At 72.7% G+C, this 57,671-nt stretch carries 45 protein-coding genes (1 of these 45 running past the window's edge); 20 read left to right on the top strand and 25 right to left on the bottom strand.

What is annotated here, in order from left to right; all coding sequences use genetic code 11:
- From AC1DW8_RS19630 to AC1DW8_RS19680, 11 genes are all read right to left on the bottom strand, one after another.
- Window positions 1-2,433, bottom strand: a 2,433-nt coding sequence (locus AC1DW8_RS19630) for a glycoside hydrolase domain-containing protein (RefSeq protein ID WP_478095578.1), incomplete at its 3' end; no start/stop codon positions are given.
- A gap of 171 nt (window positions 2,434-2,604) precedes the next feature.
- Complete coding sequence (locus AC1DW8_RS19635; protein WP_478095579.1) at window positions 2,605-3,558, bottom strand: BadF/BadG/BcrA/BcrD ATPase family protein; 954 nt, start codon at window positions 3,556-3,558, stop codon at window positions 2,605-2,607.
- 13 nt (window positions 3,559-3,571) lie between these two features.
- Window positions 3,572-4,480: a carbohydrate ABC transporter permease gene (locus AC1DW8_RS19640; RefSeq protein ID WP_056771920.1), complete on the bottom strand. Its 909-nt coding sequence runs from the start codon at window positions 4,478-4,480 to the stop codon at window positions 3,572-3,574.
- Entirely contained in the window at window positions 4,477-5,376 is a 900-nt protein-coding gene (locus tag AC1DW8_RS19645; RefSeq protein ID WP_478095580.1) for a carbohydrate ABC transporter permease, read from the bottom strand. Before AC1DW8_RS19645 ends, AC1DW8_RS19640 begins: the two co-directional genes overlap by 4 nt.
- Before the next feature lie 10 nt (window positions 5,377-5,386).
- A complete protein-coding gene (locus AC1DW8_RS19650) occupies window positions 5,387-6,706 on the bottom strand; it encodes an ABC transporter substrate-binding protein (RefSeq protein ID WP_478095581.1) in 1,320 nt (439 codons plus the stop codon).
- A gap of 68 nt (window positions 6,707-6,774) precedes the next feature.
- Window positions 6,775-7,725 (bottom strand): N-acetylmuramic acid 6-phosphate etherase, encoded by a 951-nt coding sequence (locus tag AC1DW8_RS19655; RefSeq protein WP_056822516.1) that lies wholly within the window; start codon window positions 7,723-7,725, stop codon window positions 6,775-6,777.
- A gap of 209 nt (window positions 7,726-7,934) precedes the next feature.
- Complete coding sequence (locus AC1DW8_RS19660; protein ID WP_020142469.1) at window positions 7,935-8,834, bottom strand: MurR/RpiR family transcriptional regulator; 900 nt, start codon at window positions 8,832-8,834, stop codon at window positions 7,935-7,937.
- A gap of 4 nt (window positions 8,835-8,838) precedes the next feature.
- The gene (locus AC1DW8_RS19665) at window positions 8,839-10,581 is read right to left on the bottom strand and encodes a serine hydrolase domain-containing protein (RefSeq protein WP_056771911.1); all 1,743 of its coding nucleotides are present in this window, start codon (window positions 10,579-10,581) and stop codon (window positions 8,839-8,841) included.
- Window positions 10,582-10,636: 55 nt separating this feature from the next.
- Window positions 10,637-11,959: an exo-beta-N-acetylmuramidase NamZ family protein gene (locus tag AC1DW8_RS19670; RefSeq protein ID WP_478095582.1), complete on the bottom strand. Its 1,323-nt coding sequence runs from the start codon at window positions 11,957-11,959 to the stop codon at window positions 10,637-10,639.
- Between the two features lie 26 nt (window positions 11,960-11,985).
- Window positions 11,986-13,797, bottom strand: coding sequence for a glycoside hydrolase family 3 protein (locus tag AC1DW8_RS19675; RefSeq protein WP_478095583.1), 1,812 nt, complete (start codon window positions 13,795-13,797; stop codon window positions 11,986-11,988).
- Between the two features lie 154 nt (window positions 13,798-13,951).
- Window positions 13,952-15,529 carry an ATP-dependent DNA ligase gene (locus AC1DW8_RS19680; protein WP_478095584.1) on the bottom strand — a complete coding sequence of 526 codons (1,578 nt, stop codon included), beginning with the start codon at window positions 15,527-15,529 and terminating at the stop codon, window positions 13,952-13,954.
- 112 nt (window positions 15,530-15,641) lie between these two features.
- On the opposite strand from AC1DW8_RS19680, the gene AC1DW8_RS19685 reads away from it, so the two are divergent.
- From AC1DW8_RS19685 to AC1DW8_RS19725, 9 genes are all read left to right on the top strand, one after another.
- Complete coding sequence (locus AC1DW8_RS19685; RefSeq protein ID WP_056822506.1) at window positions 15,642-16,652, top strand: alpha/beta hydrolase; 1,011 nt, start codon at window positions 15,642-15,644, stop codon at window positions 16,650-16,652.
- A 115-nt stretch (window positions 16,653-16,767) separates the two neighbouring features.
- Complete coding sequence (locus tag AC1DW8_RS19690; RefSeq protein WP_478095585.1) at window positions 16,768-17,553, top strand: SDR family NAD(P)-dependent oxidoreductase; 786 nt, start codon at window positions 16,768-16,770, stop codon at window positions 17,551-17,553.
- The gene (gene fabG / locus AC1DW8_RS19695; RefSeq protein ID WP_056771899.1) at window positions 17,550-18,320 is read left to right on the top strand and encodes a 3-oxoacyl-ACP reductase FabG; all 771 of its coding nucleotides are present in this window, start codon (window positions 17,550-17,552) and stop codon (window positions 18,318-18,320) included. Before AC1DW8_RS19690 ends, fabG begins: the two co-directional genes overlap by 4 nt.
- Before the next feature lies 1 nt (window position 18,321).
- On the top strand, window positions 18,322-19,368 hold the full coding sequence (locus AC1DW8_RS19700) for a phosphotransferase family protein (protein ID WP_478095586.1): 1,047 nt from the start codon (window positions 18,322-18,324) through the stop codon (window positions 19,366-19,368).
- Window positions 19,369-19,370: 2 nt separating this feature from the next.
- Entirely contained in the window at window positions 19,371-20,591 is a 1,221-nt protein-coding gene (locus tag AC1DW8_RS19705; RefSeq protein ID WP_478095587.1) for an acyl-CoA dehydrogenase family protein, read from the top strand.
- A 75-nt stretch (window positions 20,592-20,666) separates the two neighbouring features.
- Window positions 20,667-21,836: an acyl-CoA dehydrogenase family protein gene (locus tag AC1DW8_RS19710; RefSeq protein ID WP_478095588.1), complete on the top strand. Its 1,170-nt coding sequence runs from the start codon at window positions 20,667-20,669 to the stop codon at window positions 21,834-21,836.
- Between the two features lie 81 nt (window positions 21,837-21,917).
- Window positions 21,918-22,331: a nitroreductase family deazaflavin-dependent oxidoreductase gene (locus AC1DW8_RS19715; protein ID WP_056822498.1), complete on the top strand. Its 414-nt coding sequence runs from the start codon at window positions 21,918-21,920 to the stop codon at window positions 22,329-22,331.
- 165 nt (window positions 22,332-22,496) lie between these two features.
- The gene (locus tag AC1DW8_RS19720) at window positions 22,497-24,971 is read left to right on the top strand and encodes a sensor histidine kinase (RefSeq protein WP_478095589.1); all 2,475 of its coding nucleotides are present in this window, start codon (window positions 22,497-22,499) and stop codon (window positions 24,969-24,971) included.
- A gap of 24 nt (window positions 24,972-24,995) precedes the next feature.
- Window positions 24,996-26,828: a sensor histidine kinase gene (locus AC1DW8_RS19725; protein ID WP_156415415.1), complete on the top strand. Its 1,833-nt coding sequence runs from the start codon at window positions 24,996-24,998 to the stop codon at window positions 26,826-26,828.
- On the opposite strand, the gene AC1DW8_RS19730 is transcribed toward AC1DW8_RS19725, so the two are convergent.
- From AC1DW8_RS19730 to AC1DW8_RS19745, 4 genes are all read right to left on the bottom strand, one after another.
- Window positions 26,803-27,996, bottom strand: coding sequence for a hypothetical protein (locus AC1DW8_RS19730; RefSeq protein WP_478095590.1), 1,194 nt, complete (start codon window positions 27,994-27,996; stop codon window positions 26,803-26,805). The two genes, AC1DW8_RS19725 and AC1DW8_RS19730, sit on opposite strands and share 26 nt — an antisense overlap.
- A gap of 95 nt (window positions 27,997-28,091) precedes the next feature.
- On the bottom strand, window positions 28,092-28,481 hold the full coding sequence (locus AC1DW8_RS19735; protein WP_056771876.1) for a hypothetical protein: 390 nt from the start codon (window positions 28,479-28,481) through the stop codon (window positions 28,092-28,094).
- Between the two features lie 96 nt (window positions 28,482-28,577).
- Entirely contained in the window at window positions 28,578-30,248 is a 1,671-nt protein-coding gene (locus AC1DW8_RS19740; RefSeq protein WP_056822488.1) for an alkaline phosphatase family protein, read from the bottom strand.
- Window positions 30,245-31,039: a CDP-alcohol phosphatidyltransferase family protein gene (locus AC1DW8_RS19745; RefSeq protein WP_478095591.1), complete on the bottom strand. Its 795-nt coding sequence runs from the start codon at window positions 31,037-31,039 to the stop codon at window positions 30,245-30,247. Before AC1DW8_RS19745 ends, AC1DW8_RS19740 begins: the two co-directional genes overlap by 4 nt.
- A 92-nt stretch (window positions 31,040-31,131) precedes the next feature.
- Here AC1DW8_RS19745 and AC1DW8_RS19750 point away from each other — a divergent pair, with 92 nt between their 5' ends.
- From AC1DW8_RS19750 to AC1DW8_RS19795, 10 genes are all read left to right on the top strand, one after another.
- A complete protein-coding gene (locus AC1DW8_RS19750) occupies window positions 31,132-32,124 on the top strand; it encodes an MDR/zinc-dependent alcohol dehydrogenase-like family protein (protein WP_056771868.1) in 993 nt (330 codons plus the stop codon).
- Window positions 32,125-32,135: 11 nt separating this feature from the next.
- Window positions 32,136-32,534, top strand: a complete 399-nt coding sequence (locus tag AC1DW8_RS19755) for a 6-pyruvoyl trahydropterin synthase family protein (RefSeq protein ID WP_056771865.1) — start codon at window positions 32,136-32,138, stop codon at window positions 32,532-32,534.
- Window positions 32,522-33,583, top strand: a complete 1,062-nt coding sequence (locus tag AC1DW8_RS19760; RefSeq protein ID WP_478095592.1) for a glycosyltransferase family 4 protein — start codon at window positions 32,522-32,524, stop codon at window positions 33,581-33,583. The genes AC1DW8_RS19755 and AC1DW8_RS19760 overlap by 13 nt, the downstream gene beginning before the upstream one ends.
- Before the next feature lie 83 nt (window positions 33,584-33,666).
- Window positions 33,667-34,650 (top strand): lysylphosphatidylglycerol synthase transmembrane domain-containing protein, encoded by a 984-nt coding sequence (locus tag AC1DW8_RS19765; protein WP_478095593.1) that lies wholly within the window; start codon window positions 33,667-33,669, stop codon window positions 34,648-34,650.
- Entirely contained in the window at window positions 34,643-35,338 is a 696-nt protein-coding gene (locus tag AC1DW8_RS19770; protein WP_082619394.1) for a RibD family protein, read from the top strand. Before AC1DW8_RS19765 ends, AC1DW8_RS19770 begins: the two co-directional genes overlap by 8 nt.
- A gap of 68 nt (window positions 35,339-35,406) precedes the next feature.
- Window positions 35,407-36,021 (top strand): GTP cyclohydrolase II, encoded by a 615-nt coding sequence (locus AC1DW8_RS19775; RefSeq protein WP_478095624.1) that lies wholly within the window; start codon window positions 35,407-35,409, stop codon window positions 36,019-36,021.
- Window positions 36,022-36,075: 54 nt separating this feature from the next.
- The gene (locus AC1DW8_RS19780; protein ID WP_478095594.1) at window positions 36,076-37,542 is read left to right on the top strand and encodes a xanthine dehydrogenase small subunit; all 1,467 of its coding nucleotides are present in this window, start codon (window positions 36,076-36,078) and stop codon (window positions 37,540-37,542) included.
- Window positions 37,539-40,010 (top strand): xanthine dehydrogenase molybdopterin binding subunit, encoded by a 2,472-nt coding sequence (gene xdhB / locus AC1DW8_RS19785; RefSeq protein WP_478095595.1) that lies wholly within the window; start codon window positions 37,539-37,541, stop codon window positions 40,008-40,010. The genes AC1DW8_RS19780 and xdhB overlap by 4 nt, the downstream gene beginning before the upstream one ends.
- A 1-nt stretch (window position 40,011) precedes the next feature.
- A complete protein-coding gene (gene xdhC, locus AC1DW8_RS19790; RefSeq protein ID WP_478095596.1) occupies window positions 40,012-40,851 on the top strand; it encodes a xanthine dehydrogenase accessory protein XdhC in 840 nt (279 codons plus the stop codon).
- On the top strand, window positions 40,848-42,158 hold the full coding sequence (locus AC1DW8_RS19795) for a guanine deaminase (RefSeq protein ID WP_478095597.1): 1,311 nt from the start codon (window positions 40,848-40,850) through the stop codon (window positions 42,156-42,158). Before xdhC ends, AC1DW8_RS19795 begins: the two co-directional genes overlap by 4 nt.
- Before the next feature lie 76 nt (window positions 42,159-42,234).
- Here AC1DW8_RS19795 and AC1DW8_RS19800 read toward each other — a convergent pair whose 3' ends face one another.
- The 3 genes from AC1DW8_RS19800 to AC1DW8_RS19810 all read right to left on the bottom strand — a co-directional run bounded on the left by AC1DW8_RS19800 (window position 42,235) and on the right by AC1DW8_RS19810 (window position 46,868).
- Entirely contained in the window at window positions 42,235-43,575 is a 1,341-nt protein-coding gene (locus AC1DW8_RS19800; protein WP_478095598.1) for a nucleotide disphospho-sugar-binding domain-containing protein, read from the bottom strand.
- Entirely contained in the window at window positions 43,572-45,764 is a 2,193-nt protein-coding gene (locus AC1DW8_RS19805; protein WP_478095599.1) for a glycosyltransferase, read from the bottom strand. The genes AC1DW8_RS19800 and AC1DW8_RS19805 overlap by 4 nt, the downstream gene beginning before the upstream one ends.
- Before the next feature lie 117 nt (window positions 45,765-45,881).
- The gene (locus tag AC1DW8_RS19810; protein ID WP_056771839.1) at window positions 45,882-46,868 is read right to left on the bottom strand and encodes a helix-turn-helix domain-containing protein; all 987 of its coding nucleotides are present in this window, start codon (window positions 46,866-46,868) and stop codon (window positions 45,882-45,884) included.
- Window positions 46,869-47,100: 232 nt separating this feature from the next.
- On the opposite strand from AC1DW8_RS19810, the gene AC1DW8_RS19815 reads away from it, so the two are divergent.
- A complete protein-coding gene (locus AC1DW8_RS19815; RefSeq protein WP_478095600.1) occupies window positions 47,101-50,847 on the top strand; it encodes a S8 family peptidase in 3,747 nt (1,248 codons plus the stop codon).
- Window positions 50,848-51,019: 172 nt separating this feature from the next.
- On the opposite strand, the gene AC1DW8_RS19820 is transcribed toward AC1DW8_RS19815, so the two are convergent.
- From AC1DW8_RS19820 to AC1DW8_RS19850, 7 genes are all read right to left on the bottom strand, one after another.
- Window positions 51,020-52,516 (bottom strand): NAD-dependent succinate-semialdehyde dehydrogenase, encoded by a 1,497-nt coding sequence (locus tag AC1DW8_RS19820; RefSeq protein ID WP_478095601.1) that lies wholly within the window; start codon window positions 52,514-52,516, stop codon window positions 51,020-51,022.
- 83 nt (window positions 52,517-52,599) lie between these two features.
- The gene (locus tag AC1DW8_RS19825) at window positions 52,600-53,619 is read right to left on the bottom strand and encodes an alpha-hydroxy acid oxidase (protein WP_478095602.1); all 1,020 of its coding nucleotides are present in this window, start codon (window positions 53,617-53,619) and stop codon (window positions 52,600-52,602) included.
- Window positions 53,616-54,830, bottom strand: a complete 1,215-nt coding sequence (gene eboE / locus AC1DW8_RS19830) for a metabolite traffic protein EboE (RefSeq protein WP_478095603.1) — start codon at window positions 54,828-54,830, stop codon at window positions 53,616-53,618. The genes AC1DW8_RS19825 and eboE overlap by 4 nt, the downstream gene beginning before the upstream one ends.
- Complete coding sequence (locus AC1DW8_RS19835; RefSeq protein WP_478095604.1) at window positions 54,827-55,525, bottom strand: E3 binding domain-containing protein; 699 nt, start codon at window positions 55,523-55,525, stop codon at window positions 54,827-54,829. The genes eboE and AC1DW8_RS19835 overlap by 4 nt, the downstream gene beginning before the upstream one ends.
- A 95-nt stretch (window positions 55,526-55,620) precedes the next feature.
- Window positions 55,621-56,598 (bottom strand): alpha-ketoacid dehydrogenase subunit beta, encoded by a 978-nt coding sequence (locus tag AC1DW8_RS19840; protein ID WP_056771820.1) that lies wholly within the window; start codon window positions 56,596-56,598, stop codon window positions 55,621-55,623.
- Window positions 56,586-57,650, bottom strand: coding sequence for a thiamine pyrophosphate-dependent dehydrogenase E1 component subunit alpha (locus tag AC1DW8_RS19845; protein WP_478095605.1), 1,065 nt, complete (start codon window positions 57,648-57,650; stop codon window positions 56,586-56,588). The genes AC1DW8_RS19840 and AC1DW8_RS19845 overlap by 13 nt, the downstream gene beginning before the upstream one ends.
- Window positions 57,647-57,671, bottom strand: partial view of a M24 family metallopeptidase gene (locus tag AC1DW8_RS19850; protein ID WP_478095606.1) — the end only. The gene runs 1,388 nt beyond the window's last position; 25 of the gene's 1,413 nt are visible here — the last part of the coding sequence; its start codon lies beyond the right edge, outside the window — the gene reads right to left on this strand; its stop codon occupies window positions 57,647-57,649. The genes AC1DW8_RS19845 and AC1DW8_RS19850 overlap by 4 nt, the downstream gene beginning before the upstream one ends.

Consider the following 57,671-nt stretch of genomic DNA (forward strand, 5'->3'; position numbering starts at 1 on the left):
GTTGACGATCGTCAGCGTGCCGGAGGTGGTGAGGCGGCCGACGAGGAGGTTGGCGACGGTCTGGCCGGCGGCGAAGTTGGCGGTGGAGCTGCCGGTGGTGGCGGTCGAGTCGGCGCTGAGGAAGCCGGCCGCCCGGGGTGAGGTGGCGGTGAGGTTGATCGCGGCGGCGGTCGCTCCGGCGGGCACGGGTGACCCGGTGACGCCGGCGACCTTGATGGTGAGCGAGGCGCCGGCGGCGATCGCGGTGCGCACGGGGTTGGCCGTCGTGCCGACGCGGGTGTCGAGCAGGCGAGTGGGCGTCACCGGGACGAGGTGCGAGAAGGACGAGGGCCGCACGGCCGCCGACGGGGTCGAGGCTGGGCCGGCACCGATGACGTTCGTCGCCGTCACCGTGAAGGTGTAGGCCGTCTCGTTGCGCAGCCCGGTGAGGGTGGCCGACGTGGCGGAGCCGGACACCGTCGCGCTCGCCCCCGCGGGCGAGGACGTCACGGTGTAGCCCGTCACCGGGCTGCCGTTCGACGTGGCCGCGGTCCAGCGGACGGTCGCGCGGCCGTTGTCGGGGACCGCCGCCACCGACGTCGGGGCCGACGGCGCGGTGGCCACGAGGGAGAACCGCATGGCGTCGACGCCGACCTGGGCGGTCGTGGGGCTGGGTCCGTTGTCGCCGGCGTGGACCCGCACCGAGGTCCCGGAGCGGGCGAGGTAGGTGCCGAGCGGGGACCACGTGCCCGCCGCCGTGGACTGGTCGACGACGGTGGTCGCGGACCCGCGGGCGTCGGTGACGGCATACGTGACCTTGGCGTCGGCGCGGGTGGCCGGGACGTAGGCGCTCACGGTGTACAGGCCGGCGGAGAGGGCCGGGGACCACGTGGCGCCGTTCTCCTCCGTGCTGCCGTTGGCGTAGGTGGAGTAGGCGCGTCCCTGCACACCCTGGCCCTGGTTGGGCTTCCAGTAGGACATGTTGCCGGTGAAGACGAACGACGGGCTGCCTGGGCCCGTCGTGTCGGAGCCGTAGCTGATCGGGACCGGCGCGCCCGTGACGCGGCCGCCGACCCAGTCGGCGTCGATGTCGATCCTCACCCCGCCCCACGTCTCGGTGCCGGTGGCGTACTGGTGGAGCCGCTGGCCGCCGGCCCAGTAGCTGTCCCGGAACTCGGGGTGACTCGTCGAGTCGGACAGGGTCTGCAGCCCGTTCCAGCTGGCGAACCACACGTTGTCGGGTGCGGTGAATCCCGTCGTGCCCATCGCCCTGGACAGGTCGACCATGAGCGAGGCGCTGCTGCCGTACGCACCGGACGTGTAGCCGCGGGCGTGCAGCTCCTGCGTCCACGCCGTCAGGAACGACAGGACCGTGGCCGTGCAGCCGGAGACGGTGGGGTCGTACGCCTCCATGTCGTAGTAGACGGGCGTGCCGGCGCCGAGACCGAAGAAGGCCGCGCGCCCGGCCGCGTCGGCAGCGGCGGCCCTGCCCTGCGCGGCAGCCTGCGTCGGGTCGATGGTGCTGAGGCCGGTCTGGTCGACGCAGGGTGCCTGTGGCCCGACGTAGATCGGGATGAGTCCCCAGCCCATCGAGCTGACCTGGCTCACCCACGTCGAGGAGAGGTTGCCGTCGCCGCAGGCCCGCATCGAGCCGCCGATGTAGATGCCCCCGGCACGGTAGGGGGACGCCAGCCAGGACTGCATCGTCGCGACGCTCGGGGCGGCGCACGCGTCGAACGCCATCCCGGTGAAGGGGTGTGGCCCCGACGTCGCGGCGGTCGAGGCCGTGCCCGGGGAGGCGGTGGCCGTGGAGGCAGTGGCCGACGAGGACGAGGCGGACGGGGTGGCTGCCGTCGTGCCGGCGGCTGCGACCGGGGCCGTGCGCGTGACCGCCGAGCTCGCGGTCGCGGTGGCGAGGACGTCGTCGACCCTCGACTCGCTCGCGCCCCACGTGGCGTCGACCTGCACGTCCTGTGCCGTGAACCTCGCCACCTTGGTGCCGGCGACGCGGTCGGTGCCGGTGTGGGCCCGGAGCGTGCCGAGGGCGGTCGTCCTCGAGGTCGTCGCCGTGCTGGCGCGGTCGGAGCCCGGGTGCAACCAGAGCGTCTCGGCGCGCCCGACGAGGTGCGCGGGGCAGTCCTGCTGGGAGCCCGGTCGGCCGAGGTAGACGGCCCGCACGTCGAGGCGGACGCAGCGGGTGGGGTCGGCGTCGAGGTCGACGACGGCCCAGTCGGACGGAACGGAGAGGTGGACGCCGCGGTAGTCCACGGATCGCGTGCCCGTGGGTGTCACGGCCGAGGCCGGCGCGGGGGTCGCTGTCGCGGGCGTCGCTGTCGCGGGAGTCGCCGGTGCTGGAGCCGCCGTCAGAGCAGCGGCGCTCGCGCTGGAGGCTGCACCGAACGCCAGTGCGGCAGCACCGACGAGTGCCGTGAGTCGGCGGGGTGAACCGGGCATGTCAGAACCTCTCGAGCGTCACGGCGGTGGTCCGGACGGCACGTGGATCCCGGTGGAGGCACGGCACAATTCGGGTGAATCGGACCACCCCCGTCGGAGGGTACCGGCTCGCCGCACCGCTGGGGCCCTTCCGGGCTCGTCAGCTGCCCAGGCGGGGTGCCGGCCCGCCGATCACGTCGTGAGGAGGTATGCCGGGTGCTCGGGGACCGCTCCCGTGTCGCGCAGGTGCCGGGCCAGGTGGAGGGCGCCGTCGAGGGCCCCACCGCGGGCCGCTGAGCGCCGGGCGCCCGCGCCGACCCGGGCGAGCCGGTCGTCGAGAGCGTCCGCGACCGGTCGGGCGCTGAGGAGGCCGCCGGTCGCCGTGAGGACCGGGTCGGTCAGGCCCTCCGCCGCGCGCAGCAGCGAGTCGGCGAGGTCGGCGCCGGAGCGGGCGCAGAGGGCGCGGGAGACGTCGTCGTCGGCTGCGGCCGCCGTGACGAGCGGGGCGACGGCGGCGAGGCGCTCGGGGGCGTCGGGGCTCGTCATGACGAGGCGCGGCCAGCCCTCCGGAGGGCCGAGCAGGTCGCTGGCCGCTGCCAGCAGGAGCGGCGACCCGTCGGGGAGCCCGTCGTGGGCGCGCAGTGCGGCGCGGAGTCCGGCCATGCCGAGGGTCGCCGCCGACCCGGCGTCGCCGAGCACGTGCCCCCACCCGTCGACCCGGCGCCACTGCTGCTCGAAGTCGGTGCCGAACGCGACCGCCCCGGTGCCCGCCGCGACGACCGCGCCGGGACCGATCCGGCCCGTCGCGCCGACGAGGTTGGCGACGGCGTCGCTGACGACGACGGTGCGCTCGGCGCCCAGGCCCTGCGCCACGGTGCGCAGCACCTCCGACCGGTCGGCGAGGAAGAGCAGGCCGCGCATCGACCAGACGACGACCGCGGGAGCCGCTGTGCCACGACGGGTCTCGTCGTCTGGGCGCGCTCCCAGCAGGGCGCGGGCGTCGGACACGAGCGCTGCGACGTCGATGCCGCCCGCCCCGACCCGCACGCCCGGTGCCGTGAGCACGGGGCCGGGCGACACGGCACACGTCTGCAGTCGGAGGCCCGACCCGCCGACGTCGACGGCCACGACCCGCTGCTCGCTCACGCGAGCGAGCCGATCACTTCGCCATGCCGGCGGTCAAGCCCGCGACGATCTGCTTCGTGGCGACGAGGAAGAGCACGATGAGCGGGACCGTCGTGATGACGAGCCCGGCGAAGACGGCCGAGTAGTTCGTCGCGTTCTCGCCGAAGAAGCTCGTCAGCCCGACCGGGAGGGTGTACTTGTCCTCGCTGCGCAGCAGCACGAGCGGGAAGAGGAAGTCGTTCCAGATCGGCACGAACCGGAAGACGGCCACGGTCGCGAGGGCCGGGCGCACGAGCGGGACCATGATCCGCCAGAAGGTCTGCCAGCTGCTCGCGCCGTCGAGCGCCGCCGCCTCCTCGAGCTCCTCGGGCAGCTGCCGGAAGAACGTCGTGAGGACGAAGATCGAGAACGGGATGCCCGATGCGGCGTACATGAGCATGAGACCGAGCCGCGAGTCGATGAGCCCGAGCCCGTCGAAGAGGTAGAAGATCGGCAGGATCGCGAGGTGGATCGGTAGCATCAGGCCGGAGAGGAAGAGCGCCTCGAGCCAGCGGAAGATCCGCGACCGCCCGCGGGCCAGCGCGTAGGCGGCCATCGTCGCGACGGCGGTCGAGATCGCGACCGCGCCGACCGTGACGAGGAGCGAGTTCCCGAAGTACGTCGCGAAGTTGCCGGTGGTCCACGCCTCGACGTAGCTGGCCGTCGTCGGGGGAGCGGGGAGGCCGAGCGGGTCGGTGATGAGGTCGGCGTTGGTGCGGAAGCTGTTGCTCACCATGAGCAGCAGCGGCACGAGCGCCAGGGCGGCATACCCCCAGAGGAGCACGCTGGCACCCGCGCCGCCCACGGGACGGTTGACCCGCGGTGGGCGCCGGCGGCTGCCCTGGGCCGGACGGGCCGCGACCTGCTCCTGCGGCGCCTCGGTGGTGACGACGGCCGTGGTCATGCGGTGATCCTCCGCTCGTGACGGCGCAGCACGGCCGTGGCGGCGTAGGCGCCACCGAAGATGATGAGGAAGAGCAGCGTGGCGAGGGCCGACGAGCTGCCGATGGCGTCGGTCGCTCCCGAGTCGAACGCCGTGCGGTAGAAGAGCAGCGACACGAAGTCCGTTGCGCCCGCGGGGTTTCCGGTCGAACCACCGAAGGCGTAGGGGAGCGCGAAGGCCTCCATGGCGAAGATGAACGTCAGGACCGACACCGTGCCGATGGCGGGCCCGAGCAGCGGCAGCGTGATCTTGAAGAACGCCTGCCGGTTGCTCGCGCCGTCGACGCGGGCCGCCTCGGTCAGCTCCTCCGGGACGCCACCCAGTGCGGCGCCGTAGAGCAGCACGGGGAAGCCGATCCACTGCCACACGCTGACGAGGATGACGACCCAGATGGCCGTCTTCGGGTCACCGAGCCACGGGAGGGCCCATGACTCGAGGCCGACCTTCGTCAGCAGCGTGTTGACCGGCCCGAACGTCGGCGACAGGAGCAGCGTCCAGAGGTAGCCGATGACGATCGGGCTGACGAGATAGGGCATCGCGTAGAGCGTCTGCAGCATCCGGCGACTGCGCGGACGCGTGTAGAGCAGGTAGGCGATCGTGAGCCCGAAGGTGTTCTGGATGAGCATCGTGCCGATGAAGAAGAGCACGTTGTGCAGCAGCGCCCGCGGGAGGTCTGTCGTGAACGGGGCCCTGGTGAAGAGCGTCACGAAGTTCTCGAGGCCCGCGAACGCTCCGCGGGTCGTGCCCTGCCACTGGAAGAAGGCGTAGGAGAACGCCGTCACCATCGGGTAGAGCACGAACACCGCGAAGAGCGCGAGCGCCGGAGCGACGAAGACCAGGCCGGTGCGGCGCCTCATGCAGGAACCGTCACGCGCTCGGCTTGAACCAGGTCTTGACGCCGGTCTCGAGGTCCTGGCTCACCGCGGTGGCGTCCTTGGAGCCGAGCAGCATCTCCTGCAGGCCCTTGCCGAGCAGGTCGGTGCCCGTGGGTGCGCCGTAGCGGAAGTCGGTGAGCAGCAGGTACGGCGAGCCGGACTTCGTGTAGTTCTCGCTCATCTGCTTGAGCAGCGGGTCGGTCGGCTCGACACCCGGCACGGCCGAGATCTGCTTGATGTCGTCGTTGACCATCTGGCCGAACTCCTTCGTGGTCATCCACTTCACGAGCTCCGTGGCCTCGGTCGGGTGCTTCGACTTGGCGGAGACGGCGAAGTTGCCATCGGCCCATCCTGCCGTCGTCGCCTCGGACCCGCTCGGCGAGCCCGGGGCCGGCGGCACCTGGAAGATGCCGATCTTCATGGCCGGGTTGGCCTTCTGGAAGACGGACAGGTCGAAGCTGCCACCGGGGATCATCGCGGCCTTCTCGGCCGAGAAGAGCGTCTGCGCGTCGGTCTGGGCCACGCCGGTGGCGTTCTTGGGCATGTACTTCTCGAGGTCGCCCACGACCTGCACCGACCCGACCCAGTCAGGGTCGGTGAAGGTCTTCTGGCCCGAGAGGACCTCGGCCTGGAAGGCCTTGCCGCCGAAGCGCGGGGCAGCGAGCACCTCGTGGACGATCGGGAGCGTCCAGTCGTCCTTGGCGCCGATGGCGATCGGCGTGACGCCGGCCGCCATGAGCTTGTCGTTGGCGGCGATGAACTCGGCCCACGTGGTGGGGGCCTTGATGCCGTTCTTCTCGAAGAGGCCCTGGTTGTAGAACATCTGGACGGTCTGGCGCGCGAGTGGCACCGAGTACGTCTTGCCGTCCTCCTTGCCCTTGGCGCTCGCGACGACGTTCTCGTCCCAGCCCGCGAGGTCGACCTTGCCGTCGAGCGGCAGCAGCGACTTGCTGGCCACGGTGCCCTGGAGCTGGCCGTAGGAGCGGACCTGCGGCACGTCCGGGCCGCTCGAGCCGGCGAGGCCGGTCGCGAGGATCTTGTTGTACTCCGTCGCCTTGAACGCCTTGAAGTCGATGGTGACGCCGGGGTGGGCCTTCTCGTACGCGTCGAAGATCTTGGTGTACGCCGCCTCGTCCTCCACGCGCCACGACCACACCGTCAGGGTGACCTTGCCGTCGTCACCGCCGCTCGAGGAGCCCGAGGAGGAGGGCGAGCAGGCGGTCACGACGAGCGCTCCGGAGAGCGCGGCGATCGTCAGGACCGTGCGGCGTGCGCGCCGCGACGAGCCGGGGAGGCGTGAGGCGAACGTCATGGTGGTGCTCCTGTCGGGTTCTGCTGGGTGCCTGGGGGTCGGCACGGGTGGGTGGGAGGGTGGTGGGTTCAGCGTTCGGGGGTCGGGGCGGCGGGGGCGGCCGGTGCGGCCACCTGGCCGCCGAGGGACGTCAGCGCGTGGGCCACGGAGCCGTCGTGGGCGGCGATCGCGTCGCGGGCCGTGGCGGCGTCGATGCCCGCGAGCATCGAGAGCAGTGCGGGCTTGAGCTCGCCGTCGGCGTCGTCGAGCGCCCGCCGGGCCTGCTCGGCGTCGGCGCCGGTGGCCTCCTGGAGGATCCGGACGACGCGGCCGCGGAGCTTGGCGTTCGTCGCGACGACGTCGACCATGAGGTTGCTCCACGTGCGGCCGAGGCGGATCATCACGGCGGTCGAGAACGAGTTGAGGACGAGCTTCTGGGCGGTGCCGGCCTTGAGGCGGGTCGAGCCGGTCAGCGCCTCGGGGCCGGTGCGCACGGCGAGCAGCAGGTCGGCGTGGACGGCGACCTCGGCGTCCGGGTTGGCGGTGACGAGGGCCGTGACGGCGCCGAGCTCGCGAGCCCGCGCGAGAGCGCCGGCCACGAACGGCGTACGCCCGGAGGCCGTGAGGCCGATGGCGATGTCGCCGGGACGCAGGGCCTCGGCCTCCTCGCGACCGAGGTCGACGTCGTCCTCGACGTTCTCGACGGCCTCGAGCAGGGCGCCGGGGCCACCCGCGTGGTGGGCCACGACGAGCCCGGCCGGGGCGTTGAAGGTGGGGCGCAGCTCGGCGGCGTCGAGCACGGCGAGGCGTCCGGACGTGCCGGCGCCGAAGTAGTGGACGGCCCCGCCGGCGCGGAGCGACTCGACCGCGCGGTCGACGAGGAGGGCCAGCTCGGGGAGGACCTCACCGACGGCACCGGCCACCGTCGCGTCCTCGGCGTTGAGTGCCCGGAGGATGTCGAGGGAGGTGTGCGTGTCGATGGACGTCGTCCCCGGATGGCGCTCCTCGGTGGGGGCGTCCACGGTCACCTCGCTGCTCACCCGTGCGAGGTTAGTTTCCTACGTCGCCAGCGTCAATGCCGTAAATGAGTAACATTCGCGTCACGGTCCCCAGTCCTCGAGTGAGCGCTTCGTCCCACTCGACTGAGCGCCGCGTCCCACGCGTCGCCGACTCCGGGACGTATGCCTGTGGCTCGGCGCTCACTCGACTGTGACTGGGCGCTCACTCGAGTTGGTCAAGGGCCTCGGTGTCAGTCGGTGACGTGGTGGCCGGCGACGGCCTCGCGGGTGTCGGCGACGGCCTTGCGGGCCTTGCGGAGGTTGCGCTGCGCGACGGCGATGTAGAGGCAGTCGACGACGGTCAGGGCGGCGATGCGGCTCGCCGTGGCGCCGGAGCGCAGGCTCGTCTCGCGTGCCGCCGTCGTCAGGAGGATGTCGACGCCGGAGGCCAGCCGGGACAGCGGGAAGTTCGTGATCGCGAGCGTCCGCGCACCCGTCGAGCGCGCCGCCGCCAGCGCCTCGATGGTCTCGGTCGTCGTGCCGGAGTGCGAGATGCCGACCGCGATGTCGCCCGGGCCGAGCAGCGTCGCGCTCGTCAGGGCGATGTGGGGGTCGTTCCACGCGAAGGCGACGATGCCGATGCGGTGCAGCTTCTGCTGGAGGTCGGTGCCGACGATCGAGCTCGCGCCGATGCCGTAGATGTCGACGCGACCGGCCCGGGCGATGGCTGCCGCCGCCGAGGCGAGGGCGTCGCGGTCGAGCTGCTGGGCGGTCTCCTCGACGGCGCTCGCGTCGCTGAAGGCCACCTTGGCGATGATGTCGTCGATGGTGTCGCTCGCGCTGATGTCGGTGCCGCCGCGGTTCATGGTGCGCGGGTGGGCCGACTCCTCGGCGAGCGCGAGCCGCAGCTGCGGGTAGCCGGGCAGCCCGAGCCGACGGCAGAAGCGCAGCACCGTCGTCTCGGACGTGCGTGCTGCCGTGGCCAGCTCGCTGATGGTCAGGCCGGCGGCGCGGCGCGCGTCGGCGAGGACGATGTCGGCGACACGGTCCTCGGCGGGCGACAGCGAGGGCTTGATCCCCCGCAGGCGGATGAGCAGCGACGCGCTCGCGGCACCTGCGGGGGACGAGGCCCCGTCCTCGGTCCTGGGCATGGGCCTACGCTACGGCGTCGCGGCCGGCGAGCCGCCAACCGTCCGCCGTGAAGGCGCCTGGTGTCTTCTCGCCGTCGAGCAGGACGCCGCCCGGTCCCCGGACGACGACGTCGTCGACGGCGACGCCCCGACCGAGGTAGCCCCCGTCGGTCGTGTGCCGCCAGCGCAGCAGCTGCGACCCGGCCGGCAGGTCGGCCCGCACCTGCACCCAGCGCCGCGTGCCGGCGCCGGAGATGACGCCGTCGGCCGTCTCGGTCTGCCCGCGGTCGACGACGTCGAACGGCAGGGCCGTCCACGTCGCGCCTCCGTCGGTGGAGCGCTCGAGGTGGAGCAGGTCGGTCTCCTCGGTGTCGAGGAAGAGGTCGAAGCCGAGGCGCGCACCTCCCGGACCGACGGGGAGGGCGGGTGTCGTCAGGGTGGTGGTCGTCGCGTTGTCGGACCCCGTGAACCAGGCCGTGTCGCCATGGCGCGGGCGGATGCCCATCGACGCGGCGAGCCCATGGGCCCACTCGCGACGGGCGAGGTTGATCGATCCCCAGTTGCGAGAGGGGTGCACGCGGTTGGTGAGCAGGATCGCGAACGACCGCGACGTGAAGTCGATGACGATCGACGTGCCCGTGTAGCCGGTGTGGCCCGCGGTGCGGGGGCCCGACAACGCGTCCATGTACCAACGCTGGTCGAGCTCGAAGCCGAGGCCGTGCGAGTCGCCGGGGAAGGCGCCGTTGAAGTTCGTGATGAGCGCCTCGACGCTCTTGCGGCTGAGGATGCGCTCGCCGCGGTAGGAGCCGCCGTTGAGCAGCGCCTGCGAGAGGATCGCGAGGTCGTCGACGGTGGAGAAGACCCCGGCGTGGCCGGCGACCCCGCCCAGCGACCAGGCGTTCTCGTCGTGGACCTCGCCGCGGACCATGCCGCGCGGCGGCGCCGTCTGGTACTCGGTCGCCGCCGTCCGGGCCTTGTCGGTCGGGTTGTAGCCGGTGTCCTTCATCCCGAGCGGCGCCGTGATCCGGTCGTGGACGACGGTGTCGAGCGGCTCGCCCCGCAGCTTCTCGACCATGACGCCGAGGGTGATGAGGTTGAGGTCGCTGTAGAGGTAGGTCGTGCCCGGCGCGTTGGTCAGCGGCTGGTCCATGACGGCCTTGATGCGCGAGGCCTTGTCGGGCCACTTGCTCCACAGCGGCAGCCACGAGGTGAAGCCGGACGTGTGCGTCAGCAGCTGGCGCACCGTCACGGCCCCCTTGCCGCCCGCGGCGAACTCCGGGAGGTATGCCGCCACCGGGCTCTCCAGGGAGACGCGCCCCTCCTCGATGAGCTGGACGACGGCGATCGAGGTGAAGAGCTTGGACACCGAGGCGAGGTCGAAGATCGTGTCGGTGCGCATCGGCTCCCACTGGTCGCGGGGCAGCTCGGTGCTCGCGTCGGCGTAGCGGAGCGCCCAGCCGCTCGCGTCGCGTTCGACGATGCGTCCCTCGTGGCCCATGATCCCGACGGCGCCGGCGAAGAGCGGGTGTCCGCTCGCGTCGACCTGCTCGTGGGCGTGGATCCGGTCGACGGCCTCGGCGATCGGGGCCGGGTCGAGCCCCAGTGACGCGGGGCTCGCGTCGGACAGCACGGTGTTGGGCGGCGCGAAACCGCGGTCGGGCTTGCTGAAGTCGTCGGCCGTCGCGGAGCCGACGGGTCCCGCGGTCACGAGACTGCCCGCGAGGGCGAGACTGCCGAGGGCAGCGGGGACGAGGGTGCGCAGGCGCATGTCACTCCTAGATCGTGCAACAGGTCGTGCAGCGGGTGGTGAGCCGGTGGACAGGTCAGTTCGAGGGGCCGCGGTAGAGGAGGTACTGCTGGCGCCGCGCGTCGAAGGCCGCGAGCTCGTCACGCCACGCGCCTACGACCTCGGCGGCGGGGGCGCCGGCCGAGATCTGGGTGCGGAGCCGCTGGGAGCCGTTCAGCTTGTCGATCCAGTAGGGTCGCGCCGGGTCGTAGGAGTCGTAGCGCCAGGCGAAGTCGCTGTAGAGCGCCTTGGCCGCGACGAGCATCTCGACGCTCGAGCGGATCGGGTCGAAGGCGGACGGGTCGGTGACGTGCAGCTGGACGCCGCCGCAGACGAGTCCGGTGTGCTTGCTGAACGTCGGGGAGAAGTAGGCCTCTCGGAAGCCCACGCCCGGAAGGTCCAGGGCGGCGAGGCGTTCGGCCCACCGGTAGTCGATGTAGGGCGCGCCGATGAGCTCGAACGGCCGGGTCGTGCCGCGGCCCTCGGAGAGGTTGGTCCCCTCGAACATCCCCGTGCCGGGGTAGACGAGCGCGGTGTCGGGAGTCGGCATGTTGGGACTCGGCATGACCCACGGGAGCCCGGTGACGGCATACGGCACGTCCCTGCGCCAGCCCTTGACCTCGATGACGGACAGCTCGCGCAGGCGGCCGCCCGCGTCAGCCGTGAGGAACTCGCCGTCGAAGTAGCGGGCCAGCTCGCCGACCGTCATGCCGTGCGCCTGGACGATCTCCTTGGCGCCGACGCCGGAGGTCCACGGCGTGGTCATCATCGGCCCGATCGCCGTGCCGCCGATGGGGTTCGGGCGGTCGAGCACGACGAAGCGGGCGCCGACGGCGACGGCCGCGCGCATCGCCGTGTACATCGTCCAGATGTAGGTGTAGAAGCGCGAGCCGACGTCCTGGATGTCGAAGACGACGGTCTCGACGCCGGCCGTGCGGAAGAGCGTCGTCATCTTGGCGGCGTTGGCGCCGTAGGCGTCGTAGACCATGAGCCCGGTGCGCGGGTCGGTGTGGTTGCCCTCGGAGTCGCCGGCCTGCGCGGTGCCGCGGAAGCCGTGCTCGGGCCCGAAGACGCCGACGACGTCGACGGCGCCGGACTCGTGCATCTCGTCGACGATGGTGCGCAGGTTGGTGAGGATGCCGGTCGGGTTGGTGATGATCCCGACCTTCTGGCCCGAGAGCGCCGACCAGCTCGAGGCGGCGGCGCTCTGCGCGCCCGTCGTGACGGGGTTGTTGGGGTAGCTGCTGGCGTATGCCGTCGGGCCGGCCTGCGCAGCAACGGAACCCGCTGCTGTGGCGGGGATGGCGACGGCGCCGAGGGCGCCGGCGGTGAGCAGCTGCCTGCGGTTGAGGTTGGTCATCTGGTCGCTCCCTGTCGTGGCGGGTGTCAGTAGGTGAGGCCGTGGCCGAACGGGTAGAGCACCGTGGCCGGGTCGCCCGCCACGGGGATGTCGACGGGCAGCGAGGCCGTCGGCGCGACGTCGCCCGTGATGACACGCGCCACCGCCTCGATCGCGACGGGGCTGTAGGAGTACGTCGCGAGGTAGGTCGGGGCGCTCGTGAAGTAGGCGATGTCGTAGGGGTCGCGCACGGCGACGACGACGACGGTCTTCCCGGTGGCGAGGAGCGTCTTGACGAGCTTCTGCTGCCCGCCACGGGTGTCCGTGACGCTCGTGTCCCAGGCCTTCATCGTCGTGACGACGACGACGTCCTTGTCGGCGGCCGCCGCGACGGCGGAGGCCACCACCGTGTCGGTGGGCGACGTGCCGGTCTGGACGGTCTGGACCGTCGCGCCCTTGGCCGTCATCGCTGCCGCGAGGGTCGCCGTCGTCGAGACGCCGTAGCCGGTGACGAGGACCTTCTTGCCGGCCGGGGCGATCGGGAGGGCCTTGGCGTCGTTCTTGACGAGCGTCGTCGTGCGGTCGGTGACCGAGCTCGCCGACGCGAGGTGCGCAGGCGTGCCGACGACCGACGAGAGCGCGGCGGGGTCGGCGTACGGTCGGGCCACGATGCCGCGGCGGTACTTGAGGCCCAGCACGCGGCGTACCTTCGCGTCGAGCTCGCTGCGCGGGATGCGGCCGCTGCGGACCGCGGCGATGACAGCGGCGTAGGCGTCGTCCATCGCGGGGGTCATGAGCAGCTGGTCGACGCCGGCGAGGAGGGCCCGGACGGCCACCTCGGCGTCGCCGTAGAGGTCGCGGACGCCCTGCATGGCGAGCGAGTCGGTGACGATCACGCCCTCGTAGCCGAGCTCCCCGCGCAGCACGCCCGTCATGATCGGCTTGCTCAGCGTGGCCGGGTTGCCCGAGTCGTCGAGCGCCGGGAACGACAGGTGCGCCGTCATGATCATGTCGATCTGCTCGTTGATGGCGGCCTTGAAGGGCGGCGCGTCGATCGACTCCCACTGCTCGCGCGTGTGGGTGATGATCGGGAACGCGACGTGGCTGTCGGTTGCGGTGTCACCGTGGCCGGGGAAGTGCTTGGCCGACGACGCCACGCCACCGTCGCGCTGGTAGCCGGCGACCTGCGCGGCCGCCAGCTCGGCGGCGAGGGCGGCCCGGGACGAGAAGGACCGCGTGCCGATGACGGGGTTGAGCGGGTTGACGTTGACGTCGCAGTCGGGGGCGAAGTTCGTGTTGACGCCCATGGCGAGCAGCTCGCGGCCGGTGATCGCGGCGGCCGTGCGGGCGTCGGCGGCGCTCCGGCCCGCTCCAAGGGCCATCGAGCCGGGGAACTGCGTGGCGGGCGGCCCGATGCGTGTCACCACGCCCTGCTCCTGGTCGGTCGCGATCTGGAGGGGGATCCGGACCTTGCTCGACTGCGTCAGGGCCGCCTTCTGCAGGCCGTTGGAGAGGCCGACGATCTGGTCGGGGTTCTGCACGCTGTCGGTCCAGGCGAAGTAGATGACACCACCGAGGTGGTACTTCTGCACGACCTCCGCCGGGCTCGCGACGCCGTAGAGCGGGACGTTGCGGCTGTCGGGGGTCGTGGCGTCCTTGCCGTAGACGTTCTGGATGAAGAGCTGACCGACCTTCTCCTCCAAGGACATCCGGGCGATCGTCGCGGTCACCCAGCCCGTCTCGCCGGCGGTCGCTGCAGGCGAGGAGCCCGCGGCGGCGCGGGCGCTTCCGGCTGCAGCACCGGCCGCTGCTGCGGCGAGGCCGCCCGCGATCACGGAGCGACGTGAGAGTTCGGACATGGACATGGTGCCTCCAGGAATGTGAAGAATTCACGCAATCTGCCGTCGCGCCGGAACTTACCTACGTACTGTGGCGTAGGCAACAGATAGCGGCGTGCCGTCTCACGACGCGCCGGGCGGGGGCCGGCCCACCGGCCCCACCCGCCGGCCTCGCTCACCAGCCGGCGAGGGACCTCACGGTCTGCACGGTGTCGACCTCGGAGACCGGCTTGTCGTCGCGGTAGCGCAGCACCCGGGCGAAGCGCAGGGCCATGCCGCCGGGGTAGCGCGACGACTTCTGCACGCCGTCGAAGGCGATCTCGACGACCTGCTCGGGGCGCAGTGGCACGACACCCCACTGCTGGTCCGAGCGCCCCGCCTCGACGTCCGTCGGGTCGAGCGCCAGGCCGCTGAACCGCTCGGTCTGCCAGGCGAGCATCTCGTCGGTCATCCCCTTGAAGGTCTTGCCGAGCATGACGAGCTCACCGGTGTCGGCGTCGCGGGCGCCGAGATGGATGTTGGACAGCCACCCCCGGCGCCGACCGCTACCCCACTCGACCGCGAGCACGACGAGGTCGAGGGTGTGCCGCGGCTTGACCTTGACCCATCCGGGACCGCGGCGGCCGGCGGCATACGGCAGCGCGGGGTCCTTGACGACGACGCCCTCGTGCCCGGCCGCGACGAGGTCGGCGAAGAACTGCTGGGCGCGCTGGGGGTCGGCGGTGCGCTCGCGCGGCACCCGCCACGCCGGCGGCACCGTCGCGGCGAGGCGCTCCCAGCGCACGTGCGCGGGCTCGTCGAGCAGGTCCTCGCCGTCGAGGTGGAGCACGTCGAAGAAGTAGGGCGTGAGCGGCACCTCCTCGCGCAGCCGGTCGACGTCGGCGCTGCTCGCCGTGCGGGCACCCGTGACCTGGAAGGGCTGGGGCCGGCCGCCGTCGGCCAGGGCGATGACCTCGCCGTCGAGGACGAGGGTCTCGACGTCGAGGGCTGCGAGCGCCTCGGTGATCTCGGGCATCCGGTCGGTGACCTCGTCGAGCGTGCGGGTGAAGAGGCGCACGGTGCCCGGGCTCGTGCGGTTGTCGACGTGGGCCTGGAGGCGTATGCCGTCGAGCTTGGTCTCGACGACGACCTCGCCTCCCAGCGTGGTGAGCGCTGCGGCGACGTCGGGGGCCGAGCCGGCGAGCATCGGGCGCAGCGGGCGGCCGACCTCGAGGGTGAGCGCCTCGAGGGCCTCGGTGCCCCCGGTGAGGGCGGCCCGGGCGACCGGCCCCGCGAAGCCGGCGAGCATGACGGCCCGGCGCACCGCGGCGTCGGGGACGTCGGCGGCCCTGGCGACGGCCTGGAGCATGACGCCGTCGCCGGCGCCCTGCCGGGTCTCTCCGGTGATGAGTCCGCGGAGCCAGGCCTGCTCGTCGGCGGTGGCGCGTCCGAAGAGCTCGCGCACGGCGGAGGAGCGGGCGGCGCCGGACCCGGACCCGCCGATGGCGGCGATCGCGGTGGCCGCGGCATCGACCTCCTCGACGGTCAGGGTCGAGGTGTCGGCCGGGTCGGGCAGGCCCTGCAGGCCGCGCCAGCTGACGCCGATGCGCCGCTGGGGGAGCGCGCCCGACAGGTGGGCGGTGACGACCTCGACGACGTCGGGACCGTCCTGCGCCGCACGCCGCAGGCAGGCCGCCAGCGCCTCGACCTTCGCGGTGCGCGACGACGTGGCGGCGACGGTGTGCGAGGTGGCGACGACGTCGGAGAGCTGCATGCCCCGATCCTGCCCGCTCCCACCCACATCCCCACCGTCGAGAGGCCACAGTTTGTGGGTGGCCAGGTGTCGAGGGGCCAAGGTCTGCGGGTGCCCGGACTAGATTCGCAGGATGAGTGTCATCGTCGACCGGACTCGCGGTCTCGTGCGCAGGGTTGCGCTGGGCACGGCAACCGCGGCCGGCGCGCTGCTCGTGACCGCGCGGACCACGCCCTGGCCGTCGGCGCTGCTCATCCGGGCCGTCTTCGACCGTGGGGCCGCGCACGCGAGCGCCGCCCTGGAGAAGCACGTCCCGGGCGACCTCGTCGAGGTCGTCGACGAGGCGTATGACATCGCCTCCCCCGACGGGCGGCTCGACGTCTTCCGGCCACCACGGACCGAGCCGCTGCCCACGGTGGTCTGGGTGCACGGCGGTGCGTTCGTGTCCGGGTCGAAGGGCGACGTCGCCAACTACCTCCGGGTGCTCGCCGGCCGCGGGTTCACGACGGTCGGGGTCGACTACTCGATCGCCCCCGGCTCGCGCTATCCCACGCCCGTCAAGCAGGTCGCCGCCGCGCTCGACCACCTCGTCGACCACGCCGACCGGCTCGGCGTCGACCCGGCGCGCATCGTCCTCGCCGGCGACTCGGCCGGCGCCCAGATCGCTGCGCAGGTCGCGCTGCTCGCCAGCGACGCTGCCTACGCGAAGGACGTCGGCATCGAGGTGGACGTGCCGCCGGCGTCCCTCAAGGGTCTCGTGCTCTTCTGCGGCGCCTACGACTTCAGCCTCGCGCAGGGTTCGACCCGGCTGGGCAGCTGGCTCATCGACACGGCCATCTGGTCCTACCTCGGCTCGACCCGGCGCCACGACGAACGGACGACCCGTCAGGGCTCGGTTCCGGTGCACGTCACGTCGTCGTTCCCCCCGGCCTTCGTCTCGGCCGGGAACGGTGACCCTCTCCTCCCGCACACGGTCGCGCTCGTCGAGGCACTCGACCGGCACGGCGTCGACCACGACGCCCTGCTCTTCGACGACGGCCACGAGCCGCGGCTCGGGCACGAGTTCCAGTTCGACCTCGACACCGCGGACGGGCGCGAGGCACTGGACCGCGCGGTCGCCTTCATCGAGCGCGTCGCCGGCTGAGGACCGCTGGAACTCTGGCCCCTCGACGTTCGAGGGGTGGGGCGGGCCGGCACTTGACGTGGAGGGGCTCTTGTCGTCAAGGTAAGCAAGCGCTTAGTCCATCGCGAGGAGCACCATGCCCGACACCGCCGTCGTCACCGGAGCAGCCCGGGGGATCGGCCGCGCCATCGCCACCCGTCTGGCCCGCGAGGGCTGGCAGGTCGTCGTCGCCGACCTCGACGCCGCTGAGCTCCAGGCGGTCGCGGACGAGCTGGGCGCCCTCGCGGTCCCGGGCGACACGTCCACCGACGCCGGCGTGCGGCACCTCGTCGACACGGCATACGACCGCCTCGGGCACGTCGACGTCTTCTTCGCCAACGCGGGGATCGGCACGCTCAAGGGTCTCGACGCCTCGGACGACGCGTGGACGCGCACCCTCGAGACGAACGTCCTCGCCCACGTGCGTGCCGCCCGGCACCTCGTGCCGCGCTGGCTCGACACCGGTGGCGGGCGCCTCGTCGTCACCGCGTCGGCCGCCGGGCTGCTGACGATGCTCGGCGACGCGCCCTACTCCGTGAGCAAGCACGGCGCCGTCGCCTTCGCCGAGTGGCTGAGCGCGACCTACCGCCACCGCGGGATCGTCGTCCAGGCGATCTGCCCCCAGGGCGTGCAGACCCGGATGCTCGACGGCTCCGGTCCGCTCAAGGACCTGCTCACCCTCGACGCGACGCTCACCGCCGACGAGGTCGCCGACGCCGCGTTCCGGGCGCTCGCGGGCGACGAGTTCTACGTCCTCCCGCACCCCGAGGTGAGCGGCTACTACGCGCAGCGCGCCGCCCACCCCGACGCCTGGCTCGCCGGCATGAACCGGCTCCAGCAGAAGCTCGACCACCAGACCGCCGACCAGCAGGAGAACGCATGACCGACCAGCCGAACACCTCCCAGCGCACCGCCATCGTCACCGGGGCCGCGCGCGGCATCGGCGCCGCCGTGGCCAAGCGCCTCGCCTCCGACGGGTATGCCGTCGCCGTCCTCGACCTCGACGAGTCCGCTTGCGCTGCAGTGGTGTCCGAGATCGAGTCCGCGGGTGGCACGGGTCTCGCTGTGGGTGTCGACGTGTCCGACGAGGCGGCCGTGCAGGCGGCCGTCGACCGCGTCGCGTCCGAGCTCGGTGCCCCGACGGTGCTCGTCAACAACGCCGGCATCATCCGCGACAACATGCTCTTCAAGATGAGCGCCGACGACTGGGACGCCGTCATGAACGTCCACCTCCGCGGCTCCTTCCTCATGACGCGGGCGACGCAGAAGCACATGATCGACGCGAAGTTCGGCCGCATCGTCAACCTCAGCTCGACCTCCGCGCTCGGCAACCGCGGGCAGGCCAACTACTCCGCCGCCAAGGCGGGCCTCCAGGGCTTCACGAAGACCCTCGCCATCGAGCTCGGCAAGTTCGGCGTCACGGCCAACGCCATCGCCCCCGGCTTCATCGCCACCGACATGACGCGCCAGACGGCCGAGCGGATGGGCATCACCTTCGAGCAGTTCCTCGAGGGCGCCGCCAAGGAGATCCCGGTGGCCCGCGTCGGCCAGCCCGAGGACATCGCCGCCACGACCTCCTTCCTCGTGCGCGACGAGGCCGGCTTCGTCTCCGGCCAGGTCATCTACGTCGCCGGCGGACCGAAGGACTGACGTGACCGACGCCCGCGACGCCGCCCCCGACGGGGACCCGCCCGGCCTGCCGCTCGACCGGCTCCGGCGATTCCTCGACGACACGGCGCCCGACCTGCTGTCGGGCCCGCTCAGCGGGAGGGTCGTCGCGGGCGGCAAGTCCAACCTCACCTACGAGGTCGGTGACGGCACCCGCACGGTCATCGTGCGCCGGCCGCCGCTCGGCCACGTGCTCGCCACCGCGCACGACATGGTGCGCGAGCACCGCGTCATCACCGCCCTGCGCGACACCGCCGTCCCCGTCCCCACGACGTATGCCGTGTGCGACGACCCCGACGTCGTCGGGGCGCCCTTCTACGTCATGGAGCGGGTCGAGGGCACGCCCTACCGCTTCGAGGCACAGCTCCAGCCCCTCGGCGCCGCACGGGTGCGGGCGGTCAGCGAGCGGATGGTCGACACCCTCGTCGCCCTGCACGCCGTCGACCCCGGGTCGGTCGGTCTCGGCCACTTCGGTCGCCCCGACGGCTTCCTCGAGCGGCAGGTGCGGCGCTGGAAGCAGCAGCTCGACGCCTCCCGCAGCCGTGACCTCCCGGGCATCGACGAGCTGCACGAGAGGCTCGCTGGATCCGTTCCGGCACAGGGTGACCCGACGATCGTCCACGGCGACTTCCGCCTCGACAACCTCCTCGTCACGAGCGACGACGAGGTCTCGGCGGTGCTCGACTGGGAGATGGCGACGCTGGGTGACCCCCTCACCGACGTCGCCCTGCTCGAGGCCTACCAGACCCTCCCGCTCATGATGGACAGCGTCGCCGTCTCCGACGTCTCGCGGACGCCGGGCTTCATCAGCGGTCCCGAGCTGCGCCAGCGGTATGCCGCCGCGAGCGGTCGCGACCTCGGGCACCTCTCGTTCCACCTCGGGCTCGCCTACTTCAAGCTCGCGGTGATCCTCGAGGGCATCCACTACCGCTACACCCAGGGCCAGACGGTCGGGAGCGGCTTCGCCCGCATCGGTGAGGCCACCGTCCCCCTCGTCACCGCCGGCCTCGCCGCCGTCAAGGAGAGCTGACCATGGACTTCGGATTCGACTCCCGCACCGAGGAGCTGCGCCAGGAGCTGCTCGGCTTCATGGACGAGCGCATCGTGCCGTCGCTGCCCGTCTTCGACGAGCAGGTATCGGCACTGCCCGACCGCTGGGCGTGGAGCACCGCGCCCGTGCTCCAGGACCTCCGGCAGGAGGCCCGCGACCTCGGGTTGTGGAACGTCTTCCTCCCCGGCGAGCACGGCGCCGGCCTGACGAACCTCCAGTACGCCCCGCTCGCCGAGATCACCGGCCGCGCCATCCGCCTCGCGCCCGCGGTCCTCAACTGCGCCGCCCCCGACACCGGCAACATGGAGGTGCTCGCCCAGTTCGGCAACGCCGAGCAGCAGGAGCGGTGGCTGAAACCCTTGCTGCGCGGCGAGATTCGCTCGGCGTTCGCGATGACCGAGCCCGACGTCGCGAGCAGCGACGCGACCAACATCGCCACGAGCATCCGGCGCGACGGCGACGACTACGTCATCAACGGCCGCAAGTGGTGGATCACCGGCGCGATGAACCCCGAGTGCGAGGTCCTCATCGTCATGGGCAAGACCGATCCCGACGCCGACCGGCACCGCCAGCAGTCGATGGTCCTCGTCCCGCGCGACACCCCCGGCGTGGAGGTCGTCCGCGGCATGGAGGTCTTCGGCTACGACGACCACGACCACGGCGGCCATGCCGAGCTGCGCTTCACCGACGTCCGCGTGCCCGCGAGCAACCTCATCGGCGAGGAGGGCACCGGTTTCGCCATCGCCCAGGCCCGCCTCGGCCCCGGCCGGATCCACCACTGCATGCGCTCGATCGGCCTCGCCGAGGTCGCCATCGAGGCCATGTGCCGCCGCGCCTCCGAGCGCGTCGCCTTCGGGCGGCCCATCGCCGAGCAGGGTGTCGTCCGCGACTGGATCGCCGAGTCCCGCGTGCGCATCGAGCAGCTGCGCCTGCTCGTGCTCAAGACCGCCTGGCTCATGGACACCGTCGGCAACAAGGGCGCCCACACCGAGATCCAGGCGATCAAGATCGCGACGCCCAAGACCGTCGAGTGGATCCTCGACAAGGCCATCCAGACCCACGGCGCCGCCGGGCTGAGCCAGGACACCGAGCTCGCGGCCGCCTTCGCCGGCATCCGCACGCTGCGCTTCGCCGACGGCCCCGACGAGGTGCACAAGAACGCCCTCGCCAAGGCCGAGCTGCGGAGGTATGCCGCCCGCTGACCCCCGCCGGACGGCATACGCCCGCCGGGCGCCCGACGGCACGACCCACCCGACCGCACGACGAAGGGACCGACGATGGACTTCGACCTCAGCGCCGAGGAGCGCGAGATCCGCGACTGGGTGCGCACCTTCGTGCGCAAGGAGATCGTGCCGCTGGAGCCGCAGGTGCTCGAGCGGGAGCGGCGGGGCGAGCGCGGCCTGACGGTCGAGGAGCTGAAAGCCCTTCAGGACAAGGCCCGCTCGTCCGGCTTCTTCGGCATCCAGACACCCGAGAGTCACGGCGGGATGGGCCAGGGTGCCGTCGTCGCCGCGCTCATCGAGATCGAGCTCGGCCGGTCGTTCGTGCCGTTCCGCTTCGCCGGCGAGGCCGACAACATCCTCTTCTCGGCCACCGAGGAGCAGCAGGACACCTACCTCCGCCCGACGATCGAGGGCACCCGGAGGTCGTGCTTCGCGATCACCGAGCCCGGGGCCGGTTCCGATGCCCGCGCCATCCGCACGAGTGCCCGACGCGAGGGCGACGAGTGGGTCATCAACGGCGAGAAGACCTTCATCACCGGCGGCAACGAGGCCGACTTCGTCATGGTCTTCGCCGTGACGGACAAGGAGAAGGGCGCCGACGGCGGCGTCACGTGCTTCCTCGTCGACCGCGACCGCGGGTGGACGAGCACCCCCATCGACACGATGGGCGAGTGGGGCCCGGCCGCGCTCGTCTTCGACGACGTCCGCGTGCCGCACTCCGCGATCCTCGGCGAGGAGGGCAAGGGCTTCGACCTCGCGATGCGCTGGATCGGCAAGGGGCGCTACATGCTGCCCGCGCGCGCGCTCGGCTCGTGCGAGCGGCTCGTCGAGATGGGGATGGAGTGGGCCCGCAACCGGGTCACCTTCGGCCAGCCCATCGCCGAGCGGCAGGCCATCCAGTGGATGGTCGCCGACTCCGCCGTCGAGATCGAGGCGCTGCGCTGGCTCGTGCTCGCCGCCGCCTGGCAGGTCGACCGCGGCCTCGACTCGCGCCAGTCCCAGTCGATGGCCAAGCTCTACGGCGGCGTCAAGGCCAACGAGATCGTCGACCGCGTGCTCCAGATGCACGGCGGCATGGGCTACACCCGCGAGCTGCCCGTCGAGCGGTGGTACCGCGAGCTGCGCCTGCTGCGCATCTACGAGGGCACCGACGAGATCCAGCGCCGCACCATCGCGCGCAACCTGCTCAAGGGGCACGTGTCGGTGCGTGGGCACCTGGGCTGACGCGCGGCCGCACCCGACCCGGCGGCATACGCCCTCGACCAAACGAGCCCCGTCGGGGCCGGTGGGGAGGATGCTGTGGGGATGGCAGGCCCACCCGCAAGCGCGAAGCAGTTCAACAAGGTCGCCGTCCGGCTCGCCGGGCACCGCGTCTTCCCGCTCTGGGCGGTGCTGCGCCACCAAGGCCGCTCGAGCGGCAAGGACTACGCGACCCCCATCGCCGTCATCCCCACGCCGTCGACCTTCATCATCGCCCTCCCGTGGGGACGAGGCACCGACTGGGTCCGCAACGTCCGCGCCGCCGGCGGCTGCACGATCCGCTGGAAGGGCCGCGAGTTCACCTGCACCGAGCCGACGTTCGTCGACAAGGCCGTCGCCCTCGCCGCGGCGAAGGGCATGACCCGGCGGGCGATCGACCGCCGCGACATGCCCGGCGGCTTCCTCCAGCTGACCCGGACCCCGGCCCCCGAGCACTCGGCGATGCAGTCCGGCTGGTGACGACCGGCCACTCCGGCCGACGACACGGGTACGAAAAGTCCCTTTTGCCGGATTGTCGCCGTCTCTGCGACATCATGAGTCAATGAGGTCAGCGGAAAAGGCTGCACGTGACGCCGCGCGTCGACCGAAGAGCTCCGGGACGCTGGCCCCGAACAGGGCACCCTCGTGACCCGCCCGACCCTTGGCCGCGCGCGCTGGTGGGTGGTGGCGGCCCTGGCGCTCGTCGGCGTCTTCGTCCTCGGGGCGACCGCGGTGCGCTTCGCCCCGCCCGGGTCGACCGTCGCCGTCTGGTGGCCGGCCGCCGGCCTCGCGGTGTCGTTCCTGCTTGCGACGGCACGGGGCGCACGGGCCTGGCTCTTCGTCGTGGGCGTCCTCGTCTCCAGTGCGGCCGCCAACGCCTACGGAGGGCGCCCGCCCCTCGTGGCCCTGTGCTTCGGCGTGGCCAATGCCGCCGAGGTGGCGGTCGTCTATGGGCTGCTGACCCGCGGCGGCCGGCGACCCGCGCTCGCGTCGATGGAGGATCTCTGGAACCTCCTCGCGGCGACGCTCGCCGGAGCCCTCGTCTTCGGCCTGTTCGCCGGGCTCACCGTGAGCATCGGTGTCGGCGGCCCGTTCCTCGCGACCGCGTCCGCCGTCACCGCCTCGCACGCCGCCGCCGTGCTCGTCTTCGCTCCCCTCGGCATCGCCGTGGGCACGCGCCGCACCCGCCGCCCGGGCTTCGAGGACCTCGTCCAGTGGGTCGTCGTCGTCGGGCTCACGGCCTGGGTCTTCAATCCCGACCAGGCGCTGCCGCTCGCGTTCCTGCCCATCCCCGTCCTCGTCTGGGGCGCCCTGCGCCTCGGGCTGCGCACGGTCGCGATCCAGCTGCTCGTCGTCGGTGTCCTGGCCGTCACGCTGACGAGCATCGGCGGCGGACCCTTCGCTGCGGCGGCGCGGGTCGGCGGACTCCGGCCCGAGACGGTCGGCGCGCTCACCCAGGCGTTCCTCGTGACGGCCGCCGTCACCGCCCTCTCGCTCGCCGTCGCCTCGACGCAGCGCCGCGCTGCCCTCGCCGACCTGCGCAGCGAGGTCGAGCTCAGCAGCGTCGTGCTCGACACCGCCGCCAGCGCTATCATCGTCGTCGACCGCGCCGGGGCCATCGCCCGCCTCAACGCGACGGCGGCGCGGCTGCTCGGTGCACCCGAGGCCGAGCTCGTCGGACGTCCGGCGGCGGAGGTCTTCCCCGTCGACGACCACGAGCGCGTCTCCGCGCAGATGGCCGGCATCGGCGAGGGTGCCGTGCCGCTCCACGAGGAGCAGGACTGGCGCGTCACGGGACTCGGGGTGCGTCACATCGTGTGGACCAACGCGTACCTCACCGACGACACCGGGCACCGCACCCACCTCGTCAAGACCGGCGTCGACGTCACCGACGAGCGTGCGGCCCGGACCTTCGTCGAGGCCGTGCTCGAGGCCGCCACCGCCACCGCGATCATCGGCACCGACCTCGACGGCGTCATCACCCTCTTCAACCGCGGTGCCGAGACCGTGCTCGGCTGGCGCGCGTCGGAGGTCGTGAGCCGCAAGGACTGGTCGCTGCTGCACGACCCCGCCGAGATCGACCGCCGGGCCGAGGAGCTCGGCGTCGAGCCCGGATTCGACGTGCTCGTGCACCGCGTCCGGGGCGGCGCCGCGACCGAGACCCGTGACTGGACCTATGTCCGCAAGGACGGCACCCGTCGCACGGTGTCCCTGACGATGAGCGGCATCCGCGACGAGGGCGGACAGCTCACGGGCTACCTCGGCGTCGCCGAGGACGTCACGAGACGCCGGCAGGTCGAGGTCACCCTGCAGGTCGCGCTCGACCGGGAGCGTGAGGCGGTCGAGGAGCTGACCCAGCTCGACCGGACGAAGTCCGACTTCGTGTCGGCGGTCAGCCACGAGCTGCGCACTCCGCTCGCCAGCGTGCTCGGCTACACCGAGATGCTCGAGGACGGCGCCGCCGGCGCTCTCACCGACCGCCAGCTCGAGCTCGTGGCCCGCGTCGACCGCAACGGCCGTCGCCTGCTCTCGCTCATCGAGGACCTCCTGCTCAACTCCCGCATCGAGGCCGGACGTCTCGAGCTCGCCCCGCGCCGGTGCGACCTGTCCGACGTCGTCGCCAGCGCGTGGACGTCGGTCGAGACGGTGACGGCGCAGCGCGACCTCGTGCGCGAGGTCGAGGTGTGGCCGCGACCGCTGTGGATCGAGGGCGACCCGGCCGCGCTCGAGCGGATGGTCACCAACCTGCTCTCCAACGCCGTGAAGTTCACCCCGGACGGCGGCCGGGTCGCGCTCGCCGCGCACCCCGACGACCGCCGTCCGGACACGGTCCGCCTCGTCGTCTCCGACTCCGGGATGGGCATCCCGGAGTCCGACCACGAGCGCGTCTTCGCGCGGTTCTTCCGCTCGAGTGCGGCCAACGAGCGGGCCATCCAGGGCTCCGGTCTCGGGCTGTCGATCGTGCGCGCCATCGCCGAGGGGCACGGCGGGTCGGTGTCGGTCGCCTCGGCCCCCGACGAGGGATCGACGTTCACGGTGTGTCTTCCCGTTGCGGGTTCTGCCGGTCCGCCCACGAAAGCGGCCTCTCGGACATATCGTGACCATCGGGATGATTCCTAGTGGCGGCGGCCACGATCCAGGGGTATGACGCAGACAGGGGACAGGGTGCGCGACGGCGTGGTGTGGGAGGTGCTGGCGCTCAGTCGGCTCACTGAGCTGATGAACCGGGTCAGCGCACAGGACGACCTGTCGATCCTCTTCGACATGGTCGTCGACGGCGCCGCCGACGTGGTCGGCTTCAAGGTGGCGGCGATCAGTCTCGTCGTGCCCTCGGGCGACATCGAGGTCGTGGCCGTGGCCGGCGACGACGACGCGCGCGTCGAGCTGCTCGGCAGGCGGACGCCGCGTCCGGTCCTCGAGGCCGAGTTCGCCGTGGCCGAGAGGTGGGGGAGCCTGCGCTTCGTCCCCGCCGGCGAGCTGCCCGACGGGTCGGCCGAGGGCTGGGTGTCGGCCGACTGGACCGCGCCGACCCCTGCCGGTGACCCCGATGCGTGGAACCCCGAGGACACCCTCATCGCACCGTTCTTCGACGCCGTCGGGGAGCTGCTCGGCATCCTCTCGGTCGACCTGCCGCTCAGCGGGCGTCGCCCCGACGTGACGCAACGGGCCGTGCTCGAGCTCTTCGCCAACCAGACCGGCATCGCCATCTCGGCCGCCCGCCAGCGCCACGCCCTGTCCGAGCGGGTCCGTCTCGGTGAGGCCGTGCAGACGGTGGCGCGCATCGCGCAGGAGGACCTCGACCCCGCCCGGGTCGTCGACGTCGCGGCGATGCCGATCTCGGCCGGCCTCGCGTCGGCGGGCCTGTGGCTGCGGGCCTTCGCGGGCGAGGACGACGACGAGCGTGAGAGCGTCTCGGCGCGCAGCGGCGAGCGCGTGCACACGCCCGTCTCGCTCGTCGCGATCGCCCGTCGGATGGCCGCCCGCTGCTGGCGTGCCGGTGTCGTCGCGGTCGTCGGCGCCGACGGCCACGTCGAGCCGGCGCGCCTCTGGAGCGACGACGACATCGCGCAGGTGCGCGTCTTCCTGTCCGACGCCGCCGCGCGCTCGCTGCTCATCGCGCCGATGGGTTCGGGGTCGAGCTGCTTCGGCTACATCGCCTGCACGCGCGGGCCCGGTGACCCCGACTGGACCGACGCCGAGGCGCAGGCCGCGCTCGAGATGGGCCGTGACCTCGGGCGGGCCATCCGGAACGCCCGGCTGTATGCCGTCGAGCGGCGGGTCGCGGCCGAGCTGCGTGAGGCCGACCGCAGCAAGACGCAGCTCTTCTCGACCGTGTCGCACGAGCTGAAGAACCCCCTCGCCTCGATCGTCGGGCACGTCGAGCTGCTCCGGCAGGAGCCGGACGGCAACGGCGACTGGTCGCTCGGGGTCATCGAGCGCAACACCGAGCGGCTGCAGAGCCTCGTCGACGACCTGCTGACGCTGTCGCGGGTCAGCGACCCCGACCGGCCCATGCCCGAGGCCGACGTCGACCTCGGCGAGGTGTCGCGTGACGTCGTCGACATGTTCCGTCCGCGCGCGGACACCCAGCAGGTCAGTCTGACCTTCGACCTCGAGGAGCGGCTGCCGCTCGTCCGGGGCAGTGCTGGCGACCTCGAGCGGGTCGTGCAGAACCTCGTGAGCAACGCGGTGAAGTTCACCCCGGCCGGCGGGAAGGTGGCGGTCTCCGTCGCGAGCCGTCGCGACCGGGTCGTGCTCGAGTGCATCGACGACGGACTCGGCATCTCACCCGAGGACCAGGAGAGCCTCTTCACGGAGTTCTTCCGCGGCACGAACCCGGAGACCCTCCAGGTGCCGGGCACGGGTCTCGGCCTCAGCATCGCGCAGCGCGTGGTGACGAGGCACGGCGGGCGCATCGACGTCGAGTCCGAGCTCGGCCGGGGGACGAGCATCACGCTCCTGCTGCCGGCTCTCTGACCTCGGGCGCGGGGGCCCGACCGGCGAGCAGGGCGACGACGAGCGCGAGCGCGGCCACGGCGGCGAGCACGATCGTCCAGCCCGTTCCGAGGTCGCCGGCGAAGACGACGACGAGCACGCAGACGACGGCGACACCGATGGCGACCGGGATCGCGAGCGGCGTGCCGGCGGCGCGGTCCATCCCGCCGCGGGCACGGTTCCACCCGGTGACGGCCAGGGACCGCACCCGGCGGGCCCCGCGCGACGGGCCGACGACGAGGGCGACGAGCACCACGGCGAGAGCGACCACGACGACGACGCGCACGAGCTGGCGCAGGCCCTCGGTGACCGTGTCGATGACGGAGACCGCGGCAGCGGAGGCGCCGGGCGGCAGGCTGCTCGCCACGTGCGACCGGGCGAACGACAGCCCCAGCACGAGCACGACGCAGGCCACAGCGGCACCGAGCCCCACGCGTACCAGTGCTCGCCGGCGGTCGCGCGCCATGGCGACCCCTCCGGCGATGAACGCGAGAGCCAGCAGCGGCAGGGCCACGCCGCCGATGCGCAGGGCGTTGTAGGCGGTGCGTGCGGTGTCGAGGTCGCTGCTGGGGAGCAGGGGCACCGACACGGTGATCGGCGGCAGCTTGTCGACGAGCGGGACCCCTGCGGCGACGAGGCGCTGCTCGACGGGCTCGACGAGGTTGCCGATGTCGATGCTCACGGTCGACCCGTTGTCGACGATGGCGCCGTCGGGCGACCGTGACAGCACGGCGACGAGCTGGGCGTGCGCGACTCGGTTCGCCGCGACCCAGGCCGTGGCGAACTGGTCGCTCTCGACGACCGCGGTGACGACCCGGCGCACGACCTGCTCGACCTGGGCCGCGAGCGGTGCCGCGAGCAGTCCGAGCGCCCGGGTGGCTGCGGCGGGGAGCCCGCGGTTCTCCAGCGCGGCGAGCGCACGGTCGACGAGGTGCTGGTCGCTGATGGCAGCCACGACGCGTGCGGTGGCGCGGTCCTCGACGAAGGACGTGACGGCCGGGTCGGTGGCGAGCGGGGTGATCGTCGCGACATACGTGTCCGTGTCGGTCACCGTCGTGCGCAGCCACGTCGCGGTCGCCCCGACCGGCACGAGCACGACGCCGATGACGAGGAGCACGGCTGCCAGCACCGAGCGAAGTCGTGCGGGCATCTCGACCTCCGGGTGTCACGGGGACAGGCCTCCGACCTGTCCACTGAGCCTCCCGTGGCGCCGCGGCCACCCGCATCCCCCGATGCGGGTGAGGCTCAGGCGGCGTGCCGCTTGGCGGGTTGCGCCAGCTGGGGCGCCATCGACCGCCCGCGCAGCAGCAGGAGGCCGCCGACGACGATGCAGACCACCTCGGCGATCGCGGCCGTCCAGACCGAACCGCCCGCCCACACGGTGTGCACGCCGAGCAGTCCGACGGTGGACGCGATGATGAACGCCCCGAGCGTGGCGGCTCCGAAACCGGCGGTCAGGAACGCCGGGACCCAGTGCTCCCAGCGGAGCAGCAGGATCGCGATGACGACGCCGGCCACGACGTTGATGAGGAACATCGGCCCCACGCTCTGGTTGCGCACCCCGTCGAACCACAGGTAGAGGTGCACGCCGGCGGAGACGAGCAACGCCACCGCTCCCACGCCTCGGAGTCTCATGATGCGCTCCTGTCGTCCGGGTCGCGCCGCGGCGTCCCGTTGGCGTCGCGGTGTTGGACTCCCTTCCCCTGAAGACGCTCCGTCGTGGGCGCCGGTTCAGCCGCCGGCGGTCGGCCCGTAGGCGGCGAGGAAGCGGTCGCGGAAGCGGTCCATCGGCCAGACCGGGGCGGCGGGTCCGGGTCGCAGCCCGTCCTGCCAGCCCCACGAGGAGATGCGCGCGAGCACGGCCGGGTCGCGGGCGACGATGCTGACGGGCACGTCGTGCCCGGCGTGGTCGCCCGAGACGATGCTGACCGGCTGGTGGTCGCCGAGCACGAGGACGACGAGGTCGTCGTCGTGGGTCGCGCGCAGGAACGACACGACGCTGTCGAGGGAGTATGCGACCGTCTGGCCGTATGCCGCCCGCACCCTCTCGGGACTGCTCCACACCACGTCGCGTGGCGTCGCGAGCCCCGCCTGGGCGAGGTAGGGGGAGCCGTCGCCGATCGCCGCCCAGTCGAGCAGCCGCGGCAGCGGCGCCCAGGGGACGTGGCTCGTCACGAGGTCGATCTCGGCCATGACCGGCGGCCGTCGACCGGGCGGGCGGCGCTGCAGCTCGAGCCGGTCGAAGGCTGACAGCGTGTACTGGTCGGGCATCGGTGCGTAGCCGAAACCGGGCCCGGCATAGCCCAGGGTGCGTGCGTCGTAGACGGTGTCGTAGCCGTAGAAGGCCTTGCCCTCGGGCCAGTCGTGACGGTTGGCCGGGATGACGTCGACGGTGCGCCACCCGGCGCGGGCGAAGGCACCGGCGAGGGTGAGGCGGCGGTCGGCCGACGTCGCGGTGTCGAGGAGCTGGTCGTAGCGCCGCTGACTGCTCACCCAGAGTCCGGACTGGAGGGTGGAGTGGGCGAGCCAGCTGATCCCGCCGAAGGTGGGGGACGTGAGCCACGCGCTGCGCGTCGTGTAGCCGGAGGCCTTCAGCCCGTTCGTCCCGGCCGTGAGCGCCCTTGCCACGTCGGGGCTCTCGTCGACGGCGACCTTGCCGTAGCTCTCGACGAAGACGACGACGACGTCCTTGCCGCGCAACGCGGTCAGCAGACCGCCCGGCGCGGTGTCGCGGTACGGGTCGACGGTGATCTGCGCGGCGAAGACGTCCTGGTCGTGGAGGCCGTCGCGCACCGACGTGAACTCGCGGCCGGCGAGGGCCGCCGTGCTCGACGACGCGGCGGGCAGGTCTGCCGTGACGCCGAGCCCGAGCGAGGCGCAGACGCCCCAGGCGACCGCCCCGGCCACGAGGGCGCGCGTCGCGCCGGTCTGGTGGCGATCGACGACCCGCCCGACCCGTCGCACGGCCAGGGGCGTCAGCACGACGATGCCGAGCAGGAGCAGCCCCGCCGCGACGACGGCCACCACCGCCGTCACCGGACCCGTCGAGTCGCCGAGGAGGTCGGTGGCCGACCCGGCGTAGCGCCAGTCGGTGAGCGGGTTGAACGTCCGGTAGAGCGTCGCGAGGAAGGCCGCGTCGAGGACCCGGACGACGAGGAGGACCCCGAGGCCCAGCCCGACCGCGATCGTGAAGGACCGCGCGGCCACGCCGCGCAGGAGCAGGAGCCCGGCCACGAGGACCAGGCCCTCGACGGGGATCCGGAGCAGCGCCAGCGGTGTCGGCGACCAGCCGACCGCCGGGTTCGGCGCGACGAGCGCGACCCAGACGAGCAGGACGGCGAGGGTGGTGAGGACGTGGCCGGCGACGCGGCGGCCGGTCCGGGCCCGGGGTGGCGACGTCACGGCAGCACGCGCGCGTCGACGGCCATCTGCCCGACGACCGGCCGCGGAGCGAGGACCTCGACCTCGTGGCGTCGGGACACCGACATCCGCCGCAGCGTGAGGACCTCGGTGCCGAACGAGAGGACGAGCAGCCCGAGCCCGGCTGCCACGGCGACCGCTGCGGCCACAGCGGGCAGGATGCCGGCGGCGGCCACCGTGAGGACGATGCCCTGGTAGGCCGCGATCACCTTGCGCCACAGACGTGCCGGGACCTGTCCGCGCAGCCACGGCGCCCATCGGGCCGCGAGCGCGACGAGCAGCAGGAGGTAGCGGGCGACCCCGACGCCGAGCACCCACCACCCGAGGTCACGGGTGACGGCCACGCTGAGGACGAGGATGAGGAAGGCGTCGGTCTCCATGTCGAAGCGCGCGCCGAGCGGGTGGACGGTCCCGGTGCGGCGCGCGACCCGGCCGTCCACCGCATCGAGGACGAGTGCCACCGAGGCGAGGGCCACGAGGACGCCGGTCGGCTCGTCGGTGCCCCCGGTCCCCGCCACGGTCCCCGCCACGCTGTCGGCGACGAGGGCCGCGACGCCGCACACGAGCACCGCCCTCGACAGGGTGACACGGTCGGCGGGCAGGAGGCGCCGGCGCGAGGCCCGGACGAGCCCGGCCGTGAGCAGGGCGCAGAGCACCACCCCCGAGGCCAGGCCGACGATCCAGCCGGCTGCGCCGAGGCCGGTCGCCCGGCCCAGGACGGCGAGCAGGGTCAGCACGCCGACGAGCCCGACGACCGGGCCGTGAGGGGTCACGTGACGCACTGCGCCTCCACCGGGCTTGAGAGGTTTCATCCAAGGACGCCGTCGTCACCGCCGGAGTTCACGGACAGCCCTAGTCTGGTCGCGTGTCCACCGATGCGCGGGCTTTCTGGGTGGTCGAGCCCGGCAGGGGCGAGATCCGGCCGGTCACCGTGCCCGCTCCCGGATCGGGCGAGGTGCTCGTGCGGGCGCTGCACTCGGGCGTGAGCCGCGGCACCGAGACCATCGTCTTCCGTGGGAAGGTCCCCGAGGACCAGTACGCCGTCATGCGCGCCCCGCACCAGGAGGGGGACTTCCCCGGTCCCGTGAAGTACGGCTACCTCGGTGTCGGCGTCGTCGAGGAGGGCCCGACGGGTCTCGTCGGGAGGACGGTCTTCTGCCTGCACCCGCACCAGACGTCCTACGTCGTCCCCGTCGGGGCGGTCGTCGTCGTCCCCGACGACGTGCCCGCTCGGCGGGCCGTGCTCGCCGGCACCGTCGAGACCGCCGTCAACGCGCTGTGGGACGCCGCTCCGCGGCTCGGTGACCGCGTCGCCGTCGTCGGTGCGGGGATGGTCGGGTGCTGCGTCGCGCGCCTGCTCGCCGGGGTCCCCGGGTGCCGGGTGACCCTCGTCGACGTGGACCCGTCGCGGGAGGCGGTGGCGGGGTCGCTCGGGGTCGGCTTCGCACGGCCGGCCGACCTCGTCGACGTGCGCGGGGACCACGACCTCGTCGTCCACACGAGCGCCACGGGTGCCGGGCTCCAGCTCTCGCTCGACCTCCTCGCACCGGAGGCGACGGTGCTCGACCTCAGCTGGTACGGCGACGCGCGGGTCGAGCTGTCGCTCGGCGGAGCGTTCCACTCGTCGCGGCTGCGGATCCGAGCCAGTCAGGTGGGTTCCGTTGCGGCAGCGAGGCGCTCGCGATACACGTATGCCGAGCGGCTGGCGCTCGCGCTCGACCTCCTGCGCGACCCGGCCTTCGACGCCCTGCTGACCGGCGACTCGCCCTTCGAGGAGCTGCCCGCGCTGATGCCGCGCCTCGCGGACGGCTCCCTGCCGGCCATCTGCCACACGATCTCCTACCGACCCACCCACTGAGCGGGGAGCCGATGTTCAGCGTGACCGTCCGGGACCACATGATGATCGCGCACAGCTTCCGGGGGGAGGTGTTCGGTCCGGCGCAGCGGTTGCACGGGGCGACGTTCGTCGTCGACGTGACCTTCCGCGGTCCCGAGCTCGACGACGACGACATCCTCGTCGACATCGGTCTCGCGACCCAGCACGTCCGCGAGGTCGTCGGTGCCTTCGGCTACCGCAACCTCGACGACGAGCCGGACTTCGCGGGGGTCAACACCTCGACCGAGGTGCTGGCCCGCACCATCGCGGAGCGGGTCGCGGTTCGCATACGCGCCGGTGACCTCGGCGGCGCCACCGACCGGGTCACCGCGCTCGCCGTGACCCTCCACGAGTCACACGTCGCCTGGGCGAGCTACGAGTGCGAGCTCTGAGGGAGTTCCACGCCGTCGTCCCGGCCGGGATCGACGACCCCCTGCTCCCGAGCGGGGGGAACACCTACGACCGCAGGGTGCTCGACGGCCTGCGTGCCCTCGGGTGGCAGGCGAGCGAGCACCCCGTGCCCGGGCGGTGGCCACACCCGGACGCGGCAGCGACGGCCTGCCTGGCCGATGTCGTCGCGGCCGTCCCCACGGGGTCGGTGCTGCTCGTCGACGGCCTCGTCGCGTCGGCCGCGGACGCCGTCCTCGTGCCCGCGGCGGACCGCGTCCATCTCGTCGTCGTCGTCCACCTGCCGCTCGGGGTGTCTGACCCGAGCGCGGCCGCGGCTGAGGGCCGGGTGCTGGCCGCGGCCGCGGCCGTCGTGACGACGAGCGGGTGGACGCGGGACGTCCTGCTCGACGCGTACGCCCTCGCCCCCGCTGGCGTGCACGTCGCCCGGCCCGGGGTCGACCGGGCGCGCGTGGCGGCCGGCGGTCCCGACGGCGGGCGCCTGATCTGCGTCGGCGCGGTGACCACGCTCAAGGGGCAGGCCGACCTCCTCGCGGCGCTCGCGCTCGTGGACGACCTCCCGTGGTCGTGCGTCCTCGTCGGCGCCCTGACGCGCGAGCCGGACGTCGTCGACGGGCTGCGTCGGCGGGTCGCGTCGGCGGGCCTCGGCGACCGCGTGCACCTCGTGGGACCGCGCGTCGGTGCGGACCTCGAGCGGACGTATGCCGCTGCCGACCTCCTCGTCCTGCCCTCCCACCTCGAGACGTACGGGATGGTCGTGACCGAGGCACTCGCGCGCGGCGTCCCGGTGCTCGCGACCGACGTCGGTGGCGTCCGCGAGGCGGTCGGGCAGGCGGGTGACGGGCGGCCCGGGCTGCTCGTCCCTGCAGGCAGCCCCGAGGCGCTGGCGGTTGCGCTCCGGTCGTGGCTCACCGACGGGGCCCTGCGGGAACGGCTGCGCCGGAATGCCCTGGCGCGACGCGACACCCTGTCATCGTGGTCGGAGACCGCAGGACACGTGTCGGCCGTGCTCGAGCGGGTAGGGGGTCGCTGAACCCGATCGTGGAGCCGGACGTCGTCACCATCAGGGGTCCCGGGCGGATACTCGGCAGATCCTGGGCAGAAAGGGCGGAGGAGATGCAGCGCGACCGGTCCTGGCTGCGCCCCCTCGCGGGGCTCGTGATCCTCGGCGTCCTCGTGTGGCGCATCGGTGGTGGCGCCTTCGTCGACGGACTGCGCCACGTCGACGCCCGTTCGGTCGCGGCGGCGGCCGCCATCGCCGTGGTCACGACCGTCTGCGGCGCGTGGCGGTGGGTCCTCGTGGCCCGGGGCCTCGGGTCCGAGCTGTCCCTGCGCTCGGCGGTCGCCGCGTGCTACCGGTCGCAGTTCCTCAACGTGACCCTGCCCGGGGGTGTGCTCGGCGACGTGCACCGAGGCGTCCGACACGGGCGTGACGGCGGCGACGTCGGCCGCGGCGTGCGGTCGGTCGTGTGGGAGCGCTCGGCCGGTCAGGTCGTCCTCCTCGGGCTGACGCTGGGCGCCGTGCTGCTGCTGCCGTCGCGCCTGCAGCCGGGCGGATCCCCCGTGGCCACCATGGTTCTCGTCGCCGGGACCGCCGCTCTGGTCGGCGTCGTGGCGACCCGGCGGCGTCGCTCGGGTCGCACCCCGGCCGTGCCACCCGGGCCCCTCGCGCAGGTCTCGCGGGTCCTTCGGGTCGCGGTCGCCGACGTGCGTCACGGACTCCTGGGACGGCATACGTGGCCGGGCGTCGTCGTGGTCTCGGCGCTCGTCGTCGTCGGGCACGTCGCGACCTTCGTGCTGGCGGCCCGCAGCGCTGGGGTGGAGGCGCCCGTGGCCGACCTCGTGCCGCTCGCGCTCGTCGTCCTCGTGGCGATGGCCCTGCCGCTCAACGTCGCCGGCTGGGGACCGCGTGAAGGGGTGGCGGCCTGGGTGTTCGGCGTGGCCGGGCTCGGCGTCGCCGGGGGAGTGGCGACCGCCGTCGTCTACGGCGTGATGTCGTTCGTCGCTGCCCTGCCGGGTGCGGCGCTGCTCGTCGTGTCGCGGCGCGGAAGCCCCCGCACCCCGAGCGCGCTCCCACCGGAAGGAGCCGTCCGTGGCTGACCGTCCCTACACCCTGCTCAGCTGTGGCATGTCGATCGACGGCTATCTCAGTGCCGGCACCTCGGCCCGGCTCATGCTGTCCAACGACGCCGACTTCGACCGTGTCGACGGAGAGCGAGCCGCGAGCGACGCGATCCTCGTCGGTGCCAGCACGATCCGTCACGACAACCCGCGCCTGCTCGTCCGCTCGCCCGAGCGGCGGGCTGCACGGGTGGCCCGCGGTCTCACCCCGTCGCCGACGAAGGTGACGGTCACGAGACGGGCCGAGCTCGACTGCGCCGCAAGCTTCTTCGCGGCCGACGGTGCGGACAAGATCGTCTACTGCCCCAGCGACGTCGTGCCCGAGGCGCGCGGACGGCTCGGTGCGGCTGCGGCCGTCGTCGATGCCGGTCGTCCCGCGACGATGCGCCGCGTCTGCGAGGACCTCGGCGACCGGGGGGTGCGGCGGCTCATGGTCGAGGGCGGCGGCACCGTGCACACGCAGCTGCTCACCGACGACCTCGCCGACGAGCTCCAGCTCGTCGTGGCGCCCTTCTTCGTCGGGGACTCGGCGGCGTGCCGGTTCGTCGGTGACGGGCGCTACCCCTGGAACGCCGGCCGTCGGGCGACGCTCGCCGAGGTGCGCCAGATCGGCGACGTGGTCCTGCTGAGGTATGCGTTGTCGCCGCGTTTCCGGGAGAGCGCGTGATCCCCGGGGCGCCGAGTCGCGCACCGACGGCTGCTCCGGGACCCCCACCGGCCCGCATCCGCACCCACGTGCTCGTACCGGTCACCTTTGCCGACGGTTTCGCGACGACGGCGCGGGTGTTCACCTTCGACGGTCTCGCCGACGGGCGCGAGCACGTCGCGCTGGGTCTCGGGGACCGTGCGGACGTCCCCGGTCCAGGGGCCTGCGACCGTGACCCGACGCCGACCCGGCTGCACAGCGAGTGCCTGACCGGTGACGTCTTCGGCAGCGGGCGGTGCGACTGCGGCGCCCAGCTGCGCGAGTCGGTCGAGCGCCTCGACGCGAGCGGCGGGTTCCTGCTCTACCTGCGGCAGGAGGGCCGCGGCATCGGGCTCTACCCGAAGCTCGACGCCTACGTGCTCCAGGACGCGGGCCTCGACACCTACGAGGCGAACGTCGCGCTCGGCTACGGCGAGGACGAGCGGGACTACACCGTCGCGGCGCAGATGCTCGGTGCGCTGGGCGTGAGCCGCGTCGAGCTGCTCAGCAACAACCCCGACAAGGTGGATCAGCTGCGGGCGCTCGGGGTCACCGTGGCCCGTCGCGTCCCGACCGGCGTCCACCTGTCTGACGCGAACGCCCACTACCTCGCGACGAAGGTCGTGCGTGGCGCGCACACCCTCGACCTGAACGTCCAGCCCTGATTGACCGCAGCACCCGGCGGTGCATCATGGGTCCGTGGACGACGGGACTTTCGGATGACGCCGGGGCAGCGCCTCTCGGTGACGGTCAATGGCACCGAGCGCGGTCTGGCGGGCACCGACCCCGCGACCAATGCCCTCGACTGGCTGCGGGGGCAGGGGCTCACCGGGGCCAAGGAGGGGTGCGCCGAGGGGGAGTGTGGCGCCTGCGCGGTGCTGGTGGCCCGCCCCGACGGTAGGTCGGGCACCGAGTGGACGGCCGTCAACGCCTGCCTCCTGCCGGCCGCCTCGTTGGACGGCCAGGAGGTCGTCACCGCCGAGGGACTGGGGACGCCCCAGCACCTGCACCCCGTGCAGCACGAGATGGCGGTGCGAGGCGGGTCGCAGTGCGGCTACTGCACGCCCGGTTTCGTCTGCTCCATGGCTGCCGAGTACTACCGGGCCGACCGGCAGGACGACGCGGCCCGTGTGGGCAGCGACGCGGACGCGCACGAGTCGGGGCCCAACGGCTTCCGGCTCGGGGCGCTCTCCGGCAACCTGTGCCGGTGCACCGGCTACCGGCCGATCCGGGACGCAGCCTTCGCGCTCGACTCCCCGGCGGCCGACGACGCGCTCGCCTCGCGGCGCTCGGACGCGCCGCCACCTCCGGTCGGGACCCGACTCTCGGGGGCGACCGGCACCTATGCCCGGGCAGCCGGCCTCGACGAGGCGCTCGAGCTGCTCGCGGCACATCCGGACGCGGCGGTCGTCGCCGGCTCGACCGACTGGGGCGTCGACGTCAACCTCCGTGGCACCAGGGCGCCGTTCGTCATCGGCATCGACCGTCTGCCCGAGCTGCGCCGCCTCGAGGTCGGTGACGAGGCCGTCGAGATCGGCGCCGCTTTGACCCTCACCGAGGTCGAGCGCGAGCTGGCCGGGCGGATCCCGCTGCTCGACCAGGTGTTCCCCCAGTTCGCCTCCCGGCTCATCCGCAACGGGGCGACCCTCGGCGGCAACCTCGGCACGGGCTCGCCGATCGGTGACCTGCCGCCCGCCCTGCTCGCGCTCGAGGCCGTCATGGTGCTGGCGAGTCCGGACGGGGACCGGCAGGTGCCGCTCGCCGACTACTGGACCGGTTACCGGCAGAGCGTGCGCCGCCCCGACGAGCTCATCCGTGCGGTGCGGATCCCCCTGCCGCTCAGCCCGACCACGGCCTTCCACAAGGTCGCCAAGCGCCGCTACGACGACATCTCCAGCGTCGCCGTCGCCGTGGCCCTCGATGTCGTCGACGGCTCCGTCCGGCGGGCGCGCATCGGTCTCGGCGGCGTGGCGGCCACCCCCGTCAGGGCGCTCGCCACCGAGGCAGCCCTGCAGGGCCGGGCCTGGACCGCGGCGACGGTGCAGGCGGCCGCCGAGGTGATGCGGGGGGAGGGCACCCCGCTCGACGACCACCGAGCCAGCGCGGCCTACCGCAGCGCGGTGCTGGGCACCTCGCTCCTTCGCCTCCATGCGGACGAGCAGTGTGCCGACGGGGTGGGCGCATGACGTCCCTGTCGCGCCGGGCCGCGGATTCCGTCGTCGGACAGCCGATCCCGCACGAGTCGGCCGCCCTTCACGTCACCGGCGATGCGCTCTACACCGATGACCTCAGCGTGCGGACCCTTGGGGTCCTGCACGCCCACCCCGTCCAGGCACCGCACGCCCACGCCCGCGTGACGCGGCTGGACCCCGACCCAGCACTCACGGTTCCGGGCGTCGTCCGCGTCCTCACCGCTGCCGACGTGCCCGGCGTCAACGACGCCGGCGTCAAGCACGACGAGCCGCTCTTCCCGTCCGAGGTGATGTTCTTTGGTCACGCCCTGTGCTGGGTCCTGGCCGACACCCTCGAGGCGGCCCGGCTCGGGGCCCTGGCCGTCGAGGTGGACTACGAGCCGCTGCCCTCGGTCGTCACCGTCCGCGAGGCGATCGAGGCCGGCAGCTTCCAGGGCGGCCAGCCGCGGCTCGAGCGCGGGCAGGTCGACGAGGCCTTCGTCGCGGCCGAGCACGTGTTCAGCGGCGAGCTCGACCTCGCCGGGCAGGAGCACTTCTACCTCGAGACGCACTGCTCGCTCGCCCACGTCGACGAGGGCGGACAGGTCTTCGTCCAGAGCAGCACCCAGCACCCGACAGAGACCCAGCAGATCGTGGCGCACGTGCTGGGCCTGGCCAGCCACGCCGTCACGGTCCAGTGCCTGCGGATGGGAGGAGGCTTCGGCGGCAAGGAGATGCAGCCGCACGGCTACGCAGCCGTGGCCGCCCTGGGAGCCGTCCTGACCGGGCGCCCCGTGCGCCTGCGCCTCACCCGGACCCAGGACCTGACGATGACGGGCAAGCGACACGGCTTCCACGCGCAGTGGCGTGCCGCGTTCGACGCTGACGGTCGCATCCAGGCGCTCGATGCCACCCTGACCTCCGACGGCGGCTGGAGCCTCGACCTCTCCGAGCCCGTGCTGGCGCGGGCGCTCTGTCACGTCGACAACGCGTACTGGATCCCCCACCTCCGGGTCGACGGGCGGATCGCCCGGACCCACAAGACGTCCCAGACGGCGTTCCGCGGGTTCGGCGGCCCCCAGGGGATGCTCGTCATCGAGGACGTCCTCGGCCGCTGCGCCCCGCTGCTCGGGATCGATCCCGTCGAGCTGCGGCGGCGCAACTTCTACGCGGAGGGCCAGGCCACGCCGTACGGCCAGGTCGTCCGTCACCCCGAGCGGGCGGTCGCGTGCTGGGAGCAGGTGCTGACGACCGGCGAGCTCGCGGAGCGCTCGGCGGCAGTCGCCGCGTACAACGCGTCCCACGAGCACACGAAGCGGGCCCTGGCCGTCACGCCGGTGAAGTTCGGGATCTCCTTCAACTTCACCGCCTTCAACCAGGCCGGGGCGCTCGTGCACGTCTACAAGGACGGCTCGGTCCTCATCACGCACGGTGGGACCGAGATGGGCCAGGGCCTGCACACGAAGATGCTGCAGGTCGCCGCGACGTCGCTCGCCGTCCCCCTGTCGCTCGTCCGGCTGGCGCCGACGCGCACCGACAAGGTGCCCAACACGTCTGCGACGGCGGCGAGCTCGGGGGCCGACCTCAACGGCGCAGCGGTCAAGGACGCCTGTGAGCAGATCCTCGAGCGGCTCCGCGCCGTGGCCGCCGCCCGGCTGGGCGTCCCCGCCGAGGACGTGCGGTTCGAGGACGGGTGCGCGCGAGCGGCGTCGGGAGCGGCGACAGGCGCAGCAGAGGTGGCCTGGACCGATCTCGTGAGTGAGGCCTACTACCAACGGGTCCAGCTCTGGGCGGCCGGCTTCTACCGCACCGAGGGACTCCACTGGGACTCGAGCCGGATGCAGGGCTCGCCGTTCAAGTACTTCTCCTACGGCGCCGCGGCAGCCGAGGTCGAGGTCGACGGCTTCACCGGCGCCTACCGGCTGCGCCGGGTCGACATCGTGCACGACGTGGGTGACTCGCTCTCTCCGCTCGTCGACCTCGGCCAGATCGAGGGTGGCTTCGTGCAGGGTGCAGGCTGGCTCACCCTCGAGGACCTCCGGTGGGACGAGTCCTCCGGCCCGACACGCGGCCGGCTCGCCACGGCATCGGCGAGCACCTACAAGCTGCCGAGCTTCTCGGAGATGCCCGAGGTCTTCAACGTCGCACTGCTCGAGCGCGCCACCGAGGACGGCGTCGTCTACGGGTCCAAGGCCGTCGGGGAGCCGCCGCTCATGCTCGCCATCTCCGTCCGCGAGGCCCTGCGCCAGGCGGCCGCCGCGTTCGGGCCCGCCGGCACGCAGGTCGACCTCGCGTCGCCGGCCACACCCGAGGCAGTCTTCTGGGCTGTCCAGCAGGCACGAGGTGCCGGCCAGCCGCCGCACACGGTGGCGGTCGTACGGGGCGGGCGCCAGGGCGTCGGCGTCGCGCCCGAGCGTGCGGACCCCGACGGGCACCCGCTGCGCCCGCACTCGGAGCAGGTCGCCGCCGGGAGGGGTGACTGACGTGCACTGGCTCTCGGCAGCCCAGCGGCTGCGTGCGGACCGGATCCCCGGCGTGCTCGTGACGGTCGCGGCCGTCCGCGGCCACGCCCCGCGCGAGCCTGGCGCCAAGATGGTCGTCTCGCCCGACGACGCGTGGGGCAGCATCGGCGGTGGCAACCTCGAGGCGACGGCCGTCGAGCGGGCGCGCGCGATGCTCGCCCGGGGCGAGGTCGCTCCCGAGCAGCTCGACCTGGCGCTCAACGAGCGCGCCCCGGTCGAGCACGGCCAGCAGTGCTGCGGTGGCGAGGTGTCGCTGCTGCTCGAGCCGCTGCCCGTCGTGCCCTCCGTGGCGATCTTCGGGATGGGGCACGTCGGCGCCGAGCTGGCGCGCATCCTCAGCCGACACGACCTCGAGCTGCACCTCGTCGACGGCCGGGCCGACCGCGTGGCCGCGGGACGACTCGCGGGGCTCGCCGACGCCGTGGCCGGCGTGCACGTCCACCACGCGCCCGTGCCGGAGCTCGTGCTCGGGCAGGTCCCGCGCGGCACTCACGTGCTCGTCATGACCCATGACCACGCCGAGGACGTCGCGCTGTGCGACGCCGCCCTGAGGTGCTCGCACCTGGGCTCGATCGGGCTCATCGGGTCGTCGGTGAAGTGGCGCCGTTTCGAGCAACGCCTTGCGGCAGAGGGCCATTCGGCGCAGGAGCTGAGCAGGATCACGACGCCGATCGGGGCGCCCGGGCTCGCCGGCAAGAGCCCGGCGACCATCGCCGTGGCTGTCGCGGTCGACCTGCTCGCGGCCTTCGAGCGGGAGCGGGAGCGGCAGCTCGAGCGCCCGACGCCGGGCACCCGTCCGTGACGATCTTCAGGGTGCGCGTCCTCGACACGCCGACGAGCCCCTTCGCCGGAGGCATGCTCCGGTCCGACGACGACTGCGGGCTGCTCGTCGGGGACGGCGTCATCACGGCCCGCGGCCCCTTCGACGTGGTGCGCGCGGAGCATCCCGACGAGCCGGTCCTCGACCTGCGCGAGGGTCTGCTCCTGCCGGGGCTCGTCGACACGCACGTGCACTTCCCCCAGGTGCGCGTCATCGGCGGGCTCGGCCTGCCGCTGCTCGACTGGCTGGACCGCTATGCCCTGCCGGAGGAGATGCGGCTCGCCGACGTCGACCACGCCCGGGGCGTGGCCCGTGACTTCGTGGCGGGGCTCGTCGACGCCGGGACGACGACCGCACTCGTCTTCGGGGCCCACCAGGCCCCGGCCGTCGACGTGATGTTCGAGGCGGCCGACCACTGGGGCCTGCGGGTCGCGACCGGCCTCGTGACCTCGGACCGGCTGCTGCCCGAGCCGCTGCTCACGACCCCCGAGCGCGCCTACGCCGAGTCGCGCCAGCTCGCGGCCCGCTGGCACGGCAAGGGCCGCCTGCGCTACGCCGTCACACCACGCTTCTCCCTCTCGGCGAGCGAGGGGGTGCTCGAGGCCTGTGCCGCCACCTTCGCCGAGGTGCCGGGGTCGCTCTTCACCTCGCACCTCAACGAGAACCTCCACGAGATCAGCGAGGTCGCCACCCTCTTCGGCGGGGCGTCCTACGTGGACACCTACGACCGCTTCGGCCTCGTCACGCCGAGGTCGGTGCTCGCTCACGACGTCCACCCGACCGATGCCGAGCTGAGCACGCTCGCCGGGCGCGGCGCCGCGGTGGCGCACTGTCCCACGAGCAACGCGGCGCTCGGCAGCGGGCTCTTCCCGCTCCGTCGTCACATCGAGGCCGGGGTGCGCGTCGCCCTCGGCTCGGACGTCGGCGCCGGCACCGGCTTCTCGCTGTTCAAGGAGGGACTGCAGGCCTACTTCGTCCAGCAGCTCCTCGGCCCGGACGGGATGCTGCTGACCTCGGCCCACCTGCTCTGGCTGAGCACCGGGGCGGGCGCCGACGCGCTCGGGCTCGGTGACGACGTGGGTGACCTCTCGGTCGGCAAGCAGTTCGACGCCGTCTGGGTGCTGCCCGAGTCCGGCGACCCGCTCGCCGTGGGCCTCGACAACGCATCGTCCCCCGACGACGCGCTCTCCAAGGTCTTCGCGCTGGGGACGACCTCCGACGTCGGCGGCGTGTGGGTCGGGGGCGAGCAGATCGCCGCCGGCCGGTGGCGGAGCCCACGCCCCCGCTGACGTGCCCCCGCCCGACCGAGGGCGTATGCCGCCGCCCCACCTGCCGGGTCGACGTCCCCACGCGCCGGGGTGAGGCTCAGAGCGTTGCGGGACCGCTCCCGCCTGCGGGCGTGGTCTGCCGCGCCAGTGCGTCGCGGGCCCGAAGGGGGCCCGGATGCTCGCGCATCGACGCACCCAGCCGGTGTAGGCCCGCGCGGTCCACGGAGTCCGCGGGACCCATCAGGCGCTCGGCGGCCGAGCGGATCGCAGCGGCGTCGGCGCGGTTGGGGTCGAGCACCTCGCCCAGCCGCTGCACCTCGACGGCGGCGGCGCCGGCGAACTGGTCGGTGGAGAGGGGGAGGAGGAGCAGGGGGACGCCGGCTGTCAGTGACTCGGTGACGCTGTTGTTGCCGCCGTGCGAGACGGCCACGGAAGCGTGACCGAGCAGGGTCACCTGCGGGAGCATCTCGCGTACGAGCCACGACTCCGGGAGAGCACCCAGCAGGGGGCGCGGCGTCGACCCGTGGGCCAGGGCGACGCGGACGTCCAGCGAGCGCAGCGCCTCGACGATCGTCGCGAGCAGGTCGGAGCGGGCGGAGAGGAAGCTGCCGAGGCTGACGTAGACGACCGGCTGGTCGCTGCGGCCGAGCCACGCCTCGACCTCCTCGTCCGGGGCCTCGGCCCGCACCGCGGAGCCGAGGAAGGTGTGGCGCGGGAGCAGGGCGGTGCGGTCGTGGTCGTGCAGTTCCGCGGGGTAGTTGAGCATGAGGACCTCGCCGGTCTCGGCGAAGGCGTCGACGCTCGGCGTGGCCCCCGGCGACAGCTGCGCCAGTGCGGTGTTCCACTGCGCGGTGAAGTCGTCGCGCACCTGCTCCGAGAGGCGCCGCAGCTCGGCGAGCGCGTCCGGCCCGGGCGTGAAGGCACGCGGCCAGGCAGGCGGGTAGCCGTAGACCTCGTCGCCGACGGTGAGAGCGGACGGGTGACCCAGCACGACGTCGGCGTGGCTGGTGCCCCTGCTGGCGAGACCCAGTCGCGCACCGAAGGCGAGGTGGTCGACGACGACCGTGTCCGGGCGCACCCGGTCGACGACGTCGTGCACGGCCCGGGCCACGCCCACGGCGTTCCAGAGGAGGTCGTCACCGCGCGCCCGGGCCTGGTAGGCCAGCGTCTCGACGGCGCCGAGCCGCGTCGCCTCGAAGAACCCACGGAGCGAGTCGTCCTCGCCCGCCGGTTGCTCCTCGGCCCGGATGACGCCCGGGTTCGAGCCGCGCCCCAGCTGCAGGTGCTCGCGCTCATAGCCGAAGGCGGTGACGAGGGCATCGGTGGCCGTGCCGGTGGCGACGACGACGCGCTCACCCGCATCACGCCAGGCCGTGGCGAGGGTGGCGAGCGGGTAGAGGTGGGAGGCGTAGTCAGGGCTGATGACGAGCAGCGTCACGAGGCTCCCTCCACGGCGTCGGAAAGGCGCGGCTCGCCCGCTCGCTGCGGCGCCACCTCACGGTAGACCCCGGCGAGCGACGCGGCCATCGTGTCGATGCCGAACCGCGTGCGCACCATGTCCCGGGCCTGCGCCTTCCGGGTGTCGGCGGCCGGTGCGGCTGCGAGGTCGAGGGCGGCGTGGGTCGCGCCCGCGAGGCCGGCGGCACTGGACGTGTCGGCGAGGATGCCCGTCTTCCCGTGGGCGACGTAGGTCGCCGGGCCCCCGCCGTCTGGTGCGACGACGACGAGCCCGACGGCCATCGCCTCGAGGATCGCGATGCCGAACTCCTCCTTGAGGCTCGCGCTCACGTAGACCCCGGGCGGCGCCGTGTCGCCCGGACGTCCGCGCAGCCGCGCGAGCCACGCGATGGTCGTCGCGTTGGGACGGTGCCCGGCCACGAGCAGCCCCAGGTCGGCCGCCTCGGCGGCAGGCACGACGGCGTCGATCCGGGCCAGCTCGGCTGCCTCCTCGTCGCTCGGGTGGTCGAGGTCGCCACCCACGACGAGCAGGTTGCAGCGCTCGCGCAGCCGGGCGTCGTCGCGCCAGGCCCGCACGAGGGTCGCCATCCCTTTGACGGGGTTGAGCCGACCGACCGACACGACGGTTGGCAGGGCTCGGCGGTCGTCGGGGAGGGTGTCGAGGAGGGTGTCGAGCTCGTCGAGGGCGGATGCGACGCCGGACCCGCGGCGACGTCCCGACCCATCGAGGGTCTCGCCGACGATGCGGTCGACACCTGCCACGTCGATGCCCTCGCCGACGACGGTGAGGCGGTCTCGCTGCACGTCGATGTCGATCCCGAGGTAGCGCCGCAGGTCGTCGCCGACCCGTGGGCGCGGGAAGAGCACGAGGTGGGAGGCGCGCGCGGCGAGGTCGCGGAGCAGCTGGTCGCGGAACCACAGGTGCTCCACGAGATCGGCTTCGTCGAACCCGGCACGGGTCAGCGTCCCGGCGTGGTCCCGCGCGTCGATGAGGGCCTGGGGGTCGGGCGCGACGGTCAGCACGACGGGGATGCCGAGCTCGTCCGCCACTTCTGCGGCGGCCATGGACCCGACGTCGGCCATCCGCAGGTGGATCGCGTCGACGCGACCGGCGGTCCGGAGGATCCGCCGGATCCCGCGGCGCGCCGCGACCCGCGCAGGCCACGCACGGCTCACCCCCATAGGACCCGACAGCGGCACCTTGGCGTAGTGGTGGCCCCTCGCGAGCAGCGAGGAGCCGAGGTGGCCACCGGGCGCGGCGGACGGACGTCCTGAGGGGAACTGGGTCGGCTCGGGGCTGCCGCCCGACACGGTGATGACCCGAGCCATCGCGGGCTCGCCGCGCAGCAGGGCGTCCCCGAGGTGCACGAGCAGCGTGGCGATGCCGCCCGTGTCGCCCCGGCCGGAATGGTGCAGCTGCCCGTCGATGTCGGAGTGGAGGAAGAGCTGCACGACGGTCAGCCCGTCGGGCACGGGCGGTGCGGGGGCCGGACGCAGGTCGAAGAGGGCGAGCCGGGCGGTCTGGGCCAGAGGGCCGACCGTGCGGGCCAACGACACGAGGAGCGCCTCGGCGCTGTGGTCGGCCGCGGGTCCGTCGCCGAGGGCGGCCGTCGCGGCCGCGCGCACCGGGAGCGCCTCGGTGTCGTCTGCCGCGAGAGCCACGAGCGCCGTCGTGGTCGCTGTGCCGGGCACCAGCCCCAGTGTCTCGGCCAGTCTGGCGCGGCCGTCGTCGTCGGCCGTTGCCGCCAGGCGGGTCAGCAGGGCACCACGCACCCGGTCAGGCTGCCCCACCGCCCAGCTCTCGAGGGTGCGCTGGGCCAGCATCCCAGTGAAGCCGCCGTCGCGGCTCGCGCTGACGAGGTGGGGCAGCGCCTCGTCGACGGGAGCCGTGTGCCGCAGCGCGTCGAGCGCGTGCTCCGCCACGTGGCGCCGCCCGTCAGCCACCAGGCGTGCGAGTGCCGGTGCTGCGGTGGGGTCGTCACAGACGCCGAGCGCGTGGACGGCGGCGAGGGCGGTCAGGGGATCGTCGGAGAGCGTGGCCGAGATCAGGTCACGGACGGCGTCACCGTCCGCCTGCGCCGTGACATCGGCGAGCGTCGACGCTGCCCGCATGGCTTCGAGGAGGGTGGGAGCGGTCCGGACCGCCTCGAGCGCGGAGCGGGGGTCCATGGCTCCGACCTTAAGCGTCCGATCGCAAAGATGTACAACCCTTGTCCAACGTTGGCCGAGCAGGCGAGCAGGCGGCACCGGCACCCGCCTCAGCGGTCGGCGGCGGAGACCGTCGAGCTACGGTCGGCGGAGCCAGCCCTTCTCGTGTGCCGCCCAACCCAGCTGGATGCGGCTGTTGGCACCGGTGGCATCCATGAGCGACCGGACCCGGCGCTGGACGGTGCGTAGCCCGACGTCGAGCTGCCGCGCGACCAGGACGTCGGAGGCGCCGGCGATGAGGAGCGAGAGCACCTGGAGGTCGGTCTCGTCCGGACCCGGGGCCGTCTCCACGAGCTCGTCGCTCTCCGGAGACACGAAGTTGAGCGGCCAGGCTTCGCGCCAGACGAAGTCGAAGAGCGACAGGAGGGACTGGACGAGCCCGGTCGAGTGGATGACGAGGGCCGCCGGCTCCGGGGAGTCGGCGTCAAGGGGCACCATCGCGGTGCGACGGTCGGCGATGACGAGCTTGGTCGGGACACGGTCGCTGATCCGCACCTCCTCGTCGCGGCGTATCACCGCCACCAGCTCGGTCTGCGACGTCTGCTCCAGCACGTCGCGCTCGAGCACGACCCGGTACCGGACGCCGCGGGCCGCCGCGATGTCCTCGGCCTGGTTCTCCGCCGCCGTCACGGCCGTCGGGTTGTCGGTGACGAGGACGCAGACCTCCTCGACGGCGCCCAGCTGCAGCTGGTGGAACCGCTGTCCGACCGCGCCGGCCCCGACGACCACCTCGACGAGATCGTGAACGCTCCCCGCAGCATCGGTGCGGTGCGCCTCCGCCAGCCGTGCGGCCACGAGCTCAGCCTGATCGAGCTCGTGACGGCGGTCGTTGAGGAGGGCGCGCAGCGCGATCCCCGGTGGCGCCGCTACCCAGCGGCCCGGCGTGGCGGCCGACTGTGCCACCAGTCCCATGCGCTCCAGCCCGACGAGACTCTCCTCGACCTCCGCGCTCGAGAGCTGGCAGCGATGGGTGAGGTCGTCGACGGTCGTGCCACCCAGCCCGACCAGCGTGCGGTAGAGCGTGGACTCCGCCGGGCCGAGGCCCAGCGCGGCAAGCGCTTCCACGCCGGCTCCTTCCGGTACGTCCTACGTCGTTGGGGCGGGTGGCGCACCTGCGCCATGACGCATAACCGCCGCACGCACATTCTTCCCGACGATTCGCTCCTCGGGCACTGTGGCTCGCGGCGCCGGAGTCCCACCCCGGGCGCCACCCTCACGCAGCGTGACCCGAACAGCGGGCTCGCGCCACACTCCCCGGAGGACCAGCATGCGCCCCATCTGGCGTCACACCCTAGGGGTGGCAACGGTTGCCATCGTTGCCGCCACCGCGGCCGCCCCCACCTCGGCCTTCGGCCAGGACTCAGGTGCCACACCCCGCCCGATCGTCGGATCGTCCGCTTCCCACGCGGCGAGCGACGCCCCCAAGACCGTCACCCTGATCACGGGCGACAAGGTCCTCGTCACCGGGGCAGGCACCAACGCGCCGATCGTCACCGTGCTGCCGCGCGAGGACGGCACCGTGCCTTCTGTCGAGACGCGCCGGGTCGGCAAGGACGTCTACGTCTATCCCGCCGATGCCGTGGACGCCCTGGCCTCGGGCAAGGTGGACGAGGAGCTCTTCAACGTGACCGGGCTCGTCGCCATGGGCTACGACGACGCCAGCACCGACAGCGTGCCGGTCATCGCGCGCTACACCACTGACCTCAGCCGGGCCCGCTCGGCACCGGTCACCCCGAAGGGCGCGGCGAAGGGCCAGACGCTGCACTCGATCGACGGCATCGCGCTCAAGGCCGGCAAGGCGCAGGCCGCTCACTTCTTCGCCGACGCGACGGACCCGTCCACCGCGGCGGGCGCCAAGATCGAGAAGATCTGGCTCGACGCCAAGGCGTACGCCACCCTCGACCAGTCGACCAAGCAGGTCAACGCCGACCAGGCCTGGGCAGAGGGCCTCAAGGGGGCCGGCACCAAGGTCGCCGTCCTCGACACGGGCGCCGACGCCGAGCACCCTGACCTGCAGGGTCGGATCGTGGCGTCCAAGGACTTCACCGGCTCAGCGGGTGGAGCGCTGTCGGACGTGCACGGTCACGGCACGCACACCGCCTCCACCGTCGGCGGCTCCGGCGCGGCGAGCGATGGCGTCGAGAAGGGCGTCGCGCCCGAGACCCAGCTGCTCATCGGCAAGGTGCTCGGTGACAACGGTGGTGGTTCCGACTCGATGATCATCGGCGGCATGGAGTGGGCGGTCTCGCAGGGCGCCGACGTCGTGTCCATGAGCCTGGGGAGCAATGGGGCACCTGCCGCCTGCAACGACCCGATGTCGTCCGCTGCGCAGGAGCTCGCCACCACGAGCTCCACCCTCTTCGTCATTGCGGCGGGCAACACGGGCTCGGCGAACAACACGGTCTCGGCTCCCGGCTGTGCTCCCGCCGTGCTGACGGTGGGCGCCGTGGACCGTCAGGACGTGCCGGCATGGTTCTCCAGCCGCGGGCCCACAGCGGTCGACCACACCCTCAAGCCGGAGATCTCGGCGCCGGGCGTCGGCATCACCGCCGCCCGCTCAGGCGGGCGGGGCGACAACGCGTACGTCGCGATGTCGGGCACGTCGATGGCGACGCCGCACGTCGCCGGTGCCGCCGCCATCGTCAAGCAGACGCACCCGACCTGGACCGGGCAGCAGCTCAAGGCGGCCCTCGTGTCGTCGGCGAAGTCCGATGTTCCCGGTGACGTCCGCGCGCAGGGCGCGGGTCGACTGGATGTGATCGCCGCGGCGAAGGCCCCGGTGATCACCATGCCGGTGCAGGCCGGGACGTTCGCGTGGCCGCACACGAGCGCCCAGGTCACGACCATCGACCTTCCCTACACCAACGTCACCGACCAGCCGGTCACTCTCAAGCTGTCCGTCGCCGGTGTCACGGGTGACGACGGTTCCGCCGTCACGTCGACGCCGGCCGTCCTCGGAGCCTCGTCGGTGACCATCCCCGCTGGTGGCACCGTCAAGGTCCCGCTGAAGGTCGACCCGACCGCGAAGCTCGCGGCTGCGCAGTACGGCGACGTCACGGGCCGCATCCTGGCCACCGGCGGCGCCGACGTGTCGACGCCCTTCTCGCTCTACGTCACTCCCCAGACGGTGCGGCTCACCGTCCGGATGAAGGACCGCCTCGGTCAGCCCGCCAACCTGGGTTCGAGCGTCGACGTGGTCAACATCGACTCCATCAAGGCGCAGCGCGCCTTCAACAACGGCGCCGCGGAGCAGACGTTCCAGGTGCGTCCCGGCACCTACTTCCTGTCGAGCTTCGTCAGGAGCCCCGACCCGACCTACCTGACCCCGAACACCGTCGGCTCCATCGCCTACTTCGGCCGACCGGAGATCAAGATCACCGGCGACACGACCGTCGACTTCGACGCGACGAAGGCGCACCTGCTGTCGGTCAAGACGGACCGGCCCAGTGAGCCCAAGGCCTCGGTCCTCTCGTTCTCCCGCACGTGGGACGACACGTGGATCCACGCCGGCTCCCTCAGCAGTGGCTCGACGACGACCGCCGTGTACGCCGACGTGCAGGGCAACCCCCAGCAGGGCACCTGGGAGTTCGGTGACTGGTCGCGCCGCTACGCGCCTGCCGTCGAGTCGCTGTCGGTCGTCGCAGGACCGGTGCTGCACCCGATCGCGGCGCCGAACGCGGCGCCGGGCCTCGACGGTGTCGGCACTGCGGGTCTCGTCGACGGCGGTACCGGCTCGATCTTCGACCCCGCCCGCGTGGGTGGCAAGGTCGTGCTCGTCAAGGTCAGCACCGCTGGCATCTCTCCGTCGATGGTCAACCGGGCTCGCTCGGCCGGTGTCAGGGCCCTGCTCGCGTACGCTCCGGCTCCCGGCAAGTGGCTGCCGGTGGCCGGGTTCACGCCGCTCAGCGTGGCGACCTACTCCCTTCCGATGGCCGAGGGCGACCAGCTCCAGACGCTCCTTGCCACCGCCCCCGGTGGTCAGCTGACGCTCTCCTGGAAGGCGACGGCCAGCAGCCCGTACGTCTACAACCTCGGCTTCACCCAGTCGACCCCGCTGACCGACGACAAGACGTTCGTCGCCCAGGACAAGAAGCTCGGCCGCACGGAGGCGGACTACAAGGGCATGGGTGTCGACACGCCGCTCCTGGACTACGTCTATGCCGGTCGTGACAACGGCGTCACCTTCGGTGTCTCCGCCTATGAGGCGGTCCACGTCGCGACCAAGCGCACCGAGTTCTACACCGACGGCGGCACGAAGTGGCTGCACTACCTCACCTCGAGCTTCCCCTTCGGAGAGGCGATGACCGAGGCCTGGCGCACCTACCCGGCCGGCAGCGTCCGCACCGACAGCTGGTACGGCGGCATCGTCGCCCCGGCTGCGATCAAGAACGACCAGGGCCTCGAGCAGCTGACGGCCGAGCGGCAGGGTGGCCTGATGGGCTTCGCCCCCCAGATGTGGGGCGACGACTTCGGGCACGTGGCCAACCCCGGCAGCTTCGGGGACGAGGGCAACCTCACGCTGCGCCGCAACGGCGAGGAGATCGGCTACAGCTACACCCCCAACGGCGTCTTCGAGGTGCCGGCCGAGGACTCGGCCTACGAGCTGGAGATGAACACCGGCAAGTTCGGGAGCCCGGCGCGTCAGTGGGCCCGATCGACCGAGGTCAAGACGACGTGGCGCTTCCGCTCCGCGCTCGACCCCGACACGTTCTCGGTCGGTCTCCCGCTGCTCTTCCCGCGGGTCGGCCTGCCCGAGGAAGGCAGCAAGACCCTCGCCGCCTCGGCGGGGCAGGTGCTGCCGATCCGGGTCACCGGTCACGGCGGCTACGCCCCTGGTGACATCGTCTCGGCGACGTTCGCCTTCTCCTACGACGGTGGCACGACGTGGACGGACGCCGCGGTGTCCAGCAACGCCGGGGCGTGGAGCGCGGTCGTCGACCACACGGGTGCCAGTGGCAAGACGGTCACCACGCGGGTCGAGGTGACCGACAGCAAGGGCGCCACGGTGACGCAGGTCGTCAAGTCGGCCTACGCAGTGCGCTGACGAAGCGCCAGAGTCCTCGACATGGCGGATGCCGTCCCCTCCCAAGAGGTGGGCGGCATCCGCCCATGACTAGGCGCACCTGCCCGCTGGGAGGTTGACCACGAACCCGGCTGGCTCGTGGCGGAGGTCATCTCCCGCGCCGGGGAATGAGGGCGCGGCGGCGGACCGACCCTCATCCGAATGCTGCGAACGGGTCGGCCACGCCGATGTAGCAGGTCTCGAGGTATTCCTCGATACCTTCACGTCCTCCCTCGCGGCCGAGGCCGGACTGCTTCACGCCGCCGAACGGAGCTGCCGGGTTGGACACCACGCCCGTGTTGAGGCCGAGCATCCCGGTCTCCAGACGTTCGCCCATCCGGAGCCCTCGGTCGAGGTCGCGGGTGTAGACGTAGCAGACGAGTCCGAACGGCGTGGCGTTCGCGAGGCGGACGGCCTCGTCCTCGGTGTCGAAGGGAACGATCGAGGCGACTGGTCCGAAGATCTCCTCGTCGAGGATGTCCGCGCCGGCTGGCACGTCGGTGAGGACAGTGGGCGGGAAGAAGTGGCCGGGTCCGTCGAGTGCCCGGCCACCGAGGGCGAGACGGGCGCCCGCGGCGACGGCTCCGTCCACGAGACGGCCCACCCTGGCGACGGCCGCGGCGTTGATGAGAGGACCCAGGCGTGTGGCCGGGTCGGTGCCACGACCGACCGTGACGGAGGACATCCGTGCTGCGAGGGCCTGTCCGAACTCGTCGGCGAGACTCCGGTGCACGAGGAAGCGGTTGGCGGCGACGCAGGCCTCACCGCCGTTGCGCAGCTTGGCGGCGAGCGCTCCCTCGACGGCGGCGTCGAGGTCGGCGTCCTCGAAGACGATGAAGGGGGCATTGCCTCCGAGCTCCATCGAGACCCGGAGCACCTGGTCGGCCGAGGCGGCGATGAGCCGCCGGCCGACCGGTGTCGAGCCGGTGAACGACAGCTTGCGCAGCCGCGCGTCCGACAGCAGCGGGCCGCTCACCGACCCCGGGTCGGTCGTGGGGATGACGTTGAGGACGCCCGGCGGCAGGCCGGCGTCCTCGAGGACCTCGGCGAGGAGCAGGGCGCTCAGTGGGGTCAGCTCGGCAGGCTTGAGGACCATGGTGCAGCCTGCGGCGATGGCCGGCGCGATCTTGCGGGTCGCCATGGCGAGCGGGAAGTTCCACGGTGTGATGAACAGGCACGGCCCGACCGGTCGCCTCGTGACCAAGAGGCGGTTGGCTCCGTCGGGAGCCGTGGAGTACCGGCCGGAGATCCGCGTTGCCTCCTCGCCGAACCAGCGGAGGAACTCGGCCCCGTAGCCGACCTCGGCGTGCGCCTCGGCGAGGGGTTTGCCCATCTCGAGGGTCATCGTCAGCGCGAAGTCCTCGGCGCGGATGGTCACGAGCTCGAAGGCCTGGCGGAGGATCTCGGCCCTGTCGCGCGGTGGAGTGCGCCCCCATGACGGCTGGGCGGCGTGCGCCGCAGCGAGCGCGCGGTCGCCGTCGTCGGGTCGCGCGTCGGCGACGGTGGCGAGGACGGACTCGGTGGAGGGGTCGACGACCTCGAACCGGCCACCGTCGGCAGCCTCGGTCCACCGGCCGTCGATGTAGAGCCCGGTGGGGATCCGAGCCAAGAGAGCGCGTTCGGTCTGGTCCGTGACCGCTGTCGTCGTCATGTCGTCACTTCCTAGGTAGGGGAGAGGGAGGGCGGCTCGCGCAGCGCAGCACGGCATACGCCCGTGCGGGAGCGCCGCTCGTCCTACCGGCGCACGAGGTCGGGCCCGACGTCGGTGCACGACGGGCAGCCGGCGAGCGCAAGCGCCTCCTCGACCTCCGAGGCCATGTCGACGAGAAGGTCTCGCACCCCGTCGGATCCGCCGGTGGCGAGGGCCCAGATGACCGGTCGTCCGATGAGCACGGCTCGCGCTCCGAGGGCGAGCGCCTTGAGGACGTGCGATCCCGTGCGGACACCCCCGTCGACGTAGACCTCCACCTGGTCGCCGACGGCCTCGACGACCTCCGGAAGGGCCAGGGGCGCCGGGACGACCCCGTCGAGCTGCCGCCCTCCGTGCGTCGACACGACCACGGCAGAAGCGCCGGCGGCCACGCAGTCCCGGGCGGCTTCCGCGGTCAACACGCCCTTCGCCACGACGGGCAGCCCACTGTTCTCGGCGAGTCGTTCGAGATCGCGGGGGCCGACGTCCTCGGCCTGCATGAGCCGTGGGTCGGCGACGTGGCGGTGGTCGAGCGACTCGATGATCCCGGTGCTCGGACGGGAGACAGGGAGGCCGGCGCGCTTGCGAGCCACGCGGGGGGTGTCGACGGTGACCACGAGAGCCAACGCACCGGCGGCGGCGGCACGGCGGCCGACCTCGTCGGTGACGCCGCGGTCCTGTAGCACGTAGAGCTGCTGCCAGAAGGGTCCGGCAGCGGCGGCGACAGCCTCCACCCGGGTGCTCGACCTCATCGACAGCACGAGGAGACTGCCCACGGCCCGGGCCGCCCGGGCGACCCCGACCTCACCCTCGGGGTGGGCCAGCCGGTGGGTGGCAGTGGGGGCGACGAGGACGGGCGAGGTGATCGGATGTCCGAGCACCTGAGACGCCACCGAGGTCGCCGACACGTCCCGCAGCACCCTCGGCCGCAGCAGCACCTCGTCCCAGGCCTGCTCCTGCCGCGCGAGGGTGGTCTCGTCCCCTGCGCCCGCGGCGAAGTAGGCGAACACGTCTGGCGGGAGGGCGGCCTCGGCCCGGTCCCGCAGGGAGGCATGGTCGATCATCGCCCCGGGTCCAACCGATCCAGCTCGGCGCGGATCCACTCCAGCTCGCGCGAGACGTAGTCGACGATGTCACCGTTCTTGAGGTGCGCGGGCAGCACGTCCCACGTGTAGGTCTCGATCTCGAGGTGGTCCGAGAGCGGGGTCCGGGCGTGCACCTCGAGCGCGGCCACGATGCCGGCCCGCGTCGTGCTGAGTCCGTCCAGGTCGTCGAGGAAGATCGGTACGTGGAAGTGCGTCCGCCACTCGCGAGGACCTCCTGCGGGGTCGGCGCGCCAGGCCCTGATGGCGTCGGCGAGGTGGAGAAACCGCGTGAGGCGCCCTTCTCGTCGCTCCGTCGTCTGGCTGAGGTAGATCGTGTCCGTGAACGCCTCGAGGGCGTCCACGGCGGAGTCGGTGACGTCCGGGACGCGGAGCGCGGCTGCGGCCTGCAGCTTGAAGACCGGGACCCCGGCCTCGGAGAGCAGCTCCAGCGACCGGGCGATGTCCTCGAACTGCACGGACTGGTGGCAGATGTCGAAGACGACGCCGAGGTGGCGACGGACCAGCCCCGCGACCTCGCTGACGGGGAGTCCCGTGAGCCGGCACAGGGTTTCCGTCCCGGTCGAGGACCAGACGTCCTCGCGGAACCAGTCCACCGTCTCCGGGGTCGTCTCGAGGAAGCAGGCAGGCTCCGGCTCCAGCGCGAGCTTGACTCGCCGCCCCGTCCTGCGCTCGAGGTCGACGAGGTGTGCCACCACGGTGAGGACGTTCTCGGTCAGCGTGGCCCGGTCCGCGGTCGTCAGCACCTTGGGTCGGAAGGCGAGCGGCGACGTCTGGATGGACGGTGACACGTGGGACGGGCAGACCTCGGCGAGGATGTCGGCGACCTGGCAGGTGTAGCGGACCCGGTCAGGATCCGACCAGTCGGGCTCGTACACCTCCTCCATCACGACACGACCCTTGAACGGGCCGTAGGGGAAGGCATTGACGGTGTAGACGTACATGTCGTTCTCGTCCAGCCAGACCCGCAGACGTTCCCGCTCGCCCGGGTTGTCGGTCAGCGTCTGCGCCGACGAGGCGGACAGACGGAGCGAGACGGCATACGACGTGTCGGGCGACACCCTCCGCTTCACGGCCGGCGCGTAGGTCATGAGGCTGTCGCGCATCTCCGACCAGGTGTCGCCCGGGTGCACGAGGGTGGAGTACGCGAGGTGCTCGGTGCGGGCGTTCACGACGACCTCCCGCTCTCGTGGGCCTCGAGGCGCTGACGCACCTGGGCGAGCAGCCGCGCTGCGCTGGCACCGGCCAGATGCTCGTCGACGGTGAGAGCGAGGTGCACGAAGGAGCCGATCCCGATCCCGCGTCCACCGTCGGGGAGCTCGACGACGGTGGGCCGGTCGACGACGTCTCCGAACGAGAGCGCGACGACCACGCCGTCCTCGAGCACGGGGACGTCGAACAGGACGCCGGTTCCCCGGAGGTCGTGGACCGACAGCTCGGGCCGGGAGGCCTGCCCCTCAGAGCCGTTCAGGGGTGTGTCTGCGGCTCCGAGGACCCGCTGGATCCCCTGCACTCCGAGGTCGTGGGCGTTGACGACCGTCCGTGGCGCGCCCCCGGGCGGCCCGTGCACCGACACCGTCGTACGGACGACCTCGGCCGTCGCCGCGCGGACGGACCGGACCGTCCGGACCGACGACTCGACGAGGCAGGCGAGCAGGTCAGGTGAGGTCGTCAGACGGGTGACCTCCACCTCGGTGACCGCGGTGTAGCAAGCGCGCACCGTGCCGGAAGCGGCGACCGGAGAGGCGAGCGGGAGCTCCGCCATCGAGGCCGCCCGGTTCACGTCGTCCGTCGTGACCCGGCCGCGCGGACCGGTGCCGGTGAGTCCCCCGAGGTGGACGCCCCGGTCGTGCGCCAGACGGCGCACCCGGGGAGAGTGCACCTGCCGGGGGCGGTGGCCACCTGAAGCGCGAGGGGCCGGCCGACCCCCGGGGAGGAAGGGCGCCAGCGACGGCGGCACGCTCACGACTGCAGCGCCTTCTCGACGGTCCTGGCGACGCTCTCGGCGGACGGCATGACGAGGTCCTCCAGGGAGTCGGCGGACGGCAGCGGGATGTGCGGGGTCGTGATCCTCTGCACCGGTCCGTCGAGGTCCCAGAACGCCTCGTCGGCGACGAGCGACGCGATCTCGGCACCCCAGCCGAGCAGCTGGGGGTTCTCCTCGACGGTGAAGAGCCTGCCGGTCCTGGCGACCGAGTCGAGGATCGTCCGGGTGTCGAGAGGTACGAGGGAGCGCACGTCGATGACCTCGGCATCGATGCCGCGGGTGGCCAGGTCCTCCGCAGCGGCCAGCGCCCTCGGCACCATCATGCCGAGCGCCAGGATGGTCGCGTCGCGACCGGGGCGGCGCACCTTGGCGGTGCCGAGCGTGTCGATGATCTCGCCGTCGGGCACCTCGCCCTTGGCGGCATACAGACCCTTGTGCTCGCAGAAGATCACCGGGTCGTCGTCCCGGATGGCCGCGGCCATCAGGCCGACGACGTCCTCGGCGGTCGACGGCGTCACGACCTTGAGCCCCGGGATGGCCATGGCCCAGTTCTCGATCGACTGCGAGTGCTGGGCCCCGAAGCGCAGGCCACCGCCGTTGCCCGTCTTGATGACGAGTGGCATGGTCACCTGACCCGCCGTCATGTAGCGCGTCTTGGCGATCTGGTTCACCACGATGTCCCAGCACACGGCGAAGAAGTCCGAGAACATGATCTCCGCCACCGGTCGTAGCCCGGTCATCGCCGCGCCCATGGCCGCGCCGAGGATGGCCTGCTCACTGATGGGTGTGTCGATGACCCGCTTCGGGCCGAACTCGTCGAGCAGGCCGACCGTCGTCTTGAAGACGCCGCCGGCCCCGGCGATGTCCTCGCCGACGACGACGACCCGCTCGTCGCGGCGCATCTCCTGTGCGATGCCGCGCGCGACGGCATCTCGGTAGCTCAGTTGCGCCATGACCATCCTCCATCAGCCCAGACATCGGTGAACGCGCTCTCGGGAGAGGGGAGCTCGCCGGCGATGGCTCCCTCGGTGGCCGCATCGACGAGCGCGAGAGCCGTCGCGTCCATGGCGTCGAGCTCGGCTTCCGACACGCCGAGCCGCCCCAGTCGCTCGCGGTAGATCGTGAGTGGGTCGTACGCCTTCCAGGCGTCGACCTCACCGGTGGGACGGTACTTCCCGGGGTCGGCGCGCGAGTGCCCTCCGTGGCGGTAGGTCAGGGCCTCGAGGAGCGAGGGGCCCCGGCCCGAGCGCGCCCGGTCGAGGGCTTCGAGCGCGGCGAGGTGGACGGCGTCGGCGTCGTTGCCGTCGACGACGATCGACTCGAGTCCGTACGCCGCGGCCCGGTCGGCCGCCGGGTGCGCGACGGCGGTGATGTCGCGGATGGACGTGTACTCCATGTAGAGGTTGTTCTCGCACACGAAGACGACCGGCAGGCGGTACACCGCGGCGTAGTTGAGAGCCTCGTGGAAGGCGCCGATGTTGGTGGTCCCGTCGCCGAAGAAGCAGACGGCCACCTGGCCCGACCCGCGGTACTGCGCGGACCACGCAGCTCCGTTGGCGATAGTCAGGTGGGCCCCGATGATGGCGTAGGACCCCATCATCCCGTGCTCGACGCTCGTGAGGTGCATCGAACCGCCCTTGCCTCCCATCAGGCCGTTGGCCCGTCCGAGCAGCTCGGCGAGCACCGGTGTCATCGGCACGCCCCTCGCGAGGGTGTGTGCGTGGCCGCGGTACGTGGCGAAGGTGTAGTCGTCCTCGCGCATGGCGGCCCCGAAGCCCGCCGCGATGGCCTCCATGCCGAGCGACAAGTGGCTCGTGCCCTTGACCAGCTGCTTCATGAAGAGGTCGTACGCGCGCTTCTCGAAGGTCCGCATCTCTCGCATCGAGCGGTAGAGCTGTCGCCGCGTGTCCAGGTCGACATCGAGGGCGTCGTTGCTGTCGCTGCGCTCCGGTGGGAGCACGACGCCGTGCTCGCCGTAACGGTGCTCCGCCAGGGGCAGTCTCATGCGCCGACCTCCGCCGGGGTG

This window comes from Terrabacter sp. P2_E3 (genome assembly GCF_056403915.1).

Excerpts from the sequence above, each read along its gene's own strand:
- AC1DW8_RS19640 (WP_056771920.1), bottom strand. The coding sequence starts at position 4,480 with ATGACCACGGCCGTCGTCACCACCGAGGCGCCGCAGGAGCAGGTCGCG.
- AC1DW8_RS19645 (WP_478095580.1), bottom strand. The coding sequence starts at position 5,376 with ATGAGGCGCCGCACCGGCCTGGTCTTCGTCGCTCCGGCGCTCGCGCTC.
- AC1DW8_RS19650 (WP_478095581.1), bottom strand. The coding sequence starts at position 6,706 with ATGACGTTCGCCTCACGCCTCCCCGGCTCGTCGCGGCGCGCACGCCGC.
- AC1DW8_RS19660 (WP_020142469.1), bottom strand. The coding sequence starts at position 8,834 with ATGCCCAGGACCGAGGACGGGGCCTCGTCCCCCGCAGGTGCCGCGAGC.
- AC1DW8_RS19665 (WP_056771911.1), bottom strand. The coding sequence starts at position 10,581 with ATGCGCCTGCGCACCCTCGTCCCCGCTGCCCTCGGCAGTCTCGCCCTC.
- AC1DW8_RS19670 (WP_478095582.1), bottom strand. The coding sequence starts at position 11,959 with ATGACCAACCTCAACCGCAGGCAGCTGCTCACCGCCGGCGCCCTCGGC.
- AC1DW8_RS19675 (WP_478095583.1), bottom strand. The coding sequence starts at position 13,797 with ATGTCCGAACTCTCACGTCGCTCCGTGATCGCGGGCGGCCTCGCCGCA.
- AC1DW8_RS19680 (WP_478095584.1), bottom strand. The coding sequence starts at position 15,529 with ATGCAGCTCTCCGACGTCGTCGCCACCTCGCACACCGTCGCCGCCACG.
- AC1DW8_RS19685 (WP_056822506.1), top strand. The coding sequence starts at position 15,642 with ATGAGTGTCATCGTCGACCGGACTCGCGGTCTCGTGCGCAGGGTTGCG.
- AC1DW8_RS19690 (WP_478095585.1), top strand. The coding sequence starts at position 16,768 with ATGCCCGACACCGCCGTCGTCACCGGAGCAGCCCGGGGGATCGGCCGC.
- fabG (WP_056771899.1), top strand. The coding sequence starts at position 17,550 with ATGACCGACCAGCCGAACACCTCCCAGCGCACCGCCATCGTCACCGGG.
- AC1DW8_RS19705 (WP_478095587.1), top strand. The coding sequence starts at position 19,371 with ATGGACTTCGGATTCGACTCCCGCACCGAGGAGCTGCGCCAGGAGCTG.
- AC1DW8_RS19710 (WP_478095588.1), top strand. The coding sequence starts at position 20,667 with ATGGACTTCGACCTCAGCGCCGAGGAGCGCGAGATCCGCGACTGGGTG.
- AC1DW8_RS19715 (WP_056822498.1), top strand. The coding sequence starts at position 21,918 with ATGGCAGGCCCACCCGCAAGCGCGAAGCAGTTCAACAAGGTCGCCGTC.
- AC1DW8_RS19725 (WP_156415415.1), top strand. The coding sequence starts at position 24,996 with ATGACGCAGACAGGGGACAGGGTGCGCGACGGCGTGGTGTGGGAGGTG.
- AC1DW8_RS19730 (WP_478095590.1), bottom strand. The coding sequence starts at position 27,996 with ATGCCCGCACGACTTCGCTCGGTGCTGGCAGCCGTGCTCCTCGTCATC.
- AC1DW8_RS19735 (WP_056771876.1), bottom strand. The coding sequence starts at position 28,481 with ATGAGACTCCGAGGCGTGGGAGCGGTGGCGTTGCTCGTCTCCGCCGGC.
- AC1DW8_RS19755 (WP_056771865.1), top strand. The coding sequence starts at position 32,136 with ATGTTCAGCGTGACCGTCCGGGACCACATGATGATCGCGCACAGCTTC.
- AC1DW8_RS19765 (WP_478095593.1), top strand. The coding sequence starts at position 33,667 with ATGCAGCGCGACCGGTCCTGGCTGCGCCCCCTCGCGGGGCTCGTGATC.
- AC1DW8_RS19780 (WP_478095594.1), top strand. The coding sequence starts at position 36,076 with ATGACGCCGGGGCAGCGCCTCTCGGTGACGGTCAATGGCACCGAGCGC.
- xdhB (WP_478095595.1), top strand. The coding sequence starts at position 37,539 with ATGACGTCCCTGTCGCGCCGGGCCGCGGATTCCGTCGTCGGACAGCCG.
- AC1DW8_RS19805 (WP_478095599.1), bottom strand. The coding sequence starts at position 45,764 with ATGGACCCCCGCTCCGCGCTCGAGGCGGTCCGGACCGCTCCCACCCTC.
- AC1DW8_RS19820 (WP_478095601.1), bottom strand. The coding sequence starts at position 52,516 with ATGACGACGACAGCGGTCACGGACCAGACCGAACGCGCTCTCTTGGCT.
- AC1DW8_RS19825 (WP_478095602.1), bottom strand. The coding sequence starts at position 53,619 with ATGATCGACCATGCCTCCCTGCGGGACCGGGCCGAGGCCGCCCTCCCG.
- AC1DW8_RS19840 (WP_056771820.1), bottom strand. The coding sequence starts at position 56,598 with ATGGCGCAACTGAGCTACCGAGATGCCGTCGCGCGCGGCATCGCACAG.
- AC1DW8_RS19845 (WP_478095605.1), bottom strand. The coding sequence starts at position 57,650 with ATGAGACTGCCCCTGGCGGAGCACCGTTACGGCGAGCACGGCGTCGTG.